General features: G+C 51.8%; 55 protein-coding genes (2 of these 55 running past the window's edge). 40 read left to right on the forward strand and 15 right to left on the reverse strand.

From position 1 onward, the window contains the following. Nucleotides 1-169: the 5' portion of a hypothetical protein gene (locus tag AOB54_01490; protein WVN42081.1), read on the reverse strand. Its footprint begins 563 nt before the window's first position; the window shows 169 of its 732 coding nt (coding positions 1-169); it begins with the start codon at nucleotides 167-169; its stop codon lies beyond the left edge, outside the window. 371 nt (nucleotides 170-540) lie between these two features. Between AOB54_01490 and AOB54_01495 the strand changes: the two genes are divergently transcribed. Beyond that, on the forward strand, nucleotides 541-1041 hold the full coding sequence (locus tag AOB54_01495; GenBank protein ID WVN42082.1) for a transcription termination/antitermination NusG family protein: 501 nt from the start codon (nucleotides 541-543) through the stop codon (nucleotides 1039-1041). 95 nt (nucleotides 1042-1136) lie between these two features. Here the strand turns inward: AOB54_01495 and chrA are convergent, their stop codons facing one another. Together chrA and AOB54_01505 are read right to left on the reverse strand one after the other, a co-directional pair. Next, nucleotides 1137-2507: a chromate efflux transporter gene (gene chrA, locus AOB54_01500; GenBank protein ID WVN42083.1), complete on the reverse strand. Its 1371-nt coding sequence runs from the start codon at nucleotides 2505-2507 to the stop codon at nucleotides 1137-1139. After that, on the reverse strand, nucleotides 2473-3138 hold the full coding sequence (locus AOB54_01505) for an SCO family protein (GenBank protein ID WVN42084.1): 666 nt from the start codon (nucleotides 3136-3138) through the stop codon (nucleotides 2473-2475). Before AOB54_01505 ends, chrA begins: the two co-directional genes overlap by 35 nt. 8 nt (nucleotides 3139-3146) lie before the next feature. Here AOB54_01505 and AOB54_01510 point away from each other — a divergent pair, with 8 nt between their 5' ends. The 5 genes from AOB54_01510 (at nucleotide 3147) to AOB54_01530 (ending at nucleotide 6839) form a co-directional block, all read left to right on the forward strand. Further along, nucleotides 3147-4334, forward strand: coding sequence for an FAD-dependent oxidoreductase (locus AOB54_01510; protein ID WVN42085.1), 1188 nt, complete (start codon nucleotides 3147-3149; stop codon nucleotides 4332-4334). A 15-nt stretch (nucleotides 4335-4349) separates the two neighbouring features. Then, the gene (locus tag AOB54_01515) at nucleotides 4350-5288 is read left to right on the forward strand and encodes a CysB family HTH-type transcriptional regulator (GenBank protein ID WVN42086.1); all 939 of its coding nucleotides are present in this window, start codon (nucleotides 4350-4352) and stop codon (nucleotides 5286-5288) included. Next, the gene (gene panB / locus AOB54_01520; GenBank protein ID WVN42087.1) at nucleotides 5266-6120 is read left to right on the forward strand and encodes a 3-methyl-2-oxobutanoate hydroxymethyltransferase; all 855 of its coding nucleotides are present in this window, start codon (nucleotides 5266-5268) and stop codon (nucleotides 6118-6120) included. The genes AOB54_01515 and panB overlap by 23 nt, the downstream gene beginning before the upstream one ends. 115 nt (nucleotides 6121-6235) lie before the next feature. Further along, nucleotides 6236-6559 carry a type II toxin-antitoxin system RelE/ParE family toxin gene (locus AOB54_01525; protein ID WVN42088.1) on the forward strand — a complete coding sequence of 108 codons (324 nt, stop codon included), beginning with the start codon at nucleotides 6236-6238 and terminating at the stop codon, nucleotides 6557-6559. Next, entirely contained in the window at nucleotides 6537-6839 is a 303-nt protein-coding gene (locus AOB54_01530) for an addiction module antidote protein (GenBank protein WVN42089.1), read from the forward strand. Before AOB54_01525 ends, AOB54_01530 begins: the two co-directional genes overlap by 23 nt. Nucleotides 6840-6859: 20 nt before the next feature. Here AOB54_01530 and AOB54_01535 read toward each other — a convergent pair whose 3' ends face one another. Beyond that, entirely contained in the window at nucleotides 6860-7984 is a 1125-nt protein-coding gene (locus tag AOB54_01535; GenBank protein WVN42090.1) for an MBL fold metallo-hydrolase, read from the reverse strand. A gap of 86 nt (nucleotides 7985-8070) precedes the next feature. Next, nucleotides 8071-9255, reverse strand: a complete 1185-nt coding sequence (locus AOB54_01540; protein ID WVN42091.1) for an MFS transporter — start codon at nucleotides 9253-9255, stop codon at nucleotides 8071-8073. A 36-nt stretch (nucleotides 9256-9291) separates the two neighbouring features. Between AOB54_01540 and AOB54_01545 the strand changes: the two genes are divergently transcribed. The 4 genes from AOB54_01545 (at nucleotide 9292) to rlmH (ending at nucleotide 12139) form a co-directional block, all read left to right on the forward strand. Further along, complete coding sequence (locus tag AOB54_01545; GenBank protein ID WVN42092.1) at nucleotides 9292-10539, forward strand: MFS transporter; 1248 nt, start codon at nucleotides 9292-9294, stop codon at nucleotides 10537-10539. A gap of 78 nt (nucleotides 10540-10617) precedes the next feature. Beyond that, complete coding sequence (locus AOB54_01550) at nucleotides 10618-10962, forward strand: hypothetical protein (GenBank protein ID WVN42093.1); 345 nt, start codon at nucleotides 10618-10620, stop codon at nucleotides 10960-10962. Nucleotides 10963-11006: 44 nt separating this feature from the next. After that, nucleotides 11007-11675 carry a ribosome silencing factor gene (rsfS, locus tag AOB54_01555; protein ID WVN42094.1) on the forward strand — a complete coding sequence of 223 codons (669 nt, stop codon included), beginning with the start codon at nucleotides 11007-11009 and terminating at the stop codon, nucleotides 11673-11675. After that, nucleotides 11672-12139, forward strand: a complete 468-nt coding sequence (rlmH, locus tag AOB54_01560; GenBank protein WVN42095.1) for a 23S rRNA (pseudouridine(1915)-N(3))-methyltransferase RlmH — start codon at nucleotides 11672-11674, stop codon at nucleotides 12137-12139. Before rsfS ends, rlmH begins: the two co-directional genes overlap by 4 nt. A gap of 69 nt (nucleotides 12140-12208) precedes the next feature. On the opposite strand, the gene AOB54_01565 is transcribed toward rlmH, so the two are convergent. Further along, a complete protein-coding gene (locus tag AOB54_01565; protein WVN42096.1) occupies nucleotides 12209-13228 on the reverse strand; it encodes an MBL fold metallo-hydrolase in 1020 nt (339 codons plus the stop codon). Nucleotides 13229-13340: 112 nt separating this feature from the next. On the opposite strand from AOB54_01565, the gene AOB54_01570 reads away from it, so the two are divergent. Continuing rightward, the gene (locus AOB54_01570) at nucleotides 13341-14942 is read left to right on the forward strand and encodes a SulP family inorganic anion transporter (protein ID WVN42097.1); all 1602 of its coding nucleotides are present in this window, start codon (nucleotides 13341-13343) and stop codon (nucleotides 14940-14942) included. 158 nt (nucleotides 14943-15100) lie between these two features. Here AOB54_01570 and ppc read toward each other — a convergent pair whose 3' ends face one another. The 9 genes from ppc to AOB54_01615 form a co-directional block, all read right to left on the reverse strand. Further along, nucleotides 15101-17827 (reverse strand): phosphoenolpyruvate carboxylase, encoded by a 2727-nt coding sequence (ppc, locus tag AOB54_01575; protein ID WVN42098.1) that lies wholly within the window; start codon nucleotides 17825-17827, stop codon nucleotides 15101-15103. 74 nt (nucleotides 17828-17901) lie between these two features. After that, entirely contained in the window at nucleotides 17902-18687 is a 786-nt protein-coding gene (locus AOB54_01580) for a sulfurtransferase (protein ID WVN42099.1), read from the reverse strand. A 95-nt stretch (nucleotides 18688-18782) separates the two neighbouring features. Next, nucleotides 18783-19781, reverse strand: coding sequence for an MDR family oxidoreductase (locus tag AOB54_01585; GenBank protein WVN42100.1), 999 nt, complete (start codon nucleotides 19779-19781; stop codon nucleotides 18783-18785). Between the two features lie 135 nt (nucleotides 19782-19916). After that, on the reverse strand, nucleotides 19917-22853 hold the full coding sequence (locus AOB54_01590; GenBank protein ID WVN42101.1) for a DUF748 domain-containing protein: 2937 nt from the start codon (nucleotides 22851-22853) through the stop codon (nucleotides 19917-19919). Further along, on the reverse strand, nucleotides 22850-24418 hold the full coding sequence (locus tag AOB54_01595; protein WVN42102.1) for a cryptochrome/photolyase family protein: 1569 nt from the start codon (nucleotides 24416-24418) through the stop codon (nucleotides 22850-22852). Before AOB54_01595 ends, AOB54_01590 begins: the two co-directional genes overlap by 4 nt. 9 nt (nucleotides 24419-24427) lie before the next feature. Continuing rightward, nucleotides 24428-24835 carry a type II toxin-antitoxin system VapC family toxin gene (locus AOB54_01600; protein ID WVN42103.1) on the reverse strand — a complete coding sequence of 136 codons (408 nt, stop codon included), beginning with the start codon at nucleotides 24833-24835 and terminating at the stop codon, nucleotides 24428-24430. Beyond that, on the reverse strand, nucleotides 24835-25068 hold the full coding sequence (vapB, locus tag AOB54_01605; GenBank protein WVN42104.1) for a type II toxin-antitoxin system VapB family antitoxin: 234 nt from the start codon (nucleotides 25066-25068) through the stop codon (nucleotides 24835-24837). Before vapB ends, AOB54_01600 begins: the two co-directional genes overlap by 1 nt. A 102-nt stretch (nucleotides 25069-25170) precedes the next feature. Next, complete coding sequence (locus AOB54_01610; protein WVN42105.1) at nucleotides 25171-26460, reverse strand: type II toxin-antitoxin system HipA family toxin; 1290 nt, start codon at nucleotides 26458-26460, stop codon at nucleotides 25171-25173. Continuing rightward, a complete protein-coding gene (locus tag AOB54_01615) occupies nucleotides 26450-26788 on the reverse strand; it encodes a helix-turn-helix transcriptional regulator (protein ID WVN42106.1) in 339 nt (112 codons plus the stop codon). The genes AOB54_01610 and AOB54_01615 overlap by 11 nt, the downstream gene beginning before the upstream one ends. Nucleotides 26789-27076: 288 nt before the next feature. Here AOB54_01615 and AOB54_01620 point away from each other — a divergent pair, with 288 nt between their 5' ends. The 29 genes from AOB54_01620 to AOB54_01760 all read left to right on the forward strand — a co-directional run. Further along, the gene (locus tag AOB54_01620) at nucleotides 27077-27460 is read left to right on the forward strand and encodes a MarR family EPS-associated transcriptional regulator (GenBank protein ID WVN42107.1); all 384 of its coding nucleotides are present in this window, start codon (nucleotides 27077-27079) and stop codon (nucleotides 27458-27460) included. Further along, entirely contained in the window at nucleotides 27457-28464 is a 1008-nt protein-coding gene (locus AOB54_01625) for an NAD-dependent epimerase (protein WVN42108.1), read from the forward strand. The genes AOB54_01620 and AOB54_01625 overlap by 4 nt, the downstream gene beginning before the upstream one ends. Before the next feature lie 3 nt (nucleotides 28465-28467). After that, on the forward strand, nucleotides 28468-29832 hold the full coding sequence (locus AOB54_01630; protein WVN42109.1) for a nucleotide sugar dehydrogenase: 1365 nt from the start codon (nucleotides 28468-28470) through the stop codon (nucleotides 29830-29832). 321 nt (nucleotides 29833-30153) lie between these two features. Then, nucleotides 30154-31215 (forward strand): Gfo/Idh/MocA family oxidoreductase, encoded by a 1062-nt coding sequence (locus tag AOB54_01635; GenBank protein WVN42110.1) that lies wholly within the window; start codon nucleotides 30154-30156, stop codon nucleotides 31213-31215. After that, on the forward strand, nucleotides 31212-31682 hold the full coding sequence (locus AOB54_01640) for an acyltransferase (GenBank protein ID WVN42111.1): 471 nt from the start codon (nucleotides 31212-31214) through the stop codon (nucleotides 31680-31682). Before AOB54_01635 ends, AOB54_01640 begins: the two co-directional genes overlap by 4 nt. Before the next feature lie 11 nt (nucleotides 31683-31693). Beyond that, nucleotides 31694-32809 carry a DegT/DnrJ/EryC1/StrS family aminotransferase gene (locus AOB54_01645; GenBank protein WVN42112.1) on the forward strand — a complete coding sequence of 372 codons (1116 nt, stop codon included), beginning with the start codon at nucleotides 31694-31696 and terminating at the stop codon, nucleotides 32807-32809. After that, entirely contained in the window at nucleotides 32796-32978 is a 183-nt protein-coding gene (locus AOB54_01650) for a hypothetical protein (GenBank protein ID WVN42113.1), read from the forward strand. Before AOB54_01645 ends, AOB54_01650 begins: the two co-directional genes overlap by 14 nt. Next, entirely contained in the window at nucleotides 32979-34763 is a 1785-nt protein-coding gene (locus AOB54_01655; protein WVN42114.1) for an ABC transporter ATP-binding protein, read from the forward strand. It begins immediately after the preceding gene. Then, nucleotides 34760-35533, forward strand: coding sequence for a glucose-1-phosphate cytidylyltransferase (gene rfbF, locus AOB54_01660; protein WVN42115.1), 774 nt, complete (start codon nucleotides 34760-34762; stop codon nucleotides 35531-35533). The genes AOB54_01655 and rfbF overlap by 4 nt, the downstream gene beginning before the upstream one ends. An 11-nt stretch (nucleotides 35534-35544) precedes the next feature. Then, the gene (gene rfbG, locus AOB54_01665) at nucleotides 35545-36621 is read left to right on the forward strand and encodes a CDP-glucose 4,6-dehydratase (GenBank protein ID WVN42733.1); all 1077 of its coding nucleotides are present in this window, start codon (nucleotides 35545-35547) and stop codon (nucleotides 36619-36621) included. After that, entirely contained in the window at nucleotides 36618-37943 is a 1326-nt protein-coding gene (gene rfbH / locus AOB54_01670) for a lipopolysaccharide biosynthesis protein RfbH (GenBank protein ID WVN42116.1), read from the forward strand. The genes rfbG and rfbH overlap by 4 nt, the downstream gene beginning before the upstream one ends. Further along, entirely contained in the window at nucleotides 37940-39304 is a 1365-nt protein-coding gene (locus AOB54_01675; protein WVN42117.1) for a CBS domain-containing protein, read from the forward strand. Before rfbH ends, AOB54_01675 begins: the two co-directional genes overlap by 4 nt. Before the next feature lie 8 nt (nucleotides 39305-39312). Then, on the forward strand, nucleotides 39313-41286 hold the full coding sequence (locus tag AOB54_01680; protein WVN42118.1) for an N-acetylneuraminate synthase family protein: 1974 nt from the start codon (nucleotides 39313-39315) through the stop codon (nucleotides 41284-41286). After that, complete coding sequence (locus AOB54_01685) at nucleotides 41276-42364, forward strand: class I SAM-dependent methyltransferase (GenBank protein ID WVN42119.1); 1089 nt, start codon at nucleotides 41276-41278, stop codon at nucleotides 42362-42364. Before AOB54_01680 ends, AOB54_01685 begins: the two co-directional genes overlap by 11 nt. After that, entirely contained in the window at nucleotides 42361-43713 is a 1353-nt protein-coding gene (locus tag AOB54_01690) for an aldo/keto reductase (protein ID WVN42120.1), read from the forward strand. Before AOB54_01685 ends, AOB54_01690 begins: the two co-directional genes overlap by 4 nt. A gap of 40 nt (nucleotides 43714-43753) precedes the next feature. Then, nucleotides 43754-45529 (forward strand): thiamine pyrophosphate-binding protein, encoded by a 1776-nt coding sequence (locus tag AOB54_01695; GenBank protein WVN42121.1) that lies wholly within the window; start codon nucleotides 43754-43756, stop codon nucleotides 45527-45529. Continuing rightward, nucleotides 45526-46218, forward strand: coding sequence for an SDR family oxidoreductase (locus tag AOB54_01700; GenBank protein ID WVN42122.1), 693 nt, complete (start codon nucleotides 45526-45528; stop codon nucleotides 46216-46218). The genes AOB54_01695 and AOB54_01700 overlap by 4 nt, the downstream gene beginning before the upstream one ends. Then, entirely contained in the window at nucleotides 46215-46934 is a 720-nt protein-coding gene (locus AOB54_01705; protein WVN42123.1) for an SDR family oxidoreductase, read from the forward strand. The genes AOB54_01700 and AOB54_01705 overlap by 4 nt, the downstream gene beginning before the upstream one ends. A 194-nt stretch (nucleotides 46935-47128) precedes the next feature. Further along, entirely contained in the window at nucleotides 47129-47842 is a 714-nt protein-coding gene (locus tag AOB54_01710) for a sugar phosphate nucleotidyltransferase (protein ID WVN42124.1), read from the forward strand. 42 nt (nucleotides 47843-47884) lie between these two features. Further along, the gene (locus AOB54_01715; protein WVN42125.1) at nucleotides 47885-48859 is read left to right on the forward strand and encodes an NAD-dependent epimerase/dehydratase family protein; all 975 of its coding nucleotides are present in this window, start codon (nucleotides 47885-47887) and stop codon (nucleotides 48857-48859) included. Nucleotides 48860-49469: 610 nt separating this feature from the next. After that, entirely contained in the window at nucleotides 49470-50567 is a 1098-nt protein-coding gene (locus tag AOB54_01720; protein WVN42126.1) for a glycosyltransferase, read from the forward strand. A gap of 103 nt (nucleotides 50568-50670) precedes the next feature. Further along, the gene (locus AOB54_01725) at nucleotides 50671-51372 is read left to right on the forward strand and encodes an acylneuraminate cytidylyltransferase family protein (protein WVN42127.1); all 702 of its coding nucleotides are present in this window, start codon (nucleotides 50671-50673) and stop codon (nucleotides 51370-51372) included. Next, on the forward strand, nucleotides 51357-52400 hold the full coding sequence (locus tag AOB54_01730; protein ID WVN42128.1) for an N-acetylneuraminate synthase family protein: 1044 nt from the start codon (nucleotides 51357-51359) through the stop codon (nucleotides 52398-52400). Before AOB54_01725 ends, AOB54_01730 begins: the two co-directional genes overlap by 16 nt. Next, the gene (neuC, locus tag AOB54_01735; protein ID WVN42129.1) at nucleotides 52397-53533 is read left to right on the forward strand and encodes a UDP-N-acetylglucosamine 2-epimerase; all 1137 of its coding nucleotides are present in this window, start codon (nucleotides 52397-52399) and stop codon (nucleotides 53531-53533) included. The genes AOB54_01730 and neuC overlap by 4 nt, the downstream gene beginning before the upstream one ends. 49 nt (nucleotides 53534-53582) lie before the next feature. After that, nucleotides 53583-54560 (forward strand): class I SAM-dependent methyltransferase, encoded by a 978-nt coding sequence (locus AOB54_01740; GenBank protein WVN42130.1) that lies wholly within the window; start codon nucleotides 53583-53585, stop codon nucleotides 54558-54560. A gap of 2 nt (nucleotides 54561-54562) precedes the next feature. Beyond that, a complete protein-coding gene (locus AOB54_01745) occupies nucleotides 54563-55771 on the forward strand; it encodes an N-acetyl sugar amidotransferase (protein WVN42131.1) in 1209 nt (402 codons plus the stop codon). Then, nucleotides 55762-56547 (forward strand): imidazole glycerol phosphate synthase cyclase subunit, encoded by a 786-nt coding sequence (locus AOB54_01750; GenBank protein ID WVN42734.1) that lies wholly within the window; start codon nucleotides 55762-55764, stop codon nucleotides 56545-56547. The genes AOB54_01745 and AOB54_01750 overlap by 10 nt, the downstream gene beginning before the upstream one ends. Beyond that, nucleotides 56534-57208 (forward strand): imidazole glycerol phosphate synthase subunit HisH, encoded by a 675-nt coding sequence (hisH, locus tag AOB54_01755; protein WVN42132.1) that lies wholly within the window; start codon nucleotides 56534-56536, stop codon nucleotides 57206-57208. Before AOB54_01750 ends, hisH begins: the two co-directional genes overlap by 14 nt. Further along, on the forward strand, nucleotides 57208-57671 hold the beginning of the coding sequence (locus AOB54_01760; GenBank protein ID WVN42133.1) for a hypothetical protein. It continues 829 nt past the right edge of the window; only the first 464 of its 1293 coding nucleotides appear in the window; it begins with the start codon at nucleotides 57208-57210; its stop codon lies off the right edge, out of view. Before hisH ends, AOB54_01760 begins: the two co-directional genes overlap by 1 nt.

Here is a 57671-nt window from a genome sequence, read left to right on the forward strand (position 1 = left end):
GCGTAAGAAAGATTATCGAAACAAGTTGTGAAATTTTTTCAAGAGACTGTGATAGGAAGGGTTTTTGAGTCAATTTACCGGCAATCCGGGCAAAAAGGCTTGCTGCAGAAAAAAAATGCGCCAAGGAAAAAAATGCGATACAAAGTAAAATTAGTATGTACGGCGCCATAATGAGCGTTTCTCTTATTTGGTGAATTTATTTTTCTGTTTTAGACCGGGATCAGAAACCTACGCCATCTTCGATGTCGTAGGCACAAGTTTAAGCGTATCGCATCAATCTAAAATAAGCAGGGTTGTCATATTTCATGCGCTGACTTGTAATAGGGCATTGAATTAAACAGCCGACAACCCTGCTGGGGGTAAAGATTGATTGCTGTAACCGAATACAGCTAGTTCGGATGCCCAGATTTCGCCGGAAATCTCTAATTTTTGAATATCCAAAATTTTTTTTGGGGGGCAATTGAAATTTGGGTGCTCTCGCCTTCAGTTGCACTTGGCTCAACTATAATTTCAGGATTTATTTTAATTTAAAAAGTCTAAATGGGAAGTGCAGTCTGGTACGTGGCTTATACCAAGCCAAAGCAAGAGCTGATGGCTCAGGATAATCTCCTGCGGCAAAATTATCATGTTCGGCTGCCTTTGGTGCGTAAGATTGTTCGCCGGAAAGTCACACTGGAGCCACTCTTTCCCCGGTACATCTTTCTTCAGCCCGCTACAGTTGAGCAGTCACTTTCACCGGTTCGCTCAACGACTGGCGTGAGTTCAATCATTCGGTTCGGCATGGAGTTGGCAGTCTTGCGCGAAGAAACCTGCCAGCGCATTATGGATTTTGCTGAAGCCCAACAGCAAGGCGGTTTGGAATCGCTGCTGTCTGTTCAGGGTATTGAAGTCGGTGACAAGGTGCTGATCAAAAGCGGCCCTTTCGCTGGCCTGGAGGGCCTGGTCTCCGCCATTGCGAAAGACCGGGTGCTCGTGCTGATGAGTCTTTTAGGCAAAGAGCAGTCGATCAAGTTTCAGGCGACTGATTTATCGACGCTTTGAAAATTCTAGTCTGGGGTTTACGGCGGGCCCAGGCTCACCGCTAACACGCCTGACGTTTAAGTCAGCCCCAAGGTAACCGCCACCATGCCTGACGTTTAAGTCAGCCCCAAGCTCACCGCCACCACGCCCAACAGGGTGCTGGCCACAATGGTGGTCGCCATGCCCAGCCGGTATTGCAAAAGCAGTAGCGATGCAATCACGGTAATAAATAGCGCCACCAAATCCAAGCTTCGCCACGACCACAGGTTTCCATCGGGGAAAAAGGTGTGTTGGGCAAAGACCAATCCCAAGTCAATGATCACGCCCACCACGGCGGCACTGATTGCGGTGAGTGGGGCTGCAAGCGACAGGCTGCGCCGCGTTGCTTCTACGATCGGTGCGCCCATCAGAATAAATACGAAGGATGGCAAAAAAGTAAAGACCGTCACCACGATGGCCCCAAGCGCACCCGCCCAGGTGATGGGAAGGAAAGCAAGGCTTGTGTGCTGTGCAGCCCCCATGAAGCCCACAAAGGCATTGATCATCACAAGTGGCCCAGGGGTAGTTTCACCCAGTGCCAAGCCGTCCATCATCTGGGCCGCGGTGACCCACTGATAGTTGTTCACCGCGTTATCAAATACATAGGGCAGCACGGCATAGGCACCGCCAAAAGTGATCAGCGCGACCTTGGTGAAAAACGCCGCCATATCGGTCAGCACATAAGGCGCAAATTGGTTCACGGCGCTGTAGAGCATTGCCCAAAGCGCAATGCCTGTGCCGAGTGTCATGGCCATGTGGCGGCCATCGGTGCGAACGAACTTTGGCGTAGGGGTGTGATCGTCGATGATGTAGCCGACGGGCTCGGGTGTAGCTGTATTGGCCGCAGCCCGCACCGAACTCTCGCGCTTTACGCCACTCATGGTTTCCAGTCCCTTGATGGGTGTGCGTGATAACAAGTGCGTTAACCAGCCAACCAAAGCGGCGATGGTGATGATCGTGAGAAACGACAGACCAATCAGGAGCCCAAATAGTGCACCAGCGGCAATCCCCCACCAGAGTGGGCCGCGCAGCACACGCTGGCCCAATCGAAGACAGGCGGCAAACACAATCGCGATCACGGCAGGTTTGATGCCATACAGCAGCGCCTGAATTTCAGGCAGTTGACCATAGAGCACATAAAGTGACCCCACCGCGATCATGATGACGAGCGATGGCAGCACAAACAGTACGCCCGCCAAAATACCGCCGACAGCACCATGACTGAGCCACCCCAGATAGGTGGCTAACTGCTGGGCCTCTGGGCCGGGCAGGACCATGCAGTAGTTCAGTGCATGCAAAAACCGGCCGTCCGAAATCCAACGGCGCCGCTCCACCAGTTCCCTATGCATGAGTGCAATTTGGGCCGCTGGGCCACCAAACGAGATCAGTCCAATTTTGAACCAGACCCGCAGGCTATCGGCCAATGAGATTTTTGATGTCGCTTGCAAGTTTATCTACTGGAAGATCATGGGGCACAACCAAACGCAACTTCCCTTGGCCGTCGAACACATAGGTAAACGTGGTGTGGTCAATGGTGTAGGCCATGGGGTCTTTGGCGCTGTCTTTGGTCGGCACTTTTTTATAAAAGACCCGAAAGTCTTTGGTGATCGCCTCCGTTTGCTCGACTGTGCCGCGCAGACCCACGATCGTGGGGTCAAACGAAGCGAGATATTTTTTCAGGTTGTCTGGCGTATCGCGCTCAGGGTCTACCGTGACAAACACGAGCTGAAGCTTGTCTGCGTCTTTGCCCAGGGCTTTTTTAAGTTCACCCATTTTGGTGAGATGTGTGGGACAGGCATCGGGGCAATACATAAACCCAAAAAAGAGCGCGGTGACCTTGCCTGGAAAATCTTTTGGGGTGACTATCTTGCCGTTGAGATCGGGCAGGCTGTAGTTCTGGCCCCAAGGGGCATCGGTGACATCCATGGCGTTGAATTTGGTCTTGGTCTCGCCACAGCCCGATAGTAAAAATGGTACTAACAAACCACTGACGCCGAGCAGCACTGCACCCAGCCATTGGCGTTTTGATCGCCGGCTGCCCGCTGGAAATTTGCTCCTGAGAGTGCTTCGTGTTGTCATAGACGCTTATGGTAACCCGCACCGACATTGCTGTGATTGGCGCAGGCCTGGCAGGCGCAGCCTGTGCCAGGGTTTTGGCGCGGGCGGGCCTTCAGGTCACCGTGTTCGAGGCCGCATCAAGCCCGGCAACCGGTGCATCGGGCAATCCGATTGGGATCTTGCATCCCCTGGTGTCCAAAGACCACAACTTGGCGAGCCAGCTGGTGGAATTAGGCATGGCGACCACGCTGCGCTGGCTTCGTGAGCTTGCCCCAATTGCGCAAGTAAAAGGCATTGGCGCTTTGGGGAAATCCTGCGGTGTGCTGCAACTCAGTGGCGATGCCAGTGAGTTGGTTTTGTGGGACCCGACAGGGGCCTGGATTAAACCACAACGATTCGTTCAAGCATGTTTAATGGAGGCACAGGCGCATGGCGCGCAAGTTCATTACGACCATCCGGTTGCGTCGATATCACACAAGGGTGATCTGACTTTTGCAGATGGATCAGCCAAGTCGTTTGATGCAGTAGTGGTCTGCAATGCCTATCAGATGGATGCGCTGCTTCCCGGGCATGTGCTGATGCTCAACGCAATTCGGGGAACAGTGAGCCGATATGCTGTTGCTTCAGAGCATTCCTTGCCCTGCGTGATGTGCGCATCCGGTTATGCCACTCCCGTGGTCGAGGGCGAGATGGTGGTTGGGGCGAGTTATGAACGCGTGCCGAGTGCGTCAGGCGCGGTGTCAGACACCCGAGATACGAGCGCGTCAGGCACGGTGTCAGACACCGCGTCTCGGGTGTCTGACACCGTGTCGGTCACCGATGATTCATCGATAGACCCTGGTGAAACTAACGAGATGAGCAATTTAGATCGCCTACGGATTATGGATAGCCGGCTTGCGGATCTCTGCGCTGGTCTTCCCGCCCAGGAGCGCACGAGCATTCGAAGCGCCACGCTTGACCGCATGCCCCATATGGGCCCGGTTCTGGATACACGGGTACCGCTATTGCCCCGCGTCTCTCAGTTGCATCAGATGCCCAGAAGCGAACGGATCTGGGTGCTGGGGGGCTTGGGTTCGCGGGGTTTGAGTTTTGCCCCCTTGGGGGCCGAGGTCATTACCGCTCAGATTCTGGAACAACCCCTGCCCATTTCAGACCGATTGGCCCGCGCCGTGGATCCGGTACGGTTTGCCCTGCGGCGGCATCAGCGCCGGAAATAAGCCAGAATTAGCCCTATGAATTTCCAACAGCTACGTATTATTCGCGAGACTGCCCGCCGGCGGTTTAACCTGACCGAGGTCTCGGCCGCTTTGTTCACGTCCCAGTCGGGCGTGAGTAAACACATCAAAGACCTCGAAGACGAGTTAGGTGTGGCCCTGTTTGCACGAAAGGGAAAGCGCCTGCTGGGCTTAACGGAACCCGGCAAAGAAGTCTTGAAATACGCCGAGCGTATTTTGCAAGAGGCTGAAAATCTGCAGTCGGTTGCAGCCAGCTTTTCCAAGCAAGACGAAGGCCGATTGGTGTTGGCCACCACCCACACCCAGGCCCGCTATGCCTTACCTGAAATTGTGCGGCGTTTTCGGGAAGAGTTTCCAAAAGTACATTTGGTGATGCATCAGGCAACACCGTCTGAAATCGCAACCTTGCTGGAAAGTGATCAGGCGGACCTGGGCATTGCTACGGAGTCGTTGCGCAATAACGAGTCTTTTGCGACATTCCCGTTTTATCGTTGGTATCACGGCGTGATTGTGCCGGTGGGCCACCCGTTGACCAAACTCAAACACCTGACCCTGAAGGCGATTGCGCAGTACCCCATCGTGACTTATCACGAAGGCTTCACCGGCAGGGCGATGATTGACGAGACCTTTGCCAAGGCGGGGCTGACACCTGAGATTGCGATGGTGGCGCTGGATGCCGATGTGATCAAAGCCTATGTGGCACTGGGCATGGGCGTGGGCATTGTGGCGTCGATGGCCTTTGATGATGACCAAGACAAGCACCTGAAGTTATTAGATGCGAGTGAACTGTTTAAGGAAAACACAACAGTCTTAGCTTTGCGCAAAGGTCGTTTTCTGCGGGGCTATGTGAAGCGGTTTGTGACCCTGTGTGTGCGTAATCTTTCAGAAAAAGAACTTCAAAAGGCGGTTGCAGATGAGCAATTACGGCGTGAATGATTCTTCTAAGGCGGCAGGCGTTGGTGCTGAGCGCAAGGCAGTGAATCTGATTGACTTGAAATCACGCCGTGCATCAGGCGATCGCATTGTCATGCTCACCTGTTATGACGCCAGCTTTACCCGCCTGTTAGATGACTGCGGCGTGGATGTGCTTTTGATTGGCGACTCATTGGGCATGGTCTTGCAGGGCCAAAGTTCCACTCTGCCGGTCACCATGGATCAGATGGTTTATCACACCGAGTGTGTTGCCCGCGCCAAGCCCAAGGCGTGGATTCTGGCGGACATGCCCTTTGGCAGTTATCAAGAGTCACCCGCTCAAGCGTATGCCAATGCTGCTCGATTGATCGCAGCGGGTGCGCAGATGGTGAAGATCGAAGGCGGCGGCTGGCTTGCCCCCACCGTTGAATTTTTGACTCAGCGTGGCATTTCTGTTTGTGCGCATTTGGGGTTAACACCACAGTCGGTCCATCAGCTGGGTGGTTATCGCGTGCAGGGCAGGGATCAATCTGGTGCGGATCAGCTGATTGCAGATGCAAAGCAGTTGGAAGCCAGTGGCGCCGATATGGTGCTGGTGGAATTAATCCCAACCCCACTGGGCGCGCGATTAACCGAGTCACTCTCGGTTCCAACAATCGGTATCGGCGCCGGGCCGCATATGACCGGCCAGGTCTTGGTGCTGCACGATATTTTGGATGTCACGCCTGGCAAAAAGGCGCGGTTTGTAAAAAACTACATGCGTGGCGCGGGCAGCATTCGGGAAGCCGTGTCTCGATACGTGCAGGAAGTAAAGTCTGGCGCCTATCCCGGCCCAGAGCACGGGTTTGAGTCTTAATAGTTAATCAATCTCGGCCGTTTGGCCGATTTCCAGGCTGTTTCGTGGGAGTTAAGTTGGCTGTGCTTGCTCGTAAAACCTCTTTACGAGAAGTAATCGATCGATTACAATGCACATGCCTTCCCCAAAACAAACCCCCCAGTTTTCGAAATGGATTCGATCAATCTCTGATATTCCGACTCAGGTTCGCTTGGTTCGTCGAATTGATCGTTTGAGTTACGGATTAATGGGGGACGTGAAGTCAGTTGGCGATGGCGTGTTCGAATTACGCGAATCCTTTGGTCCTGGCTGGCGGATTTATTTCAGTCGTTTGGATGCTGACACCTTGGTTTTGCTTTGGGGTGGATCGAAGAAAAACCAGTCTGTAGATATTGAGATTGCGAAAAAACTCTGGAGATCGTTAAGGGGTGAAGCTCATGAAAAAGACGATGGTCAATAAAAAACTTCAGTCTTTCGATGTCGCTGATTTTTTACAAAACCCCAAGTTTTTGGCTGAGTATTTGCGTCAGGTCTTAGAGGAGGGGAACGCTTCGGAACTCGCCGCTGCTCTTGGCCATATCGCCAAATCCCGAGGCATGGCCGAAATCGCCAAAGAAACGGGAATCACTCGCGAGGCGCTATATAAGGCGTTGCGCGGGGACAGCCAGCCCCGCTTAGATACCTTGCAGCGGGTGTGTAAAGCAATGGGTGTCAAGCTGACTATCGAACCGGTTGCCTAAAAGCGAAAGCAGGCTACTGTCTAAGGGGTCGCTTTGACGAACGTGATTCTACCGTTCTGAATCAAGCGCTCTAGTTTGCCTGCATGCCAAAGATAATTTAAGTGGGCAATGGTCTCGCCCATGGCAAAGGTGAGCTGGTGCAAGTCAAGCTGACGCTTAAAGAGCACCGGCATGATCTGAGTGGCGCTTTGGGGTTCCGTGCAGGCTTGCAGGGTTTCATCTAACCGCTCTTGGTGGTGATCGCGCAGTTGTTGCAGCCTGACTTTAATTCCACCATCCTGACTACCTGACGCTGCCCCAAACGGTTTTCCGTGTGAGGGCAAAACTATCACGTCATCGGGTAGTGGTTCGTAAGCCGCCAAAGAGTCCAAATAGAGCTTCAGTGGATTGGCGTCGGGTTCTTGGGCCCAGACGGACATGTTGGTGGAAATCTTTGGCAAGACCATGTCGCCAGAAATCAAAACATTTAATTTTTCACAATAAAGCGCGCTGTGTTGCGGGGAGTGGCCATAGCCCGGGATGACCCGCCAGGTGTTCGCGCCAATCGTAATATCTTCATTGGGGAAAATTCTGCGAAAACTTCCCGGCACAGATGGCACCAGTGATGGGTAGTGGTTTTTTCTGGCGCGAAGTTTTTCTAGAGTGTCTGGGTCGCTAATGCCATGCCGCTCGAAGTGATTGGCCATATTGGCGGCTTTTGCTTGTTCTTCGGGCGATGATTTTCCCCAGGTGGGCTCCACTCCTTCGTCGATCAGCACGCGGGCGGTGGCGTATTCCGAATAATCGACCCACAGGGGTGCCTGCCACGCTGCATTACCCGCGCCCTTGCACAACCAATCGGCCAGCCCAATATGATCGGGGTGGAAGTGGGTACAGAGCACTCGCACAATCGGCAGGCCACGCAAGTGCTTCCCAATGATGGATTGCCAGATGCCCCTGGTCTGATCGTTTGACACGCCGGTATCAATAGCGGTCCAGCCGGCTTTGCCTTCGAAATGATCTTCCAAGAGCCAGAGATTGATGTGATCCAGCGCGAACGGCAGCGGCATGCGTATCCAATACACACCGTCTTTAATTTTGGTGAGTTCTCCGGGTTCGGGGAGCTGCAGGTCTAGGTAACGGATTGCGTGTTCGGGACTGTTCATGAATTAATTCTGTACAAAGTGTTCACGCGAAAAATGTGTTGGCAAAAAAGATGCCCAAAAATTAAGAGGCGTTTTTAAAAAAAAGTTTAAGCCCGCTGTTTATCTATTGCCTGCTGAATACGCTTTTCCGAAGGCAGCCAGCTGATCGTAAATGCCGTGAAGCAGGCAATAATCGCCATGGAAAAAAGCAGGGTCTCAAAGCCTGTTGCCTTCACAATTGGTCCAAGCAGATACACGGCAATACCGCTCACCCCAAAAGCCGTGGCGATTCGGATGCCTGCGACCCGGCTGCGCATGCGGTCATCTACATAGCGGACCACCACTGCATCTAAAAATGGAATGGCACCAAAGATTGCGGCCATATAGCCCAGGGCGCAGAAAAAGAGCACCCAGCCAGTCGAATTCGATGCGATAAAGAGCAGAACGATTTGGCTGGCAATAATGCCCAAGTACAGTGGTTTCATCGGTACTTTATCTAAGAGCCACCCCACCACAACTTGGCTAAACGCAGCCACGGCATAAATCACCGCCAACAAGATCCCGAGCGTGGCCGGATCCGAGATGATTCCCGTGAACCGCTCACGCAGCAACTCATTGTTGCCATTGGTCGTGAAGTTAAACAGCAGTGCGCCAGATGTTGCGGCAATCGTGATCACTAAGAGTGCACGAATGGTGATGTGTCGCGGAATCGGGTGGGGTTCGGATTTCTTCTTGGCGGGGGCCTCTGCTTCGGCGGGGGCATATTTGGCAAACATCAGCCCCATGACTGCGGACAACATCGCCGGCAGAATAAATGCAGCCTGCCAGCCGAAATACTTGACCATAAAACCAGTCAGCACAGCGGCAATGGCCAAGCCCATGTTGCCCGCAAGATTATTCCAGCCAATGGTCATGCCGGTTTTCACGGCAGATTTCAGCAGCATGGGAATGCCCACCGGGTGATAGATGGATGAAAACGCCCCCATGATCGTGAGTGCAATGGCCATTTGAATATGGTTCTGGGAAAACGCAATCACCAGGCAAGAAACAGCAATGCCCCAGAAAAAGACCAGCATCATTTTGCGGCGGCCCCAGAGATCACCCAGCCGGCCCGAGGGAATAGAGCCAATGCCAAACATAATGAAGGCGCCCGCCGTGTAGGGCATCAGGTCTTCCCAGCGCTCAAACCCAAAATCGGCCGCGATCGCCGTCACAGCCGAAGCAAAGACCAGCAAGACCAGGTGATCCAAGGCGTGGGCGGCGTTAAGCAGCAAAGAGGTCGGCCGATTCATGTCGCGGATTGTACGGGGCAAAGGTACACTTGCGCGATGTCTTCTCAACAACCCCGGTCAACTAGTCCGCTCAACTTCGCCCTGTGGGTCATGCTGATCTGCGGCTGTCTTATTGGGCTGATTTCCTTTGGTACACGGTCCTCTTTTGGTTTGTTTGTCGACCCGGTATCGGGCCCTGCGGGCTTTAATTTTGGCCGTGAGAGCTTTGCCATGGCGATTGCTCTGCAGAACCTTTTCTGGGGCATCGGCCAGCCGATCGCGGGTGCTTTGTCGGACAAGTTTGGCCCCTGGCGGGTGATTGCCGTGGGTGGAGCGCTCTTTGCCTGTGGCCTGGCGCTGATGACAGTCTCAAGCGACCCCACGAGTTTTTCATTAACGGCAGGCATTCTGATTGGCCTGGGCATGAGTGGGGCCGGGCACAACACGGTGCTTGCTGCGTTTGCCCAGATCATGCCGGTGGACCGCAGGCCCTGGGCCATGGGCTTGGCCACATCCATGGCCAGTCTTGGCCAGTTCATGGTCGTGCCATTGGGCCAGGCCTTTATCGAGGCCTATGGTTGGGCGACTGCGATTTTGATTCTGGCGGTGGCTATGGCGACCACGCCTGCCTTAGCGCTTGCGCTTCGCACCAAGGCCAGGGGCAAGGATGCGCCACCCCCAACGACATCTACTGCAGGGTCTTTTAAAGAGTCCCTAAAGCAGGCCTTTGGCCACTCGAGTTACTGGCTGCTTCTGAGCGGATTTTTTGTCTGTGGTTTTCAGTTGGCATTTATTACCGTGCACTTTCCGCCGTACTTGAGTGACATGGGCGTGTCGGCCAGCACAGCGAGTTGGGGCTTGGCCATGATCGGGTTATTCAATGTGATTGGCAGTTATTTAAGTGGCCCGTTGAGTGCACGTTGGTCGCGCAAGGTCTTGCTCTCGGTGATTTACATGTCGCGGGCAACCGTCATCACCATCTTTTTGTTGGTGCCACTTTCAACGGCAAGTGTCTTAATTTTTGGTGCGGCGATGGGTGTGCTGTGGTTATCGACCGTGCCGCCCACAGCACAGTTGGTGGGGGTGATGTTTGGTAACCGTTATCTATCGATGCTTTTCGGGTTTGTGTTTTTATCGCATCAGATTGGCGGGTTTTTCGGCGTGTTACTTGGTGGATTAATTTTCACTTCGACTGGTAGTTATCTGCCAATCTGGTGGGGTGGTGTGGCGCTTGCGGTGATGGCTTCATTTTTGCACCTGCCCATTCGAGAACAACTCTGGGCGCCGAAGTTGCAACGGGCGTGATAGACGTTGTGAAGCATCTTTTGCTGAAGCTTTGGTGTTTTGATAAGCATTTGATGAGCGCGTGATGAGAAGACCGGCATGACATTCAAACGATCATCTACTCATCTCGCTGGCGTTGGACTGTTACTTGCCACTTTTGCATTGGGTCTTGTGATCTGGGTCGCTGTTCAATCAACCCGCACCGAACCTTTACCCACACTCGTCTGGGCCACCGGTGTACCAGACGGGCAGATCATGTCCGCGGGGCCGGTTGTGCTGGATCGGCTGGGGGCGGGCTGGTGGTGGGTCTACGCGACACCGCAAGACCGCCACGCCCTTCGGTCGTTGGGTGCCCAATTGGCGCTCGCCATGCCCACCCCACTTGCCCAAATGGCGGGCTGCTCGGTGCCCGCAGCCAGTGGGGCGGCCAATCTTCCACAATGAATCTAGTGCTGCCCAGCTTGCAGATTCAGACTTAGAATACCGGCATGAATATCGACAAACTCCAACGCATCGTTATTGACGCCCTGGAAGACATCAAGGGCCAACATATTCTGGTCTTTGATGCCCAGCCCATTACATCCATGTTTGACCGCGTGGTGATTGCCAGCGGTACCTCCAACCGGCAGACCCGCGCGCTTGCGAAGAACCTGCACGACAAGGTGAAGGCCGCAGGTGGCTGGGTCAATGCGATTGAGGGCGATGAAACTGGCGAATGGATTCTGGTGGACTTGGGCGATATCGTGGTCCATATCATGCAGCCCGCGATTCGTGATTACTACCGGTTGGAAGAGATCTGGGGCAAGTATCCGATCGACTGGGAAAAGATGCACAAGGGCAAACGCTCGGCTGCCAAGAAAGCGGCCGCGAAAAAATCTTCTGGTAAAAAGTCTGGAGCTATGGCGGCCAATGAGTCTGGTGCTGATGCGCCGAAGGTGAAGGTGTCTGACACCAAGGAATCGAAACCTAAGGTTGCGGCAGCGAAGAAGCCTGCTGCCAAAAAACCAGGTTCAAAGACTTCCGGTGTTAAAAAACCTGCGGCTAAGAAACCAGCGGATAAGAAACCTGCCGGCAAAACGCCCGCTGCGAAAAAATCGCCTGCGAAGAAACCCGCCGCAACCAAATCCCCAGTAAAGAAGCCTGCCGCTAAAAAGTGATTCTGGTGCTTGCGGTCGGCCAAAAGCAGCCCGCCTGGGTCGATCAGGTCTGCGCAGATTTCTTGGGTCGATTCCCAAAGGCGGATGCGGTTACCCTAAAAGAGATCAAAGCGGAAGTCCGCAGTAAAACCAAATCGGTCGCGGCACTGAAAGAAGACGAGGCCCAGCGTATCGAGAAAGAAATCCCGGCGGGTGCGGCGGTGATCGCTCTGGATGAGCGTGGCGAATCACTCACTACCGAAGCCTTTGGCCAGTTGGTCGATAAATATAAGACCCAATTCGGCAAGATGGTTTTTCTGATCGGCGGGCCAGACGGACTGGATGACCGATTAAAAGCCAAGTGCCACTATCAACTGCGGCTATCGGCCATGACCCTGCCCCATGGGCTAGTGCGGGTCATGTTGCTAGAGCAGCTGTACCGGGTGTGGTCGATAGCGAAGAATCACCCCTATCACCGGGCGTAGACTCGCCCGCGCAAATTTCTTTTGGCAAGAGCGCAAACAAGCGCGCAACCGCCGGTAACGCGCGGGGAATTAAAACGCTTCTTTTTCGGCCTCTAAAAACGCAAGACTGGTGTACTTGCCGATATTCGCATCGAATCCCGCAGTGCGTTTAGCCCGCGATGCCACCCGCGGGTCTTTCATCACCAAGTCTTTGGCGGCGGACAAATCTTTTCCGTCTTTCACTGCTTGCAGGCAGGGTTCCCAAATACCCGCCATCAGCTCGCCATAGTCTTTGAGCAGTCCCTTGCCCGGGTTGCCGTGCCCTGGCAGCCAGAGTTGATCGCCTGTCGCTTTCTCTAATTCTTTGTAGTACTTAAATGTGCCGGGGTAAGAGCCGTCATCAATATTGGCAATGCGGTTTTCCATGGCAATGTCACCGACATGCGTGACGCGGTCTTCCACCACTTCTACGGTTAAATCACATGGCGTGTGGGCCGTGCCATAGAAATGCATTTTCAGTGTCGTGTCACCAAAGTCCATCACTTGACCATGCTTTACTTCGGTATTGGGCGGCACGATCTTAGTGCCAGCGGTCGCCTGGTTGGTCCAGCGCTCCATTAAGCCGCGCCAAAGGTTGCCTTCCGCGCCTTTAATACGCGAGATGTTCTCTGCAAGTGAATAAATGGGCAGGCCCGGATAGGCGTCTGCATAGGCGTGGTTCGCCAGCCAATGGTCGCCGTGATAGTGCGAGTTAAATACGGCAACCACTGGTTTGGTGGTTATCGTCTTAATCATGCGCAAGACCATTTCACCAATCTGGACTGACGCGCCTGAATCTAAAATCACCACACCCTTTTGTGTGACCACAAAGGTGATGTTGCACATCATGCCGCGGTTTTCTGGGGTGGGGAAACTGTCGGGGGAGTAGATCAACCAAACGCGTTTTGAGACCTGCTTAGGCTTAATGTCTTTCACTGGTGGGCCGCGCAAGAAGTCGTCTACCTGTTGGGCAAAGAGCCGAACCTCAGGCACAAGGCTAAGTCCTGCGACACCAGTGCCGAGTGCAAGTCCTGTATTAACAGACCGTTGAATAAAGCCGCGACGGTTCATAAGTCTCCCCTTATGTATTTATACGTATGGAACGCAATGCTACACTTCATTGATCGTGCGTAGGTTGACGAAAATCAGTTTCCGCTTTCGGCCAAGGCTCCTAGATGACTTGGTGGCCTACGATCGCCACAAGCTTGCCCTGGACGTTTCGGCGGGCATCACGGTGGGCATTGTTGCGCTGCCACTAGCCATGGCTTTTGCCATTGCCTCGGGTCTGCCACCCCAGGCCGGCCTCTTTACCGCCATTGTCGCGGGTTTCTTAATCTCTGCCCTGGGTGGCTCCTCAGTCCAAATTGGTGGCCCTGCGGGTGCCTTTATTGTGGTGGTCTTTAGCATTATCGAGCGCTATGGCATTGCCAACCTGATGATCGCCACGATCTGCGCTGGTGTACTGATGATTGCGATGGGCCTACTGCGCTGGGGTGGGTTGGTGCGGTTAATCCCAGTGTCGATTGTGATCGGCTTTACCAATGGCATTGCTGTCTTAATTGGGCTGTCGCAGGTCAAAGAGTTTTTGGGTTTGAAGATTGACAGCCTGCCCGCCGAGTTCTTCCAGAAGATGGCGGCCATTGGCCAGACCATTTATACGGTGGATCCGGCAACGGTCATGATCTCACTGCTGTCGTTAGCGATTGTGGTCTTTTGGCCCAAGAGCTATGCGGCGCAGCGTTCATTTTTGGGAAGGTGGGTGGCGCGGCTGCCCGGCACGCTTGTAGCGCTCGCAGTGGGCACCATTTTGGTCTCTGCTTTCAATCTGCAGGTGGCAACAATCGGCACCGCGTTCGGGGAAATTCCACAGGGGTTACCGCCGTTTGTGTTGCCCGCATTTGAGTGGGAGACCGTTCGGTATCTCTTTGCACCGATTCTGACCATTGCGTTTCTTGGTGCCGTGGAGTCGCTGCTTTGCGCCCGTGTTGCAGACTCTATGACCAAGGGCAAGCACGATCCGAATCAAGAGTTGATGGCCCAGGGCGTGGCCAATATCGCGGCACCACTTTTTGGTGGGTTTTGCGCCACCGGTACGATTGCCCGCACGGTGACCAATATTCGCGCCGGCGGTAAGACGCCAATTGCGGGCATTGTCCATGCAATAACGCTGCTCATCATTATGTTGGGTGCGGCGCCATTGGCCAGTAACGTGCCACTGGCAACGCTCTCTGGAATTCTGATGTTTGTTGCCTGGAATATGGGGGAGTGGCGGGAGTTTGCGCGGCTGAAAAACTTCTCTTATGCCTATCGCACTATTTTCTTGTCGACTTTTATTTTGACCGTGGTGATGGACATCACGGTGGCGGTGGAAGTTGGCTTAGTGATGGCTTGCTTGTTTTATATCACCCGCATGTCGTCGCTCACAAAAGTGGAACCGTTGACATCCCAAGAGCGGGCGGCCCTTGGCGTGGAGAGTCACGACACTGAGATTGTGCGGATTACCGGTAGCCTATTTTTTGGGTCGATCAGCAAACTCGAGCAATTTGCTGAAGGCCGCCACCCGCCCAAGGTCGTGATTTTGGATATGACCAATATGATTCAGTTGGACACTACGGGCGTTGAGGCACTCTCAACCCTGCATCAACACCTGCGGGATCACGGCACGGAGTTGCGTATTGCCGGCGTGACCGGTCAGCCCCTATCGCTGATGGAACGATCCGAGTTTATGAGCCGGGTGGGGCCTGAGTTCTTTTTCAAGACGTTGGTGGACGCCTGTCGGCAGTAAAGACTCCAGAGTACGAGGTGTCAGACACCCCGGTTGGCGGAGTTGAAAGGTGTCAGGTACGGTGTCAGACACCCACCACGCGGTGTCAGACACCTGAGGCAGAGGCGCCCGGGTTTGGTGTCAGACACCCCCCGCGGTGTCTGACACCTTGGTACTAATTACCCTGTATTCCGAAGCCCTGCTGCAATTCCGTTGATCGACAAGTGAATACCAATCTGTGTGCGGGAATCCCGCTGGCCCGCACGCCAGCGGCGCAGTAACTCAATCTGCAAGTGGTTAAGCGGATCAAGATAGGGAAAGCGGTGGGCGATTGACCAGGCCAGTGTAGCGTTGGTGGCCAGTCGTGTTTTATAGCCCGTGATTTTTTCCAAAGCCGCTAGCGTGCGGTCCCACTCGGCCTCAATCTGCTGAAAGATACGTTTGGCAAGTTTTTTATCTTGCACCAACTCGGTATAGCGGCTAGCCATGGCCAGGTCGGCCTTGGCCATCACCATGTCCATATTGGAAGTCAGTGTTGAGAAAAACGGCCACTCGGTTTGCATGCGTTTTAGTAAAGCCGTGTTTTTCTTAGGCGACGCTTCAATGAACGCTTCAATTGCAGACCCAAATCCATACCAGCCTGGAAGATTGACCCGGCTCTGGCCCCAGGAAAAGCCCCAAGGAATCGCCCGCAGGTCTTCAATTCGCCGGGAGTCTTTTCGGGATGCGGGCCGTGAACCGATATTCAGTTGTGCAATTTCACTAATTGGCGTGGCTTCAAAGAAGTAGTCGTTAAAGCCTGCGGTCTCGTATACAAGTGAACGATAAGCCCGCATGCTGGCCTCGGACAAAAAAGCAGCGGCATCGAGAAACTCGCGTGGCGGTTTGCTCTGCGAAGACACCAGTGTTGCTTCCAGAACTGCTGAGACAAGCGTTTCTAAATTGCGCGCACCAATCTGCGGATTGGCGTATTTGTTGGCAATGATTTCGCCTTGCTCTGTCAGGCGCAGCTGGCCATTTACGGTGCCGGCGGGTTGGGCAAGGATGGCCTGGTAGCTCGGGCCACCACCACGGCCCACGGTGCCGCCACGGCCATGAAAAAGCCGCAGTTGAATATCAGGATAGTCTTGAAACAGCGCGACCAACTCGGTGGATGCCTGGTGAAGCTCCCAGTTGCTGGTAAAAAAGCCGCCATCTTTGTTGCTGTCGGAATAGCCCAGCATGATGTCTTGTTCGCCTGTAGATCTGGCAATCAGGTGAGTGATGCCAGGCAGTTCATAAAAGGCCCGCATAATGCCTGCCGCACAGCGCAGATCGTCAATCGTTTCAAAGAGCGGCACTACGATTAGCGACAAGAACCCCTCTTCTTTCAGGGTGCCTGACATTAATCCTGTTTCTTTTTGAATGAGCAGGACTTCTAACAGATCGCTCACGCTTTCGGTATGACTGATGATGGCATGCCGTATGGTCTCTGGCCCGAATCGCAGCAGAATCGAAAATGCGGTTTCAAAGATCGAGAGTTCGCCTTCGGCCAGCTCTGAATAGACCACGTGTTTTGATCGAAGACTGCGGGCGTCATTAAGCAGCTCTATTAACAGCGCGATCTTTTTCTCTTCTGAGAGTTTTTCATAGTGTGCTTCTAACTTTGCGCCACGCAAAAGCTCGGCCACCACGTGTTCGTGAATCGCGGAGTTCTGGCGCAGATCAGTGGTGGCCATATGAAAGCCAAAGACCTGCACGGCCCGCATTAAGGGTTTGAGTCGTGCCCGTGTCAGGGTCTCACCGTGATGGGCGCAGAGGGACTCATAGATGATGGACAGATCGTCGTAAAGATCTTCCGGCTGGGCATAAGGGGCGGCCGGCTCAATTGCGTGGCGCAGGGCCTCGGTGCCCGTAAGTGCCGTCAGGGTGGAGGCCAGCCGGGCATACACCCCAATGAGTGCTTGACGATAGGGTTCATCTTGCCGGTGGGGGTTGTGATCGCCTGAGCGCTCCGCCAGCTCCTTGAGTGCTTCGGAGCAGCCCGCTAATGATTCACAGACAGAGAGTTCACTACCCAGCTCATGCACCTGAACCAGATAGTGCCGCAGCACGACTTCGCTATGCCGCGAGACCGTGCGGGCAAGCGTGACATCCACAACATTAGGGTTGCCATCCCGGTCACCACCAATCCAATTGCCCATACGAAAAAGCGTGGGTAAGTGAGTTACTTTGGCGTGTTGCTCAATGCGATCGTAAAGCCGTGGGACTTCTTGCAAAAAAGTGCTTTGGTAATACGAAAGCGCATTTTCAATCTCATCATCCACACTCAGCTTTGATATGCGGATCAACCGTGTCTGCCAAAGCTGGGTCACCCGGGCGCGGATGGCATCTTCATTGTCTTTTCGGTCTTGCGGCCGGGTCAGGGTGTAATGTTTAGAGAGCAGTTCGCTAATCGCGCGTTTGGCATCCAGAATACTTTTGCGCTGCACTTCGGTCGGGTGGGCGGTTAACACCGGAGATACCCAGGCGTTTTGCAATGTGGCATGAATCTTTTTTGCGGGCACCCGCGCTTCTTTAAGCCGCACGAAAGTCCGGGTGAGATTGCCTTCAGCGGTCTCTGGGTCTTCGTTGGCATAGACGCGAAGATTAAATTGGTCTTCAGCCAGGTTGGCCAAGTGGGAAAAATAGGTAAACGCCCGGATCACACTCACGGTCTGGTCGGCGCTTAGCCCCTTGAGGATCTTATCGAGTGCCTTGCCCGCCGCAGCATCTGCGTCCCGCCGAAAGGCAACGCTGAGTTTGCGAATCTTCTCGATTAGATCAAACGCCTCTTGCCCCTCTTGCTCCCGAATGGTGTCGCCCAGGATGCTGCCCAAGAATCGAATGTCATCACGCAGGCTTTGTTCAGAGGGTTGGGGCAACATGGTGTTTCCTTGTCAGTTGACTGCGCTGCGGGCGCCACTAGCGGTGGCTGAATTTCATGAATGATATTTGCGGGCTATGAAGCCGTTGGTAACGGCGTTTGATCTTTGGTAACGGTAGTTGCATCTGTCTTTTGCGGTAACAAGCTTGGGTCTAACGCCAAGCGTTCATCAAACACAAAACAGCTGCCATCGTAATGATGGGCATCGGTTTCTTCAAAGTATTTCAGAATCCCACCCTCTAGCTGATAGGTGTGTTCCAAGCCGATTTCACGCATGTAGATCGCGGCCTTTTCACAGCGGATACCGCCAGTACAAAAGCTGACAATGGTCTTGTCTTTTAGCTCGTTTTTGTGGGCGGCAATTGCATCGGGGAACTCAGTGAACTTGTTGATGCGGTAGTCGATGGTGTTTTTAAAGGTGCCGAAATCCACTTCAAAGGCGTTCCGGGTGTCCAGAGTCACCACGGGGCGCCCCTCGTCATCATGGCCCTGATCTAACCAACGATTTAATGTCTCGGCAGTGACCGCTGGCGCACGCCCGGCATGTGGCCGGATCGTGGGGTGATTCATGCGGATGATTTCTTTTTTAATCTTCACCAGCATCTTGCGGAAAGGCTGACTGTCGGACCAACTCTCTTTCGGGTCTAGATCGGCAAAGCGGGCATCTTCACGTAGCCAATTCACAACACCATGGATTTGCTCAGCAGTTCCAGCCAGAAATAGATTGATGCCTTCTTCGGCAATCAGGATAGTGCCCTTTAGACCAAGTGACTTGGTTTTATTAAGCAGGCGCTCCCGCAGATCGGGAAGATCGTTGATGGGGACAAACTTGTAAGAAGAGATGTTGAGAATGCGATTCATAGCGACATTTTAAATGCGCAATGCCGCGGAGCAATACCCCACGATATGGAATGTGATGCAACAAGTCCGGCTATTGGTAAGGCCGAATCAATTGATTATTTGTTGACGTTCACTACCAGCCGCCCACGAATTTTCCCCGCCAGAATTTCTGGGGCGGCATCAATGGCTCGTGCAAGGCCGATTTCTTGAGTTATGGCATCCAGTTTGTCTGTAGCCAAGTCGCTTGCTAAGCGTGCCCAGGCAAGCTCTCTTCGCTCGCGCGGAGTGGTGACACTGTTAATGCCATAGAGCGTGACGCCACGCAGAATAAATGGCGCAACGGTCGACGGAAAGTCCATGCCTTGGGCAAGTCCGCAGGCGGCGACGGCGCCTTCCGCCTTGGTGGTGGCACAGGCATTGGCCAATGTGTGGCTGCCCACGCTATCGACCACGGCGGCCCAACGCTCTTTCCCTAAAGGCTTACCGGGGGAAGAGAGCTCGTTGCGATCGATTACCTCTTTGGCGCCAAGTGATTTTAAGTAGTCGGCCTCTTGGGTGCGGCCAGTAGAGGCCACGACATGAAAGCCAAGCTTTGCCAACACGGCGATGGCCACGCTACCCACACCACCGGCCGCGCCCGTGACCAGGACTTCACCATCACTGGGTTTTACGCCATGGCGCTCGAGCGCCAAGATGCAGAGCATGGCGGTATAGCCCGCGGTGCCAATGGCCATGGCTTGTTTTGAAGAAAATTGGGCAGGCTTTTTGATCAGCCAATCGCCCTTGACCTTTGCATACTGAGCCAGCCCGCCGGGGTGGGATTCGCCCACGCCCCAGCCATTGAGAATTACTTGATCACCAGCCTTGAATAAGGGGTGATCGCTTTGTTCCACTGTGCCCGTAAAATCAATGCCGGGAATCATGGGGAACTTGCGGATGATGGGCGACTTGCCGGTGATGGCTAGGCCGTCTTTGTAGTTGATGGTGGAGTAATCGACTTTTACCAGTACATCATGCTCGTTGGTTGTGGTTAATGCCGAGTCATTTACATGTTGAACGCCTGCTGTGTAGGACGTTTCGGTCTTGTTAATAAGGATTGCGTTGAAGTCTTTCATGGTGTCTCCGAATTATTCTTTGTCTAATATTTTTAAGTAGCCGCATGCCGCAGCCCAGCCAACGAAACTTTTCCGCTGACAAGATCTAAATCAATTCGAACTTGGCGCATGACGAGCTCGGGGCGCTTTGCGAGTCTAGCGCAGCGAAAACTCTGCCCGGCCAGCCTCGCCAAGCTTTGATCCCATGACAAAGACTCGCTCTGCTGGAACGCCTTGTTTTACTAGCTGATTGCGCACGGCCCGGCTGCGCTGGTCGGCAAGGGCGAGCAGTTCGCTCTCCGCCACCTGAATATTCTCAAGCAGCAGGCGCTCCATTTCGGGAACCGGCTGGGCCTTGGTCATGAACATCAGGTTGCGTTCTTTTTTAAAGGGCGCTTTTTTGTAGACCTGGGTTAAGTACTTCGGGTATTCATCAGGGCTAACTTGAATATCACGCAGCGCAGCGGCGGACTCTCCTTTTTTAGCAAGTTCAGCCAGTTTTTCCGCGCGAACCTGCCGTTGAAGGATGGCCCTTTTGGCGCCGTCGGTGTCTTTGGTCGCGTTGGCGGTACCTGTGATTTCGAGTTTTAACGCGGGCCGATCGTTCATTGCTTTGGCAACACTCTCAATTGCTTTTGCGCTCTCTAAGCTAATCGATGCCAAGCCCGGTGCAAAGTCTATTTGTGACAAGTCTGCGCCGCCGCCAAATAGCGACGCGATCAAGCTAAACGGCGCGGTGGCCGCCTTCACAATCAAATTAATGAAGGCCTTAAACACAATGCTGCCGATTTTGAATTCTGGGTCGTTGATCGAGCCACTAATGGGCAGGTTAATATCGATTTCGCCACGGGAGTTTTTAAGCAGCGCGACGGCAAGCGATACCGGTGCCGAGATGGCATCTGGGCTTTCGACCTTGTCGCCAAGGGTGAGCTGATCTAGAAAGATTTTGTTCTCAGCTTTGAGCTGGCCACCCTGAAGAGAATAAGCCAAGTCCAGTGAGAGCTTGCCCTTTTCAATCGGGTAGGCCAGATACTTTACGGAATAGGGTGACATGGGTGGCATCTCGATGCCACGCGCGATCACTTTTAGATCCAGAAAGAGATCTCTGGCAAACGGATCTAATCGGCCCTGAATCGAGAGTGGGGCGGTGCGGTCAACCGTGCCCGTGATGTCGATACTGCCCGGCGCTCCCCCTTTGAGCGGGCCAAGTGTGCCAGCTAGATTGTTAAGGCTTGCCCGGAAGTTGGGTTTGGTAAATTGGTCATTGAACAGAACACTGCTATCGGTGAGCCGAATCTGACCGATTTCGATTGGTAGATCGGTTTTGGTTTTCCGTGAAGTGTCAGGCACGGTGTCTGACACCTTGGGTGAGGTGTCTGACACCGTGCCTGACACCTTGGGGGTGGCGCTTGATGGTTTGGCTTGCATTGTCGAGCCCGCGCTGGGCTCACTCGTGGCCTGCGCTTCTAAGATATGCCGAAAATTAAGTTCGCCGCTTGGCAGAATCGTGATACGCCCAAACAGATTGTTTGCATTGATATCGCGAATACTTGCCTTAAATGGGTTTGTCGCGACTTGTAGCCCACGAAGCTGGATCTGCTTCCAGCGGGCGATCTCGGCGCTGCTGGTTTGGTCCAGCAGACTGAAGTCGTTTAATGATGCATTGCCGCTCACTCGTACAGCGGGTATCGCCTCACCCGATCTGCCCCCAGCCTGAGCGCCGATCAGGATCTTGCCTTCGAAGTTTGCCTGGCCACGGGTGAACAGTGCATTGTGCAAAAAACCGGCCACAAATCGCTGGAAGGCAATGACATCCACCTGGCTTGCTTGGACATCCAGGCTTCCTGCCGAGGTATTCAGATCTGACCACCCAGAGACATTGCCTTTCACTGCGACTTTGCCGCGTTGATTAATCTGTGCAGCAAGGTCAATTGCGGCTGGTGTTGCCCCGGAGAGTTCAATTGGATTTAGTTTAAGAGCGATGTTACTGGCAACAAATGGATTCACCCCTTTAAGCGTTGGATCGGCTAAGATCATGCGGCCGTTGGTGCCGCTTGCCAGCTCTATCGATTCAACCCGGCTTTTTGCCATCAGATCTGGCATAGCGATTTGCAGACCTTGCAGGTTCAAATTGAGTTCTTCAATCGTGCTGTGCAGGTGGCTGTCGGTTGGTTTGTGCGTGGCTGACAAATTTGCAAAACGAACATCCCCCTTTAGTTCGGTGGTTGCTGCTTGACCTTGTTCTTGTGTGAAGCTGAGTGCCAACTTGGTCGATACAGATCCCTTGGTGATTTTTAGCCCCGGAATCATGTCGGCATAGGTCTCAAGGCCGGCCAATGGGAAGTCTTGAATATTTAAGTCAAGCACGGCTTCTTTTTTCTCACCAAAGACATGGGTCTTTCCCTTGAGTTCAAAGGCTGCGCCATTCACCTTTGCGCTGATGCTGGGTTCGATCCAGATTTCTTCCTTTGCCGGGAAGTTAATGACCACGGGCACGCCAATCGCTAAGTCACGAACGGTATGTGTTTTTTTCTTGATGCCATCTTGAAAGTCGATCGACCCCTGGGTGAGCTGGATGTTGTGAACCGCAAAACGAAAGGGCTTTTCGGACTTTGGTGCTTTGGCTAGGGTCTCCAAAATGTCGGCAATGCTGAGTCGGCCTTTTCCATCGCGGGCAAGTTTGATATCTGGGCTATCGATTTTGAGTTCTTGCAACACCGGGGCACGATGAACGATCGATAAGCTGCTGAGATTGGCCGTGATGGTTTTGATCGCGAGCAGATGGTCTTGATTAGTGACTGACGAAGTGGTTTTGGTATTAGCGGCGCTGCTTGAATTTTTTTGAACTGCAGTCTGCTCAGGATTGCTGTTTTTGCTCTGTGCGATTCGAAAATCATGAAACCGAAGCTGCAGGATATATGGCGAGATTTGAATCTTGCCAATCGTTACTGTTCGGCCAAGTGATTGGCTAAGCGCCTGCTCAGTTTGGGTTTTGACATAGTCCGGTAGCCACAGCGCTCCGATCAATCCAAAACTGACCATCAGCACGGCAAGGCTGATCAATGCAACGCGAAAACGGATGAGATATTTCATGTAGTTTTGGCCAGTCGCCGATCAAGGTTTTTAATTTGCATCACCATACGCGGATTCTTGGCCAGAAGAGCCCGGTGACGCAATAGAAAATCCCAATACAGGCGTGTGAAGGGGCAGGCGCTCTCCCCAGTCGACTCGGCGGGGTTATATCGGCAGCCCTTGCAGTAGTTACTCATGCGGTCGATGTACTTGCCGGTGGCGGCATAGGGTTTGCTGGCCATTAGGCCACCATCCGCATATTGGCTCATGCCCAGGGTATTGGGCAGTTCCACCCATTCCACGGCATCGACATAAACACTCAGGTACCACTCATGGACCTGTTTCGGGTCAATACGAGCCAACAAGCAATACAGCCCTGTGACCATCAGCCGCTGAATATGGTGGGCATAGCCGGTTTCTAGGGTCTGGGTAATGGTGTCTCGCAGGCAGGCTGCATCGGTGTCGCCGGTCCAAAAGAAATCGGGGAGTGGGTTGGTCGCGTTTAGGTGGTTGCGCTCAAGATACCCCGGCATCTGGGTCCAGTAGACACCGCGGACGTATTCCCGCCAGCCAAGAATCTGTCGGATAAAGCCCTCAACAGAAGATAGTGGTGCCTTGCCCTGGTGAAAGGCCTCTTCTGCCGCTGCGACCACTTCATGGCTGGATAGAAGTTTTAAATTAAGTGCGACTGCCAGGTGTGAGTGAAAGAGCCAGGGTTCGCCCGCCCACATGGCGTCTTGATATTTGCCAAAGTAGAGCAGTCGCTCGTCGATAAACTCTTTGAGCACCACCAACGCTTGCTCTCGATTTACCGGCCAACCAAAACCAGATTCGGTAGCACTTACAGTTCCAGGGTGATCAGCGAACTTGCTGTTCACCAGATCAATCACTTCTTTTGTAAGCGCGTCTGGTTTAAACCGTGTGGGCTTTGGAATAGGTGGCGGGCCATCCTTGCCAAAGGACTCGCGATTGTCTTCGTCGAAATTCCATTGTCCGCCGATTGGTTGCTTTGATAACTTTGCATCCGATGCTGAAGACTTGGTCCCCTTAACAGCCGTATCCTTTTCCATCAGCACGCCAGTCTTTTGCCGTAATTCCCGGTACCAATATTCCAGCCGAACTTGTTTGCGGCCCTTGGCATGTTCCGCGAATTCGCGAACCGCGGAGAAGAAGTGGCGGTCTTCGCGGATGTCTAGCGGAATTCCATGCTTTGATGCTACAAGGCGAATCGACTCCAGCACCCGCCAATCGCCGGGCGCTGTCATTACTAAAGCCGTCGGTTTAAAAAACGCAATTGCGCGTGTTAATTCGCCCGCTAGGGACCCGGTGTTGTCCGGGTCGTCTAATTGCACATAGTGCAGCGGGATCTTTTTATTAAGCAGCTCATCCCAGAAGTGCCGCATGGAGGATAGGAAGACCGCGATACGTTGTTTGGAAGACCAGACATGGGTTGATTCCTGGGCGACTTCTGCCATCCACACATGATCGCGCCCCGGATCGAACCCATCAAAACAGGATGCTTGATGATCGAGTTGATCGCCAAGCACAAGAATCAAGTGGCGGGTACGCGAAGGTGGGCTGGGCATCAGTATTGATTAACAGTTAGCCGCCCAATTCTCGAGTTCAAGCGCAGGCACCCGCTCAAATTCCGATACGTTGTTGGTCACCAGCACCAAACCCTCGCTTCTGGCGTGTCCCGCAATGTGTAGGTCATTCACCCCGATAGGCTGGCCGACTTTTTCAAGGGCTGCACGGATGGCGCCGTAGTGCTGGGCAGCTTTCGCACCATAGGGCAGGATTTCTAGGCGGCTGCAGAAGTCTTCGATGGCCGCCAGGTTTTCATTCACGCGTTGGCTTTTCTCGGCGCCGTGCATCAGTTCGGCTAGGGTGATCGACGAGACGGCCATTCGACCGGCGTTGGCGTTGAATGTCGAAAGCAACTCGAGCGGGCGACGCTTCAACACGTAGATAACGATATTGGTATCGAGCAGGTAGCGCAGCATCAAAGCGCCTCGCGCTCTGTTTGCTGCTGGGGGGCGCGCTCGGGCAGGAAGTCTTCACTCACACGCGGCCCGCCCTGAAAGAAGCTGTCCCAGCTTTGTCCCAGGGGAGCGATGATGCGCTCATGACCTTTGACGCGAATTTCCACTTTATGTACGCCCTCGGGCAGGCGGACGTCTAAAGGAAGCCGGACGGCTTGGGTGCGGTTATTGACGAAAACGGTGCCGATGGACATGGTGGACTCCACTGAAAACTATATGGCAACAGTATATGGCAAGATCGATAAAAATTGAAGATGGCGATGCTTTCACCCCCAGGTGGCGGATAGGGTTCATAGTCAATTCAGAGAGGGCACTCGAACCCCATCAGGCGCATTCAGAAAAGCAAAGGGATTTAAGAACTGCCGACCCCAAAACATTGCACGATCCACTTCGTTTAAGTTCGCCTCATTACAAACAGCGTGCCATTTGTTTTCAATAACACTCACTTGATGATTGACGATAGAAATCGCCTGCTCTCGCCCCAGCAAAAATGATGGGGCCGCGGCAATACAAGTGGCTACTTGACTGCTGCGTTCTGCCCCGTGAATAAGCATCGCTTGTGAGGCCTGCTGGCCCGAGCGTGATTGCGGGCAAATGTCGTAGGCAGGTGTTAGCTCCAGTTGATGGCCGTCCCAAAAGGCCGCATGGTTGCGAGCATGATCGTCAGTGTTGCCGCACAAAATATTAAAGACGATCCGGGCAAATAATTCTCGTAAGGTCGCCTTTGGGTCTTTGAATCGATAGCGAATAATTTCCGCCAGTTTTTCGTAACTGGCATAAGCGGCCATCATTTCATCGAGCTCGAACATGGTCAGCGCAGACACCATAGCGCGTCTGCGCCAGCCGCTGTTATCTCGAATGCGGTCAAAGCGCTCAATCAGCAATACATCTTTGCCCAGAGCTTTTCGCAGTTCAACTGGCGCCACGTGTAGACCAGCCTTGTGGGCGAGCCGCATGGCGATGAATTCCGCTTTGACTACGCTGTAGAGATCGTTGCTAGCGGAAAACTTGGCGATGAACTTGCGTTTTCCGTCTTCGAGTAAGACCTTGGGACGAGCGCCGCCAAGGGATGATCCGTGCAGCAAGGCCTGATCCAATTCGGATGAAAGCGGTACACCTTGTTCGATCTTTTCTGCGGCTGTTAACAAATCATCAAGCGTTGCTTGCTGTGTATGTCTTGGCGCGTAGTGCGTTGGTGACTGCTGAAAATCTAGCGCACCAATTCGGTCGGAGCCTGACTCGAGCAGATAGGCTAATTCATCGAGCTCCGCCCCGGAAAGAGCCCCCCCTTTAACACCCAGTTTGCGATTGATCAGCACCCGACGCCCCCAAGCATCTGGGGACGCATCACGAATGCAGCTGGGCATGCTCAAGCCGGGTATCAGTGCGATGGCCCCCGGGCGCAGCGGAAGCTCTGGCGCATAGAGTGCAATTGCATCTTTACGAGCCAAGTAGCTGCGGCCATAGTTAAAGACCAGCTGTTGTCCCTGTTTGGACAGCAGACCCGCCACGACAGGTTGTAATGCGTTTGGAAGCCAGATCCAGACATAGGCCTCTGAGTATTCGGGGCTGATCTCAGAAGTCATCTTTTACTCCCTTTGGGCGGTTTCTTACGGCCTTGGGTAGCAGCACCATTTTTTCGCGATGAAGCGCTAAGTGATTCATTAGCCGTTGCTGATCAGGGGTAAACAAGGGCACGCCGCAGATGGCGGCCACTTCAAACACTGTTCCAATGGCGCACCCCGGGTCCCCCCGCTCGATTCGTTGGAGCAATGTCCGTGAGATGCCGGCGCGCGCGGCCAGATCCGTTGTGGTCATTGCCTTGGCCAAACGGCCTTCGCGCACGAGTTGCCCCAGTAGCTCAAGCGCATTCAGGCTGTACTGCGAATAGGTACGGTAAAGTGGTTTTGGCATACGAATGATTTATTAATAATTCAAGAGTTTATTTATGACTTATTTATGAGTCAATAAGATTCAACTGCGAAACCCAGGACCTCGCTTTTTTCTGTTGCCCCAAGTCCAGGCGAAAGGCCCGAGCACAACCCGCTAACTAATCCTTATTCCGTATATACTTGTTCAAGTTTTAACAAATCTAGTCCATACAAGTTCCGGTCAAGTCTGACCCGGTGCGGCGGTAGCGTGGCCAACAGTACCCCGGGAAACCCAAGGCTCCCAAGCCCACACGGCAAAAAACACAACAACATGACCAGTCGCCAAGCAAAGCTCCAGGAAGACACTGCCTTCCGGGTCATGCGCCTGCTTGAAGAAAACCCAGATCTGACCCAGCGCGAGCTGGCCGACCGGCTGGGCATCAGCGTGGGCGGCCTGAATTACTGCCTAAAGGCGCTGATGCAAAAGGGCTTGGTGAAGATGAAAAACTTCGCCAACTCTAAAAACAAGTTTGGCTATGCCTATGTGATCACGCCCATGGGGCTTGCCGAAAAAGCGGCGCTCACTACCCGCTTTTTGCAGCGGAAAATCCAGGAATACGAGGCGTTGAAGGCGGAGATAGAGGCGCTAGAGCGTGAATCGAGAACCTCCAAGACCAACGTTGCAACCCCCAACCAAGCCGAAACACTCTCATGAGGATCTTAGTCACGGGCTCCGCAGGTTTTATTGGTTCGGCGCTGACACTCCGTTTGCTTGAGCGTGGCGACACCGTAATTGGTATTGACAACCACAACGACTATTACGACCCATCTATTAAAGAAGCTCGGCTAGCGCGCCACTCAAATCATCCGAATTACACGCACTTGCGCATTGACATCGCTGACAAACAGGCGATTGAAAACGCATTCGCGTCTCACAAACCGCAGCGTGTGGTGAACTTGGCAGCGCAAGCCGGAGTGCGCTACTCGATTGAAAATCCGCTTGCCTATATCAACAGCAACATTGTTGGGTTTGCGCACATATTGGAAGGTTGTCGCCATCACAACATTGAGCACTTGGTTTATGCAAGTTCATCTAGCGTATATGGTGCCAATACCAGCATGCCGTTTTCGGTGCATGACAATGTTGATCACCCCGTAAGCCTCTACGCTGCCAGCAAAAAATCCAATGAGTTGATGGCGCACACGTACAGTCAGCTATACCAGCTACCCACCACGGGCCTGCGTTTTTTCACAGTGTATGGCCCGTGGGGGCGGCCCGACATGGCGCTGTTTAAATTCACTAAAGCCATACTCGCAGGTGAGCCAATTGAAGTATTTAACTTTGGCAAACACAGACGCGATTTCACCTATATTGACGATATTGTGGAAGGCGTAATCCGTGTGCTTGATCGCCCGGCGCCACCCAACCCGAATTGGAGCGGCGACACTCCTGACCCAGGAAGCAGCAAAGCACCCTGGCGGGTTTATAACATCGGCAACAACAGCCCGGTTGAATTGATGGACTACATTGCTGCGCTTGAATCAGCACTGTGCGTTAAGGCGCAGATGAAAATGTTGCCGCTGCAGCCCGGCGATGTGCCGGACACTTATGCGGACGTGCAAGATTTAGTAGAGCAGTTCCATTATCGGCCTGCCACTGAGGTCGCCGACGGAATTAAACGGTTTGTCGACTCGTATCGCGCTTACTACAAAATTTAAAAAATGAATCTTCAAAACCGCACCATCGCTGTTATCGGTCTGGGCTATGTGGGTTTGCCACTGGCGGTAGAGTTTGGCAAGAAGCGCCGGGTGATTGGCTTTGACATTAATATCGATCGAATCGCCGAGCTTCAGGCTGGACATGACCACACCCTGGAGGTGTCAGAGCGGGAACTGTGCGAGGCCAAGCATCTGACGTTTACTTCTGACCCTGGATCGCTTCGCTCCACTCGGGATAACGGGAATGACGAATCCATGGTCTTCATTGTGACTGTGCCTACGCCGGTCGATAAAGCCAACCGGCCTGACCTGACTCCGCTGATTAAGGCAAGCGAGACAGTGGGCCAGTTACTAAAAGCCGGGGACGTGGTGATTTACGAGTCGACCGTATATCCGGGTGCTACCGAAGAGGTTTGTGTGCCGATCTTGGAGAGAGAATCTGGCCTCAAATACCTGAGCCAAGATAACCACACGCCCACCGACCATAACAGCAATGAAACCGGCTTTTATTGCGGTTATTCCCCCGAACGTATAAACCCCGGCGACAAGACTCACCGCTTGCCCGACATCAAAAAAGTAACCAGCGGCTCCACGCCAGAAATTGCTGAGGCGGTAGACGCCCTCTATCAAGAAATCATCACTGCCGGCCCCCACAAGGCCAGCTCCATTAGAGTGGCCGAGGCCGCCAAGGTCATTGAAAATGCGCAGCGCGACTTAAACATTGCGTTTGTTAACGAGCTCTCGGTGATCTTTAATCGCATGAGCATTGACACCACCGAGGTGCTCACCGCTGCTGCCACGAAGTGGAACTTTCTGCCCTTTAAGCCCGGTTTGGTGGGCGGGCACTGCATTGGCGTGGACCCGTATTATTTAACCCACAAGGCCCAAGAGCTCGGTTACCGCCCGCAAGTGATCCTTTCTGGTCGCGCCATTAACGACAACATGGGGCGCTACGCCGCGCGCAATGTTATTCGTCTCATGCTTAAAAACGGCATTAATGTGGCCAATGCCGCCGTGGGTGTGCTGGGTGTTACCTTTAAAGAAAACTGCCCCGATGTGCGCAATAGTAAAGTCATTGACATTATTCAAGAGCTACAACACTGGGGGCTAACGGTTAAGGTCATGGACCCTTGGGCCAACGCGCAAGAAGTGCAGCAGGAATATGGCCTTGCGCTGGAGCAGATTACACCCGGGAGCAAGGTCGATTCGCTGATCGTTGCTGTGGCCCACATCCAGTTTGCGCAGTTACCGCTGAGTGACCTTAGGGCGCTGTGCGGCGCCCACAGCAGGCCTGTGATTGCGGATCTAAAGGCTCTGTACGATCGCAAAGATTTGGCGGCGCAGGGGTTTGAGGTGTTTCGGCTTTGATGGGTGGTGTTTTGGGAAAGAGAAACAGATCGGCGGCGAGTGCTTTATCCCGTCATTGCGAGCGAAGCGTGGCAATCTGCTTAGGTGCTGCCTCACTACAAACAAACCACTGCTCAGGAGGGCTTCGCAGCGAGATATGGATTGCTACACTCGCTGCGCTCGCAGGCAATGCGTTCCTCGTAAAAAAACGACCCGTTATCAATCAATAGCCCTACATGGAATACTAATTGCGCGTCGGTTAGCGGTTAAATCAGAATATAGAAAAGCGTCTGACCAAGACGGTATGAGATCGAAGATTGAACGAGTAAAGGAATTAAATTCATGTTGAATTTTGCCCTGGTGGGCTGTGGTCGAATAGCGAAACGTCACTCAGAATTACTTGGTCTCAAACAGATAAAGGGGGCGCAGTTAGTAGCAGTTTGTGATCTTGTCGAGGGAAAAGCGAAGAAAATTGGTGAGCAATTTTCGGTTCCTTATTACGTAGATATGCATAAGATGATGCAAAAGGAAAATGTGGATGTCGTTGTCGTTTTGACCGAAAGCGGCAATCACGCTAAGAATGTTGTGGCGCTAGCAAAATACGGCAAGCATGTCATCGTTGAAAAACCTATGGCGTTAACACTTGATGATGCCGACTCAATGATTGAGGCCTGTGACAAAGCCGGCGGAAAATTATTTGTAGTCAAACAAAATAGATTTAATGTTCCCGTTGTGAAGCTGCGCGAGGCTCTGGAACAGGGCCGATTTGGAAAGTTGGTCTTGGGTACGGTTCGTGTGCGCTGGTGTCGTCCGCAGGACTATTATGACCAAGCTCCTTGGAGGGGGACTTGGGCAATGGATGGCGGTGTTTTGACAAATCAGGCGAGCCACCATGTCGACATGCTTGAGTGGGTTATGGGCGATGTAGAAAGTGTGTTTGCCCGCAGTGCCACCGCGCTAGCAAAGATTGAGGCGGAAGATACGGCGGTGGTGACACTGAAGTTTCGCAACGGTGCGCTTGGCGTGATTGAGGCGACTACAGCCGCCCGTCCGAAAGATTTGGAGGGATCTATTTCGGTCTTGGGTGAGGGCGGAACGGTAGAAATAGGAGGATTCGCAGTCAATAAGATGAAGACATGGAGTTTTGTAGAGCCTAGACTTGGTGACGAAGACGTTATGGAAAAATATTCGGTCAACCCACCTAATGTATACGGCTTCGGACACCAAGCTTACTATGAGCACGTGGTTGACTGTATCCGCAACAACGGTCCACATCTTGTAGATGGCCTTATCGGCAGAAAGAGTCTTGAACTCATTAATGCGATATATGAATCGATTGAAACAGGTGGAGAAGTTTTCCTTCGGTTCCGGCCGAAGCATTGCAAGCTCGGTGGGATATTTTGAATCAACCCAAGATCAAAGAGTCTGGGATTGTCAACGTTAAATTTGGCGATAACGTGACTATCGTCAATCCAGTCAACCTTTATGGTTGCGCAATTGGCAGTGATGTATTCATTGGACCTTTTGTTGAGATTCAAAAAGATGTAAACATCGGCGATCGCACCAAGATACAGTCTCACGCCTTCATTTGTGAGTTGGTCGACATAGGGGAAGGTTGCTTCGTCGGTCACGGTGTTATGTTCATTAATGATGCCTTTGCGAAGGGTGGTCCAGCAAGGGGCGATAAGTCACTCTGGAAGCAAACCAAAGTCGGTAATAATGTTTCAATTGGGAGCAATGCCACAATTCTCCCGGTTGCTGTATGCGATAACGTAATCATTGGCGCAGGCTCCGTCGTGACTAAAGACATAAATTTATCTGGGGTTTATGCCGGCAATCCAGCAAGGCTCATCAAGACCCTATCGAATTAAAAATCCAATCTATGAACACTCAAATTCCTTTTGTAGATCTCTATGCGCAATATCAAACAATAAAAGCAGAAATCGACTTTGTGATCAGCGATGTAATCCAAAAATCACTATTTGTCCGCGGACCTTATGTAGACAAGTTTGAGCAGATGTTCGCCGATATGATGCAGCGTAAATATTGTGTCTCTTGTGCAAATGGAACAGACTCTCTTTACGTGGCTATGGTCGCGTTAGGTGTTAGGCCAGGCGATGAGATCATTGTCCCTGCTCATTCATGGATATCGACATCAGAGACCATAACCCAAGCTGGAGGGAGAGTGGTTTTTTGCGACACAGACGAGGAGACATTCACGCTTGATACTAAAAGTATCGAAGCGAAAATAACACCCAATACAGTGGGAATCATTCCAGTGCATCTTTACGGTCAAGCTGCAGATATGGAAAGCGTAATGGCTATCGCTAAGAAGCATAATTTATGGGTTTTGGAAGATTGTGCCCAGGCTCATCTTGCGCGCTACAAAGGCAAATTGGTTGGCACGTTCGGTAATGTTGCTTCGTTCTCCTTCTACCCCGGTAAGAATCTGGGTGCAATGGGCGATGCGGGTGCGGTCGTTACTAACGACCAGGCGCTGGCGGAAAAAATGGCAATGTTCGCTCGTCACGGTGGCTTGAAAAAAGGCGATCATAAAATCGAAGGCATCAACAGCAGACTAGACGGCCTACAGGCCGCAATCCTTACGGTTAAATTACCGTACTTAGCTGAATGGACAGCGTTACGCCAAGAGCGGGCCGCTCGCTATTATGATCGGCTATCCAAAATCAATGGCCTTGACACTCCAAAGTGCGCTGAAGGTCGTGAACACGTTTGGCACCTGTATGTTGTTAAACATGAGAAAAGAGATGAACTGTTGAAGTTTCTTGCAGACCGTGAAATTCAGACCGTCATCAACTATCCGACCGCACTGCCTTTTCTACCTGCATACAGCCGTTACGGCCATGTGGCAGAAGAGTTCCCCAATGCGTACCACAATCAATCGCGAATTTTATCGCTTCCAATGTATCCGGAAATCACTACTGGGCAAATTGACCTTGTGGTAAGAGCGGTCAGGGAATTTTGTGCTAAAGCCTAACCGTGCTTTTGTGTGTGGTGTTATCGTTGGCGAATACGCCTTTATCGCCGCGGTGATTAACAAGGATGTAGAGTTCTATTCGCTTATCGTAGGCGGTTCCGACAAAAAAATTGGGCGGATGAGCAAGTATGGCGAGCAGATTTCCCTGCCGTTAACGCGCCAGGTGTGAATGATTAACCCCGCCATCAAACGCCTCTGGGCCCACATAGCCCCGCGCCGAAAGAAGCAACTCGGTTTGCTTCTAATAATTATGGTGATCGCCTCCTTCGCAGAGGTTGTAAGCATTGGCGCAGTGCTGCCGTTCCTTGGCGCCCTTATGTCGCCGGAAAAGGTCTTTGCCAACGAATACATTCAGCCAACCATTTCGATTCTTGAAATTACCAAGCCAAATCAATTGCTCCTGCCGCTGACCCTGCTTTTCATCCTGGCTACCATTTTTTCTGCGGGCATGCGTCTTGCCCTTATTTGGGTTCAGACTAGGCTTGGTCATGCAATTGGCGCTGACCTGAGTGTTCAAACTTACGAAAAAACTTTATATCAGCCGTATTCAGTGCACGCCTCCCGCAACAGTAGTGACGTAATCGCGGGAATCTCAGGCAAGATTAGCTCGGTTGTTTACAATACCCTATTACCGTTACTTACTGCAGTAAGCTCGTCCTTGATACTTGCAACCATTATGGCGGCGCTTATTGCCATTGACCCTGTTGTGGCCTTTATCACTTTTGGCGGGTTCGGCACTGTCTACGCCATAATCATGGTGTTATCTCGCAAGCGGCTTACCCAAAACAGCCAGCGCATTAGCTGCGAGTCGAACCAGGTGGTAAAAGCCTTACAGGAAGGGCTTGGTGGAATACGCGATGTTTTGATTGATGGCACGCAGGCGGTCTATTGCAAGATCTACCGCTCTGCAGATCTGCCTTTAAGGAGGGCGCAGGCGAACAATCAGATTATCGGCGCTTGGCCAAGGTTTTTACTTGAAGCCCTGGGCATTGCGCTGATCGCTCTACTTGCTTACGCGCTGACTGGCCGTGAAGGCGGGGTTGCTGCTGCAATCCCCTTGCTTGGTGCACTCGCAATCGGTGCACAACGTCTGCTGCCAGTATTACAACAGCTTTACGGTAGCTGGTCGAGTCTTCGTGGGGGGCAAGCATCGTTAAATGATGTTTTAGATCTAATAGAACAGCCGCTGCCAACCTACGCAAGAAAGCTTTCTAGCGAACCTATTCCGTTTAATCAGTCGATAACACTGAACAACATAAGCTTTCGCTACAGCGATCAAACGCCCTGGGTATTGCAAGACATTAACCTTGAAATACCCAAAGGCGCCCGGGTCGGTTTCATGGGTAGTACAGGCAGTGGCAAGAGCACGCTGCTAGATGTTCTTATGGCGCTTCTGCAGCCCGGTAAAGGCAGCCTGGCAATAGACGACACTACTATCACGGAACAAAACTTTCGCGGCTGGCAGGCGCACATTGCCCATGTTCCGCAGTCTATTTTTCTGGCGGATACGACCATCACTGAAAACATAGCTTTTGGCGTGCCACCAGAGCAAATTGATTACCAGCGCGTTGAAAGAGCAGCCCAGCAAGCCCAGATTGCCAAAACAATCGAGTCTTGGGAAAAGGGCTACAACACCTTTGTGGGTGAGCGGGGGGTGCGCCTTTCGGGCGGGCAGCGCCAGCGAATAGGCATTGCCCGGGCGCTGTATAAGCAGGCAGATGTGATTGTGTTTGATGAGGCGACCAGCGCCCTTGATAACGAAACTGAAAGTGCAGTAATAGAAACTATTAATTCTCTCGGCCAAGATCTAACGATCCTGATGGTCGCTCATCGACTGTCTACCTTTAAATCTTGTGATGCTGTGTATCGACTCGAAGCTGGCCGGATTACAGACTCTGGATCCTCTAAAGATATTTTGGAGCTAAAAAAGTTGATGAGTGCAAACGAAAAATGAAAGCCGTTATCCTCGCCGGCGGATTCGGAACCCGAATCTCCGAAGAAACTCACCTGAAGCCTAAGCCGATGATCGAAATCGGCGGGCGGCCAATTCTTTGGCACATCATGAAGCTCTACTCTGCGCATGGTGTCAATGACTTTGTGATTTGCTGCGGTTACAAGGGCTATGTCATCAAAGAGTACTTCGCGAATTATTTCTTGCATATGTCTGATATCACTTTTGACATGAGCAACAACCAAATGGAAGTGCATCAGCGTAATGCGGAGCCGTGGCGTGTAACCCTAGTTGATACTGGCGATGGCACAGCCACTGGCGGTCGTCTCAAGAGAGTCGCTAATTACTTAAAAAACGAAAAAGCATTTTGCTTTACTTATGGCGATGGTGTTGGTGATCTTGATATTTCAAAGCTAATCGATTTTCATTATGCCCACGGAAAGCTAGCTACTGTTACGGCCGTTAGCCCGCCCGGAAGGTTTGGTTCCTTGGCTACCAAGGGAACAGAAGTCACTGGGTTTTTGGAAAAACCACGCGGTGACGGCGGGCTAATTAATGGTGGCTTTTTTGTGCTCTCCCCAAAATGTATCGACCTGATTGAAGATGATCAGATGCCTTGGGAGTTAAACCCTATGTCTGAACTAGCTAAGCGCGGGGAGTTGATGGCATTTGAGCATCTCGGCTTTTGGCAACCTATGGATACCATTCGGGAAAAAGACCTTCTCGAGTCCCTCTGGCAGTCGGGCAACGCACCTTGGAAAAAGTGGGCCTAACCGTGCTTGGTATTGATAAAGACTTTTGGCAGGGGAGGCGAGTTTTCCTCACCGGTCACACTGGGTTTAAGGGAAGTTGGCTCTCTTTGTGGCTGCAAAGTTTAGGCGTTCAGTTAACAGGCTATGCGCTGAGACCTCCCACCAACCCAAGTTTGTTTGAAGTGGCCAACGTTGCACAGGGAATGATTTCCATTGAGGGCGATATTCGCGATCTGGCGCACTTTCGCGAATCGATGCGAAGTGCTCAACCGGAAATTGTTATTCACATGGCAGCCCAGCCTTTGGTGCGTCAGTCATACCAAGACCCGGTGGAGACCTATTTCACTAATGTCATGGGCACGGTAAATCTGTTTGAGGCCGTGCGCGCCACACCAAGTGTCAAGGCGGTTGTGAATGTAACTACTGATAAGTGTTACGAGAACCGAGAGTGGGTTTGGGGTTACCGAGAAAATGACCCCATGGGTGGCTATGACCCTTACAGTAGCAGCAAAGGTTGTGCAGAGCTTGTGAGTGCTGCGTATCGATCGTCTTTCTTTAACCCCAAGGATTATGCAACGCATAGGGTTGCAGTAGCAACAGCACGAGCAGGTAATGTAATCGGCGGCGGTGACTGGGCGAAACACCGCTTGGTGCCCGATATTCTTGCTGCTTTTCAGAAAGAGACGCCTGCTCAAATTCGCAACCCGCATGCGATACGTCCCTGGCAGCATGTGCTGGAACCTTTGCGGGGATATCGCATGCTTGCCGAAAAATTGTTGAAAGAGGGGCCTAAATACGCCGAGGCTTGGAATTTTGGGCCGAATGATCAAGACGCAAAACCTGTGGGATGGCTCGCTACAGAATTGACAAAGCGCTGGGGCGAAAATGCAGCTTGGAACGCGAACTCAGGCCATCACCCGCATGAGGCACATTATCTGAAGCTTGACATTTCCAAGGCGAGAGCCGAACTTGATTGGAGACCAAAGCTACGAATCGCTGAGGCGCTGGATTTGGTAATAGACTGGACCAAGGCATACGCAGCTGGCACAGACATGAACAAATTTACCTTGGCACAAATCGCCAGCTATCAGGAAGTAACCACTACATGATTCAAAACGAAAAAACCGACAATCTGCGCGCCCAGATAGCGCAGCTTGTTGAGCAATACGCCAGCATCGCATTTGCCCAACAAGCATTTATGCCCGGAGTCCACGTTGTTCCCCCTTCAGGGAAAAAGATTGGCGAGGAAGAACTTAAGCTAATGGTTGAAGCATCGCTCGATGGATGGCTAACTACGGGGCGCTTTAACGACGAGTTCGAGAGAAAGCTCGCCCAATTCATTGGCGTTAAGCACTTGATTACTGTCAACTCGGGGTCGTCTGCCAACCTTGTGGCGTTTAATACGCTAACTAGCCCGAAGCTTGGTGACCGTGCGATTAAACCTGGTGATGAAGTAATTGGTGTTGCTGCTGGATTTCCCACCACGGTTAACCCAATTATTCAGTTCGGCGCTGTGCCGGTTTTTGTGGATGTCGAGCTTGGTACCTATAACATTAATGCGAGCAAGATCGAGGCCGCGATTAGCCCAAAAACCAAAGCGATCATGCTCGCCCACACTTTGGGCAATCCGTACAACCTAGATGTGGTGACCGCACTTTGCAAGAAATACGGTCTTTGGCTGATCGAAGATTGTTGCGATGCGCTAGGTTCAACTTATCACGGCCAAATGGTTGGCACTTTTGGCGATATCGGCACGCTTAGCTTTTACCCCGCACACCATATCACTATGGGTGAAGGTGGAGCTGTATTTACCAATGACTCGGAACTAAAACAGATTGCTGAAAGCTTTCGTGATTGGGGGCGGGATTGCTACTGTGCACCGGGTAAAGACAATACCTGTGGCAAGCGGTTTTGCTGGAAGTTGGGTAGCTTGCCGGAGGGCTACGATCATAAGTACACGTACTCGCACATTGGCTACAACCTAAAAATTACCGACGTGCAGGCCGCCTGCGGGCTTGCACAGCTGGCTAAAGCAGAATCTTTTATTCAGAAACGCAAGGAAAATTTTGCCTACCTAAGGGATAGGCTTCAGAACTGCGAAGAGTTCGTTATCCTACCAAAAGGCATCGAGAACTCCGACCCGTCTTGGTTTGGCTTTCCAATTACCTTAAAAGATAACGCCCCGGTTAGCCGGGTTGATCTTTTGACTTACTTGGATCAGAACAAAATCGGTACGCGACTACTATTTGCCGGCAATCTGACCCGTCAGCCCTCAATGATTGGTAAACATTATCGAATAAGTGGCGGGCTAACAAATACGGATGTTGTGATGAACAACACATTTTGGGTAGGCGTTCATCCTGCACTGACTGAGGAAATGCTTGCCTTTACGGCCGACAAGATTAACGCCTACCTAGGAACATCGTTTTGAATCCACTAGTGGATCAATTAACTGTAAAAACTTCAAGCTCTGTTCTTGAAGCTGTAAAGCGCATGGAAGAGAGTCGATTCCAGATCGTGTTTGTTGTCGATGAACATCGTATTCTTCAGGGGCTAATCACAAACGGTGATATTCGACGGCATCTCTTGGCTGGAGGCGATGCATCGGATAATGTTCATAAATGCATGAATACGCATTTTCGGAGTGTCGGCGTTGATGCGGGTCGAGAGGAAATCTTGAAACTTTTTGATCTAGGTTTCCATGTTGTTCCAAGGATTAGCGCTCAGCGTGAGCTCCTAGATCTGGTAACGCCAGACGCAGATTTGGCCTCACCAGAGGCTCCGATCCTTACCCGGGCTCGCGCTCCCGTAAGGATAAGCTTTTCTGGCGGCGGTTCAGATGTCACATATTTTTTTGTAGAGCGGCCAGGGGCGGTGTTGAGCACCACTGTGGCTTTATATAGCCACGCGACACTCGTGCCGAGGGCTGACAAGGAAATTAATATTTACTCAGAGGATCTTGGCACCCGTGAGCACTACGATAGCCTGATAAATCTACTCAATTCACCACAGCGTAGCTTGCTTGGATCTGTGGTGAGTGTCATTAAGCCCACTTACGGCTTTGATCTTTATGTGCGGTCAGATTTTCCGGTTGGTTCGGGACTAGGCGGCTCTTCCGCTGTGGCTACGGCAGTTGTGGCAGCTTTCAATGAGATGAGGTTGGATCACTGGTCTACCTATGAGGTTGCCGAACTTGCATTTCAGGCCGAAAGGCTTTGTTTTGGCGTTGCCGGAGGCTGGCAAGATCAATATGCGTCTGCTTTTGGTGGATTTAATTTAATCGAGCTCGGTGGTGAGAAGAACCTCGTTCATGCTATTCGACTAGAGTCGACAACATTGAATGAGTTAGAGCAGTGTTTGATATTTTGCGACACCAAAGCCAAGCATGACTCAGATGCTTTGCATAAGCAGCAGCGCTCAAGTTTTTCCGAGCAAGCAAAGGCTAGGTATGTAGAGGAGATGGTTGAGCTATGTCGCGTCATGCACAAGCAACTGATTCGCGGAGATTTACTCGAATTTGGCAAGAGCTTGGGCGATACCTGGAAACTAAAGCGAGGTTTGTCAGAGGGGATTAGTAACGAGCGCCTTGACTCAATATACTCCTGCGCGATTGACTCTGGAGCGTTAGGTGGGAAGCTTATGGGTGCGGGTGGCGGCGGTTTTTTTATGTTTTTTGTGCAGCCACAGTTTCGTCAGACCGTTACGCAGAAGCTTAAGGAAAAAGACTGCGCAATTTCTTCTTTTAGGTTTGAAACACAAGGCGTTACTTCCTGGCGCACAAAGGTTCATTGATCAACGTAATGGCTACTAAGATACCTCCAACTTTTAGTATCGATAATCATGTGATTGGCGGCTCTCGGGTTTTCGTGATCGCGGAAATCGGCAATAACCACCAGGGCGATATACAAATGGGGAGGCGGTTGGTAGATGCCGCTATCATGGCGGGCGCCGACTGCGTGAAATTTCAACTTCGTAACCGAGAAGCACTTTATCGCAGCCGTGCAGATGGTTTGAGCGCGGAAGACTTAGGGGCTGAATACATTCAAGATCTGCTAAATAAAGTAGAACTCACGCTCGATCAGCACAGAGACCTGCGCGAATACTGTCGCGAAAAGAAAATTACTTATATGTGTACGCCCTGGGACGAGTCCAGTGTAGAGGCCCTGGCTACAATGGGAGCTCACGCCATAAAGATCGCTTCCGCAGACCTTTGTAACCCCTACTTAATTGAAAAAGCGGCATTGCTTGGGTTGCCCCTAGTTCTTTCTACCGGAATGTCTTTCGAGCACGAAATCGAGCGTGCTGTTAAACAATTAAACCAACTGGCAGTGCCTTTTGCGCTACTTCATTGCAACAGCACCTACCCGGCGCCCGAATCCGATATACAGCTACCCTACATTAACCGGCTTCAAGAACTGCACCCGGTGATTGGTTATTCAGGCCACGAGCGCGGCACTGCGATCACCATTGCAGCTGTGGCTTTAGGTGCATGCATTGTAGAGCGGCACATTACTTTAGATCGCAATCTCGAGGGCCCTGATCATCTTGCGAGTCTAGAGCCTGGAGATTTTAAGCGCTTAGTAGAAGACATAAGAGCGGTTGAGCGGGCGCTTGAGTTCAGAGGACCAAAGCGTCATGTGAGTCAGGGAGAGCGCCTTAATCGGGAAAATCTAGCCAAGAGCGTTATCGCAAGCCGGGCAATTAAGGCAGGTGAAAATTTCAATGCCGATTGCTTTCGCGTTGCCAGCCCAGGCCAGGGTTTGCCACCCTATAGGATCCCAGAGCTGATCGGAAAGACCGCCCAGCGGAACTTTTTGGTTGGGGATTTTCTGTATGAAAGCGACATTACGGGAGAGAGCCATAAGAGCCACAGTTATTCCTTCCCGATTAAATGGGGAATTCCCGTTCGTTATCACGATTTCGTCAATTTTTCGCGTATCACTACGCCTGACTTGTTTGAATTTCACCTTTCGTACCGAGATTTGTCGCTCGACCCTGCTAAATTTTTGCGCATCACCGATTGCACCCGCTTAGTGGTGCATGCCCCAGAGTTATTCGAAAACAGCGAGTTACTAGATCTTGCGTCAAATGATAAAGGTTATCGCAAACGATCTATTAACAATTTGCAGCGTGTTGTCGACGCCACTCTGGCTATCGCCCCTTTTTTTCCAAAGGCTGATTCACTGCTGATAGTGGCTAATGTCGGTGGATTTTCTGCCGACGCACCATTTCCGATCGAACATCGAGCTAAGCTTTATGCGCGTTTTCACGACGCATGCAGGCAAATTAGCTGGGGTAAAACAGAGCTTATCCCCCAAAACATGGCACCATTTCCCTGGCACTTTGGTGGGCAGCGTCACCAGAATATTTTCATGATGCCAGACGAGTTAGCATACCAGGCAATGACGCAGAAACTTCGCATCTGTTTGGATTTGGCACACCTACAAATGACCTGCAACCGCTTTCGCTTAGATTTTCTCCAGGCCTTGAAGTTGCTGCTACCGCATACAGCGCACCTGCATGTATCCGATGCTGATGGCACGAACGGCGAAGGTGTTGTGATGGGCACTGGAGATGTCGATTGGCCCTCGGTCTGGCCCGAGATCTGTGAGACAGTGGGTGTGAGCTTTATTCCTGAAGTTTGGCAAGGCCATAAAGACAGCGGCGGGGGCTTTTGGCATGCACTTGATATATTAAAAGGACTAATCTCATTACCCTTGTCCGCCCCAGTGCCCCGCAAATTTTTATTCAACGGTAAATGCGATGAACTCTAAAGTTATTCTTCCGAAAATTCAGTCAGCAACTGACGTCGTTATATTTGGTGCTGGAAAGATGGGACAGCAGCTTGCGGCGCTACTTCGTAATCTGCCAATGAAGATAAATGTAAAGTACTTTCTTGCTAATTCAGGGACCGATACGGTAGTAGATGGCCTTGCCGTACGAGCCCCTTCCGAAGTTACCCTGGGGGGTAACGAACTAGTCCTTGTTGCATCCGCACGGAGCAACCACTTCGATATCGCTAATAGCCTAGCGGGTAAGATACCACATGAACAAGTACTTTTCCTGTCAGCAGTGGATATGGATGACTTGAAAAGGCTAGCTTTGTCAGCAATGCTTTACCGCATTGGCATAGACCCGGTTCTGCTTAAGTCAATGACCAACGACCTGTTTGGTTCGATTACGATGTTTGATAACGAGAACTATAACGGGAATATTCGTCGTAGGATGTTCGATATTGCTCTTGAAGAGTCAGCTCATTTTGTAATGGACTCAATGCCTGAGGCTAGAGCATTCTCAGACGTCTGGAGTTACCGCCAGTGGGTTCTAGAGAAGTCCAGAGCGAGTGGCCTTTGTCTAGAATTCGGGGTGGCTGATGGATCAACCCTAGATTTTTTCGCGAAAATTCGACCCGAGTCTGAGTTCTTTGGTTTTGATTCCTTCATCGGTTTGCCCGAGTTTTGGAAAGATGGTTTTGATAAAGGTCGATTCGCGCAACCACGCCTCCCCGAGGTACCTAGAAATGTCCAACTTATTAAGGGCTGGTTTTCGGACACTATCCCTGCGTTTTTCGCACAGTCTGATTTTTCGCACAAAGAAATTTCATTCTTGCATGTTGATTGTGACTTGTACTCTTCGACCCGCGACGTGTTGACCGGTTGCGCTTCGGGATTGAGACCGGGCACTGTAGTGGCGTTCGATGAATATTTTAATTATCCAGGCTGGCAAGGTCATGAGCACAAGGCGCTCCTTGAGTTCGCGCGTGAACGAGGCATGGCTTTTCGTTACATAGCATACGTTGAAAACGGAAACCAGGTTTCTATCGAAATTACCTCTATTACGCAGAGTGCATGATGAAATACAAAGAGCTCGGAAAAACTGGCTTGCAAGCTTCAGTCATTGGACTCGGAACATTCGAAATTGGCGGCTCTTCATGGTGGGACCCAGTTGACCGACGAGTAGCTGTTAACACTATTCGCAACGCAATCGACCTCGGTATCAACTTCGTCGATACGGCTCCAGTTTACGGATTTGGTCAGAGCGAAAAAATCGTCGGTGAGGCTATCCAAGATATCCGCGAGTCAGTTCTTCTTTGTACCAAGATCGGCGAAGAGTTCTCTGGCATGAACGAAGGTCGATTTCATTACAACCATGATGGAAAAAGTGTGTATACCTGCTTGAAGCCTGATGCTATCCAGCGGCAATTAGAGGAAAGTCTGCGTAATCTTAAGACGGATTATATTGACGTTTTGATGCCACATTTTTTCTTTGATGATCCCAGTGTTGGGCAAATTGATGACATCATGGAAAGCATGTTTCGGCTTATACATCAAGGAAAAATTCGTAGCGTCGGTCTGAGTAATGTTTTTCCGAATCATTTTCAGAAGTTTATTGAACTGGGGCAGTCCAAGATTGCCTGCGTGCAGTTATACACGAACGTCCTTGATCACGGTTTGATGAGCAACGACATACTGAAACAGGCTGTTGCTGAGGGCATTTCTGGGGTAGGTATCAACTGCCTTGCTAAAGGGGTGCTGGCAGGAGCTTTTCCAGACGATTATCAGGTCCGCGAGGGCTCCGAACGAAGTGAGTCACCATGGTTCCACGACGGACGTATTGCGCGGGTCAACCAAATGCTGGACTCCTGGTCCGCTCTGAGGGATAAGCACGGGGTAAGTTCGGCTTCGCTATCTCTTGCGTGGGTGTTGGCTCAGCGGGGTATTTCACACTTGTTGACTGGTGTTACAAATTTCGAACATGTTCTGGACGCCGCACGCGCCAGCGAAATCGAATTAAGTGTCGATGAATTGCAGTTAATGACCGTGAGCGCCTCCGCACTCCGTATCGAAACTGTGGAGTCATTGCTTGAAGTTGCGGCAGCAAAAGTTCACGCGATTGCCGAGAGTGGACGACCAGTAGCGATCTGGGGCGGAGGTGTGACGCTGGACTACATCTGCCGCCGCCTGCCGTTGGCCTCCTGTAACATTGTCGAAGTGTTCGACTCTAATCCAAAATTATCTGGACAGATACGGTTTGGTCGGAAAATCAAGTCATGGGCCCAGGCAGATCCTATTGACCCCTCTACAGTTTTGCTGGTCGCGATTCCAAAGCCTCCGGAGGAGCTAAACGCTATTTTGAAGAGCTTGAGTATAGGTTTTGACTCCGTCTGTCACCTCGGATATCTTAAGGCTCTCTGCAAATAGTCCTTCACAAACTTGTATTTCTGCCTGACATTCAAGTAGCATGCTTCCTGTCCCAGATACCTATAATATCGCCCGCTACGCTGTAGATCTCGTTGCTGCGCTCGGCTCCACACACGTTTTTACTTTAACCGGCGGCATGGCGATGCATCTGAACCGTGCTGTTGCTCAACATCCAACCCTAAAAGCTGTGTACTGCCAACACGAGCAGGCTTGCGTTGCTGCAGCCGAGGGATATGCGAAGGCTGCAAATTTTCGTCTTGCGGGCTTTGCCGTTGTCACTGCGGGGCCAGGTGCTTCCAATGCGGTGACTTCACTCATTTCTGCTTACGGTGATTCGACGCCAATGATTGTTCTGGCAGGGCAAATCAAGACAGCAGACATTGATTCGTTCGGCACACGGACCCACGGTATTCAGGAGATCAAGTCTAGGGAGTTGATTTCTCCTTGCGTGAAGAAATTTGTGCGTCTGGAAGCGCAGCAGTTCAGGCAGCAGCTGTTGGGCGCATGTTTGGAGGCTTTTTCTGGACGCCCAGGTCCTGTATTCATAGAGATCCCGTTAGATGTTCAAGGTCTACCCATCGAAACTTCCGTGGACGAAGTACAAAAAGCCGCGCAAACCATTCTTCGTCGGGTGCGTCAGCGAGTCAACCAAGGGGCAGGTACAGGCGAATTGAGTCAGGCACTAGGAGAATTGCTCAAGGCTAAGCGCCCGCTGCTTTATGTTGGCAATGGAGTTCGTATCACAGGGCAAGAGTCTGTGGTTCTGGAGTTTGCTGAACAACACCAAATACCGATGGTTTTTTCTTGGCTATCTTTCGATATGGTTCCAGGCAATCATCCTTTGAATTTTGGTTGCCCCGGCGGTCTAGCGCCAATATACTCGAATCAACTTCTTTGTGATGCTGATGTGATCATTTTCCTCGGCGCTCGCCTAGATTTGGGTACTACTGCATTCCAGCGAGGGTTTTTTGGAAGTCAAGCTAACCGCTGGATCATAGATGTGGATTCGGCTGAACTTGCCAAGTTCTCAGGAATGCCAAACACTGGAACCATCGAAGCTGACTTACGTGATCTACCATTTGCGATTTCTAACCTTCAGAACCAGGCTGCATGTGCTGATCCCAGATGGTTTTCCGAAGTTTCAGTGATGCGTGAGAGTTACATGATCGAAGAGCGGCAACGGCTGAGCAGTAAGAAATTTACTGTTTACGGCGTCGGAAGAGTGCTCTCGGAAGTTTCGGCCTCAAAAGTTTTCGTTTCTGCCAGTTCTGGGTACGCAGAAGAGACCTTTACTCGGTTTTTTTCCCCGAAACTTAACACTCGTTTTTTTAATGGTGCTGCCCTGGGTGCTATGGGCATGGGTCTTCCGAATGCAATTGGCGCGGCATTTGCTACTGAGCTTCCTGTAATGTGTATGGAAGCTGATGGTGGTCTCATGTTGAATATCCAAGAGTTGGCTACTCTCTCACACTATAGACCGCCGGGATATGTACTATTCATTTTGAATAATGGTGGCTATGAATCTATTCGTTCCTCACAGAAGCGTCACTTTGGTAAAGTGTATGGTGCTGACGCGGAATCAGGGCTTTTTCTCCCCGATTTTAAGGATATTGCTGCTGCTTTCAAGCTTAACTATGTTCGTATAGATAACGAAGAAGCTCTGGAATCTTTTGTGGATAACTTAAATTCCAGCGCGCCTCCTGTTATTGCGGATCTTTATGTTGAAAAGTTTGAATATCGAGGCCCCTCAGTCAAGACCGTAATCGACGCTCAAGGACGTCTTTCCACCAGCTCTCTGAAGGAAATTAGCTGGTGAAAACCGCAACTGTCTTTGGTGCAAGCGGCGGTCTGGCGCATGCTCTTTGCCAAGAGTTACTGGCTCAAGGTTGGCAGGTTGATGCGGTGTCTAGGTCTGCGCGTGCGGCTCGAGTCCAGCAAACATTTGCAGCGCACATTGCCAGCGGACAAATGCGTCTCTCTCTAGTACAAGACCGCTACAGCGAGTTCACATTTTCGCGCTCCAACGATGCCGTATTTCTTACTCAGGCTTTATTCGAGCCCATGCCTCTCGCCGCAATGACCGCTCAGGGTGTGAGTGATGAAGTTACGGTCGGCCTAACAGATCCGATGAACTTGGTTCGTTCTTTTCTTCACGCTTTTCCTTCGGTCCCCGGTATGCGCAGAAATATTTGTTTTGTCGGTTCGACATCAGCGTACGCTGGCTTCGAGAACACTTCTGTTTACTGCGCACTCAAACACGGTCTACTTGGTTTTGTGCGTGCGCTAAACCAAGAGTATGCAGCCACCGATGATCGCTTCTGGCTGTTTTCAATGGGCACGATGCATACTGAGATGGGTCGTAAAGTCCTGGGGCAGGATTCCTCCAGCTACCTAAATCCGTTGGATGTTGCCCAGCGGATGGTTTCGGCCATTGCGGACCCCTCTAATGTATTTGAACCGGAGGTAATCATGCGGCGGCGTACCATCAAATTTTTAGAACCATGAGTGCTTGTATTGTTACTGGATGCGCTACCGGCAACGGACTCGCAATTGCTCGCCAGCTAATGGCCGATGGACACCACGTTATTGGGGTCGACCGAAGTCAACTGGCTACCGGTTCCGAAGACTGGCTCCTCATCGGTGATGTGTTGGATGAAGATATAAAAACAATCGCATTTAAGAGAGCACTAACACTTGGCCGTGGTCATATTTTTTTGGTCAATAACGCTGGCATCACGCGCCCGGAGTTTCCGCAGTCTGACAAATCCTGGGACCTCACGGTCGATGTGAATCTGAAGGCCCCCTTCCAGTGGTCTCGCGCCTTTTCGGAATATGTCGCCAGCGGCGTCATTCAATCTGGGGGCATAGTCTTCATCGGGTCTCTAGCGACGATGACGGGCTTCCCTAGGAATCCGGCGTATCAGGCGTCTAAGTCAGGGGTTGTCGGTCTGGCGCGTGCATTTGCTTTCGATCTAGGCCCTTTTGGCATTCGCTCTAACTGCGTATCGCCCGGCTACATCCAGACCTCTATGACCGCAGGATCATATAACACCCCCGAATTGAATGACGCTCGTAAACGTCACATGCTGCTGGGTCGCTGGGGAAAACCTGAGGATGTGGCCAATGCAGTGTCATTTTTTTGCAGCGAGCAATCCAACTACATCACAGGCGTCAATCTGCCTGTTGATGGTGGTTGGATGGCCTGCGGTTTGACGAACTGAGTTTGCGGCGTTTGGGCGTAATGTTTGCGAAAAGATCCGCTCACAGAGCAAGGAAAGAAAAAATTGTCAGACTGTTTTGGGATATCTCACTTTGTGAGATGACTAAATCGGTGCGTTATATGCGGGAATGTCCAACATAAGGAATGAATTATGTACAGTTGGAGAGGAAAACGTGAAAGTCTGTTCGCGCTCAAATGAATAGCATCGTTTTGTGCGGTGGCTTAGGAACCCGTCTCGGGGGGCTTACACGTACAACCCCAAAGCCTCTATTGGAGGTCGCGGGGAAGCCGTTTATTTCGCACGTGCTGGAGAAACTGCGAGCGGCTGGGGTTACTTATGTATGTTTAGCAGTAGGTTTCCAGTGGGAGAAGATAAGAGCGGCGCTCGGCGACTCCTGGGCCGGGCTCTCGTTAAGTTATTCAGTAGAGTCAAAGCCGTTGGGCACTGGGGGAGCTGTGCGCAAAGCTTTGCAGTCAATGTGCTGGTCGGAAGCTTTCGTTGTTAATGGCGATACGTTGGTCGATGTAGAACTTCTTGCCATGCGCAATCTGGCATTGAGTCGTGATGCGGATCTGGTGATTGCGTTAAAAAATGTTGAAGAAACTGCGCGTTATGGCAGGGTAAATCTGTTACAAAGTTCCCGAATCGCTTCTTTTAGTGAAAAAGGATTGTCAGATCCCGGCCTGATTAATGCTGGTTTGTATTGGTTGAAAGCCGAAGCTCTTAATTGCTTTCAAGGTGAGGTTTTTAGCCTTGAGAGGGACATAATGGCTTCGCACGTTCATGACTTGTCGATTTACGGTTTTGTCACTCCAGGTTATTTCATAGATATGGGAATTCCGGAGGATTTGGAGCGTGCTCGGCGTGAGTTATCCGATCGGGCCTCTAATCTGCACGATCGATCCTGAAACGGCAATCCCAAAAGCTCACTACATCAAGAACATAAAAAGTTGAAAAGCAAGAAAAAAATCTTCTTGACGGGTGGAACTGGATTTTTTGGGAAAGCGCTGCTTCGGCATTGGTTAGGTATCGCAGAACGTGATGACGCCGCCACTCCTGAAGTTCTTGTTTTTTCAAGAGAACCTGAGAGTTTTCTAAAAGGATACCCTGAGCTTGCAAATCATGACTGGCTAGGCTTTCACAAAGGCGATGTGTTACGCCAAGATTCTTTTCCTGAGGATATTTTTGACTTTGTTTTGCATGCTGCTGCAGATTCAACTGCAGGGGTGAAGCTGTCTCCAGTAGAGCGATACGATCAGATAGCGAGCGGAACTCGAAATACGCTCGATTTTGCGGTTAGATCGGGGGCATCTCGTTTTCTTTTAACGAGTTCAGGGGCTGTCTATGGTCCACAGCCTAGTGGTATGGCTTTGATACCAGAGGATTACTGTGGCATGCCCGACCCTTTAAATACGAACAATGCTTATGGCGTGGCAAAGCGTGCTGCTGAGCATTTATGTACTTTATATCAGGAGAAGTACGGTATTGAGACTGTCATCGCCAGGTGTTTCGCGTTTGTGGGCCAAGATCTTCCGCTAGATGTGCACTTTGCAATTGGGAACTTTATTCGCGATGCACTTTGGCGCGATGAGATTACCGTATCAGGGGATGGCACTGCGGTTCGGTCTTACCTGGATCAATCAGATTTAGCTGTGTGGCTCATGACTTTATTAGAGGAAGGCAAGCCGGGCCACGCTTATAATGTCGGGTCAGATAGGCCGATCAAAATTGCAGATCTCGCCCGATTGGTAAGGGATACGATCTCACCCAACAAAAAAGTAAACATCTTTGGTCAGCCATCTGCGACTGATGCGAATCGGTCGCATTATGTTCCGGATATAACTCGTGTAAAAAAGGAATTAGGTCTTGGCGTAACGGTGGCGCTCGAAGATGCAATTCGTAAAACGGCGCTAGCACATCGATAAAGTATCTTCTCGACCAACTTACTGCTAAAGACATCGCTTCGATCTTGATGGAGCCTTAATTGACTCCGCGCTTATAATTCTCGAAAGAAGAGTGTTCATTCAAACCTGTGGTGCCCCTGCACGCCTCACTAATTGGGCCGCCTTTGATGGAAACGCTAGCAAAAGTTTCGGGATCCTCAAGGCCCGAGGTTTTGGTGCTTCTCTCAGAGGCGTTTGAGGAACACTACGACAATTACGGTTATAAGAAAACTAAGCACTTTGAGGGCGTGCCAGAGTTGCTGGCAACCCGTAAAAATCTTGGTCATGTTATGTACATTGCCACAAATAAGCGGAAGGTCCCGACAGATAAGATTCTTGATTTACTTGGGTGGCGAGACTTTTTTGAGATGATGTATAGCCTTGACTGTTATTAACCAGCCTTATTAAACAAGTCCGAACTTCTAGCTGCGGTTGTTGAAAACCGCATGCTAGCCCTGCGTGACGTGAAGTATGTTGGTGATCTTGAAGATGATGGAACTGCTGTCGCTGATAATGCGATAGATTTTGTTCGGGTTAGCTGGGGTTACGAGGCTGCTTAACGATTTCCTGTTTATTACGATACTGATGAGAGATGAAAACACTCGAAATTCTGATTCCGACTCACAAAAGGCCACACAGCGCAGCAGAGGCAATGGAGTCGGCGCTTATTTGCGAGGATGTGCGCTTCGGTATTCGATGTAATTCAAATGGATTCGAACCTTTGCTCGAAAGATATCGAGCATTTGATTCACGGCTGATCTATGATTCATTTGATAAAAATATGGGTGCCCTTGCCAACGGGGCGTATCTCTTGTCGGCAACAAACGCAAAGTTTTGTATGCTCCTATCCGATGAGGACAGGGTTGACACAAAAAGCATTCCTGAGCTCGTCGATTTTCTCGAAAATTTAAGTGCTGATGTATCTGTAATTAGTTGCTCCGTTTTTGATCTTATTCAGAACCGTTTTTATTTCCTTCCGCATGAGAGATATAAGAACATCTCCTGTGACATCAATTTATACGCAGCGCTTGGGCTAATTCCTAGCTACATGTCTGGGATCGTTTTTCGCACGGAAAGTCTACATCGTCTCAACTTAGAGCATTTTATCCGGCCGGCCCCCGGAAATGCCTATGGTCATTTGGATATAGCTCTAAAATTGCTTGTAAATTCCAAGCTTAGGTTCTATTTTCCAAAGCTTGTCCTGAAAGGAAAGGAAATTAAATTAGGGGGAGACGGCTATTCTCACAAATCCAAAAGCCATGCTACTACAGTTCGAAATAACCTTGATCTAAACCCTGAGGTTTACGGACCGTATGCTCGAGTTCGGCAGTTTTACTATCAATTGGCGCAATTATCGAGCGTTAAAACCAGTCTTGAGAAAATTCCGTACTTATTGGCTATTTCTCGTAATGCTTTGGACTTTATCAACGCAGTTCGTGGTTCAGCAAATGTGGTTGTGTTATCGAGCGGTGCAATGTTGCGCACAGAAATCCAGCGGGGGCTAGCGGACTCCTTTCTTGAGGAACCGAAAAGCCGTTCTTTTATCTCACGAATTTTTGCGTTTGCTATACTGAGTTCCCCTTCTGTATTTAACCTGGTAGTTCGTCCTTCCGCCTTTGTTCTCCGTATTCTTGGTAGGTTATATACAGAAGTTGCGGTCAACAGAATAATCTTGAAAAATTCAGAATAAGCGAGCACCTGTAACTGGATAATTTTTCGCTTTGTCTGTTTGACTATTGCAAAAGGTACAGCCCTCAAAAAATTTCGTAGTATAAAACACAGGATATCTAATTTTGGCGTTCAAAAATAAAGCTGTGGTCGCTTTGGTTCCTGCTAGGGGGGGGTCGAAAGCGGTGCCTGGAAAAAACCTACGTTCTTTGGGAGGTAAGCCCTTGGTTACGCATACTTTGCGGGCGGCTATCGGTTGCGATTTAGTTGATCAAGTGGTTCTGTCGTCCGATTCAAATGCGATCTTGAGCTTGGGTCGAGAAGCTGGAGTAGTTATCCATCGGCGTTCCGCTATTGCGTCGAATGATTCTGCTACAGCCTTCGATGTTGTGTCTGACTTTATTAATTACTTGGGTCCAGCTAAAGCTGTTGAAGATAGCTACCTTGTTTACCTTCAACCGACATCACCTTTTCGAACAAGCGCTCATATTCGCGCTGCTTTTGAGCTAATGATGGCAACAGAGTGTGACATGTGCGTCAGCGTTGTTGAGACAACCCAAAGCCCTTATAAATCATACACTTTGGATTCTAAAGGTCGGCTTCGATCCTTATTCGATGAGGCTCAAACGAATGCGAACAGACAAAGCTTGCCGTCTGTCTACCATCCAAATGGAGCCATTTATATATTTCCAGTTCACCAATTTGTCAGGCGTGGCGTGTTCCCGACGAATGGTGCAGTGCCCTATATTATGTCAGTAGCAGACAGCATCGATATTGATTCAGAAGAAGACTTTGTCTTAGCGGAGAGCTTATGTCGCCGGAGCTAGTCATCAGTGGTCGGAAAATTGGTCGAAGCTATCCGCCAATTGTGGTGGCGGAAGTTGGCATTAATCACGAGGGCTCACTCGAAACGGCGATAGCTATGGCGGATGCCGCTATCGATGCCGGCGCTGAGATCATCAAGCATCAGACGCATATCGTCGACGATGAAATGTCTGAGGAGGCGCGCTCTGTTATTCCCGGTAACGCCGATGTGTCGATCCATGAGATTATGACGCGCTGTGCTCTAAATGAAGTAGAGGAGCGAGCGTTGATGGAGCATGTGAACGCGCGAGGTGCTATTTTTATCAGTACACCATTTTCGCGCGCGGCAGCTAATCGACTCATTAGTTTCAATGTTCCTGCCTTTAAGATCGGTTCGGGTGAGTGCAACAACTATCCGCTCATTCGTCATATCGCACGTGCTGGGAAACCAGTCATTATCAGCACTGGCATGAATACCATCGACTCCATCCGGCCGACGGTCCAGATCTTGCGCGAGGCATCTATACCTTTTGCGCTGCTCCACTGCACGAATGTCTACCCAACGCCGCCCGAGTTGGTTCGCCTTGGAGCTATGCAGATACTTCAGGAAGCTTTTCCTGACGCGGTCATAGGCTTATCAGATCACACTTTGTCGAACCACACTTGTTTTGGTGCTGTTGCTTTGGGCGCATCCATTCTGGAACGTCATTTCACCGACCGCATGGACAGGCCCGGGCCAGATATAGTGTGTTCAATGGACCCGCCCGCCCTAAGGGATCTGATAGAAGGTTCGTCTGTGATTTGGTCGGCACGAGGCGGTGAGAAGGCCGCTGTTGCCGAAGAGGCGCCGACAATAGCATTTGCTTTTGCCTCGGTTGTCGCGGTTCGCGATATCGCTGCGGGCGAGCAACTCAGCGAGCACAACATCTGGGTGAAGCGTCCGGGCGGTGGAGATTTCACGGCCGCCGACTATGAAGCGCTGCTTGGCAGGAAGGCGGCCGCCGATATTCGCGCTGGCTTTCAATTGAAAAGAGTCGACGTCTCGCAATGAGCGCCCCGCTTCGCCGCAAGATCGTCTTCCTGACCGGGACGCGGGCCGACTTCGGCAAGCTGAAGCCGCTCATGCTCCGCTTGCAGGCAGATGAGCACTTTGAAGTGCAAGTGTTCATCACTGGCATGCATATGCTCTCGAAGTACGGCTCGACCTGGGACGAGGTTCGCAAGGCCGGTCTGCTTAACCTCTACCGGTTCATCAATCAGAATGAAAACGATTCAATGGACCAGATCCTGGCCAAGACCGTCGCCGGCTTGTCGGATTACATCAAGGAGATGGAGCCCGATCTGATCGTCGTGCACGGTGACCGGATCGAGGCGCTTGCCGGCGCGATCGTCGGCGCACTCAACAATATCCGCGTCGCGCACATCGAGGGAGGGGAGGTCTCGGGAACGATTGACGAAGTGATTCGGCATTCGATCTCGAAAATGTCGCATCTGCATTTTGTCGCCAACGAGCAGGCCAGGAAACGTTTGGTGCAACTCGGCGAACGCGGTGAAACGATCCACGTGATCGGTTCGCCGGACATTGACGTTATGAATTCGACGGATCTGCCCTCGCTCGATGAGGTACAGCGCTACTACGGCTTTGCTTTCGGCGAGTATGCGATCCTGATGTTCCATCCGGTGACGACCGAACTCAAACAGATTCGTCAGCAGATCGCCGTCCTCGTCGACAGCGTTCTCCAGTCAGAGCAGAACTTCGTCGTTCTCTACCCAAACAACGATCATGGGACCGACATCATCCTCTACGAGTACGCCCGGCTCCGCGGCTGCAGTCGAATCGCCGTCTACCCATCGATGCGTTTCGAGTATTTCCTGACGCTGCTGAAGCACGCGCGTTACATTATTGGCAACTCGAGCGCCGGCATCCGCGAAGCGCCGCATTTCGGCGTGCCGACGATCAACCTCGGCTCGCGTCAGCACAGGCGCGTGCAGACGCCGTCGGTGATGGACGTCCCGATCACGCACCGAGACATACTCGGCGCCATCGCGCTCGTGCCGTCGATGCCGCGGACGCCGCGCAAGCTGTTCGGCGACGGCAACAGCGCCGTCGCTTTCTACCAGATCTTGCGGGCGGCGGAAACCTGGGATGGGGAAATACAAAAGCACTTCGTCGACTGCATTTAGTTCGGCGAGCACTCAGCGACTCCGCGACCCCCGACTTGAACAAGCCGAAATGAACTCCTCACAGCACAGCGATAACCTGACGCAGGAAGCACAGGCCTTCGATCTCCAGATCGAGGAAAGGATCGCCAACGGCCACGTGCCCGACCTGCGACTAACGAATCCCTGCGACTATTTCTACAACAACTCCTGGCGTCGGCCCGAATTCGTGAAGCTCGACTTCGTCGAGCAGTTCGAGCTGATTCGCGACGCCATCACCCGCTTGACCGGGCGCAGCGCGGCCGACGTGCGCGTACTGGAAGTCGGCTGCGGGCCGGGCTACCTGAGCCTCGAGCTCGCGCGCAGCGGCTTCGAGGTCGTCGGACTGGATCTGTCGAGCAAGTGCATCGAGGTTGCGCAGCAGGTCGCCGAGCGCGATCCGTGGAAAGGCGAGCGCGGCACGCTGCGCTTTATCGCCGGCGATTATTTCTGCCATCCCGACCTGCACGCCGAGAGCTTCGATGCGATCGTCTTTCTCGGCGCGCTGTATCACTTCGCCGACCAGCGCGTGATACAGCAGCGGGCGCGCGACCTGCTCAAGCCGGGCGGGCTGATCCTAGTGCACGAGCCGGTGCGCGATCGCGTCGAAAAGGGCAGCGCGGCGTTCGCCTTGCTGCTGTCGACGCTGCTTTCGCTCGGCGGTAATTTCTACAAGGACGTTCCCTTGCGCGACGAGCCCGACGCCATTGCGGCCGAAGTCGAGCGCCTGTACAACAGCCTGCGCTACGAGTCCGAGGATGGCAGCAACCTGCAGTCGATAAACGACAACGAAGCGGGCTACGCCGAAATGTACCCTTTGCTCACCGAACACTTTGCGCAAGCGCATTTCGAGTGGCGCTACGCCTTCTTCCACGAGTTCATTGGCGGCCTGCGCTACGGCGAGGCCGCCAATGCGCGCGTCGCCCGATTCCTCAAGGAAATGGACAGAATCCTCGTTGAGGCGGGCACCTTGCCCGCAACCGAATTTTTCTACGTTGGCCGCAAGAACTGATCATGTCTAATACATATTTTGGTTTGCCCGAAAAGGTCTTGTTCTGCAAGTCCTGCGTCATCTCCAATCAGCGCCCGAGCTCGACCGTCGAGTTCAAGCACAAGCGCGACGAGAAGAAAACTACCATCGGCTTCGGCGATGACGGTATGTGCGACGCATGCCGCTACAACGAAGTGAAGGCATCGACGATCGACTGGGCGCGGCGTGAGGAGCAACTCGTCGCCCTACTCGACAAGCATCGCCGCAGCGGCGGCTATGACGTAATCGTTCCCGGCAGTGGCGGCAAGGACAGCGCCTATACCGCGCACGTGCTCAAGTACCGCTACGGCATGAATCCTCTGACCGTGACCTGGGCGCCGCACAAGTACACCGAGATTGGCTGGAAGAATTTCGAGAACTGGATGCACGTCGGCGGCCTGGACAACATCCTGTTCACGCCGAACGGCAGTCTGCACCGCTACTTGACGCGTCTGGCCTTTCTGAATCTGCTGCACCCCTTCCAACCATTCATCGTCGGCCAGCGCATCATCGGTCCGCTGATGGCCGCGAAATTCCACGTGCCGCTGGTGATGTACGGCGAGAATCAGGCTGAATACGGCAACAACCCGAACGAAAACTACGTGCCGACGATGGACCGGAAATTCTTTTCGGTGGGGCGCGCTGAAGACATCGTTCTCGGTGGAAAGTTGATTGGCGACATCATCGCTGAGGGCAAATTTAAGCTAAACGACTTCGCGCCATATATTCCGCCAAGCGCCGACTATCTCGAGAGCAAGGGAGTTGAAGTGCATTATCTCGGCTACTATCTTAAGTGGGACCCGCAGGAGTGCTACTACTACGCAGTCGAGCATACTGGCTTCCAAGCAAATACTGAGCGCACCGAGGGGACTTACTCCAAGTACAGTAGCATCGACGACCGTGTCGACATGTTCCACTACTACACGACGCTGATCAAATTTGGGATAGGCCGCGCCACTTATGACGCAGCGCAGGAGATCCGTAACGGCAAGATCACGCGCGAGGAGGGCGTTCAGCTTGTTCGGCGCTATGATCAGGAATTCCCGCGCAAATACTTTCAGGAGTTTCTTGATTACATTTCTGTGAGCGAAGAAGAGTTTCACGCCACCGTCGACAAGTTCCGCTCGCCGCATCTCTGGGAAAAGCGCGACGGCGAGTGGCTACTCAAGCACGCGGTGTGGAAATCCGCGTGAGCAGCGCACGCAACGTCCGGCTGATCGCCCGCCTTGACATCAAGGGACCAAACCTGATCAAGGGCATCCATCTGGAAGGCTTGCGGGTGATCGGTTCGCCACAGGAGCATGCGCTCAAGTACTACCTGCAGGGCGCCGACGAGCTTATCTACATGGACTGTGTCGCCAGCCTTTACGGTCGTAACCATCTCGGCGAGATCATCAGTCTGGCCGCGCGCGACATCTTCGTTCCAATGACGGTGGGCGGCGGCATTCGCTCGGTCGCCGATGCGACCCAGATTCTGCGGGCCGGCGCCGACAAGGTCGCAGTCAACACGGCCGCACTGGCTAACCCGACTTTGATCAGTAGCATCGCAAGGCGTTTCGGAAGCCAGTGTATGGTGCTATCGATCGAGGCCAAGCAAGTCGGGCCTGAACGTTGGGAAGCCTATACCGATAATGGCCGCGAGCGGACCGGTAAGGACGTCATTGAATGGGTCCGCGAGGGCGTTGCGCTGGGCGCCGGCGAAATTCTGCTGACTTCCGTCGATCGCGAGGGCACTCGCAAGGGATTCGATTTACCCCTGATTCGCGCAGTTACCTCGGTTGTCTCTGTGCCGGTAATCACGAGCGGGGGCATGGGTAGCCCTGAAGATGCTGTGGATGCCGTTGTAGAGGGAGGGGCTGATGCGGTTGCGATGGCCGATATTCTCCACTACAGCCGGGCTTCGCTTGGTAAGATCCGCGAGACATGTCGCTGGGCGGGACTGAACGTTAGGGAATATGCGCCGCGCTGAAGTCATCGTCATCGATTACGGAATGGGTAATCTGCTGAGTGTCCAGCGCGCTCTCGAGCATCTCGGTGCGCGGGTGCGTGTCAGCGCCGAACCGGAACGCATCCGTATGGCCGAGAGGGTCGTCTTGCCGGGCGTCGGTGCGTTTCCCGACGCGATGGAAGAACTACATCGCCGCGGACTGGTATCGGTGATCCGCGAGATCGCCGACCGCGGGACACCGTTGCTGGGGATCTGCCTAGGGATGCAGCTACTTTTTGAAAAGGGTTTCGAGTTCATGGAAATTGAAGGCCTAGGATTAATCCCAGGTTACGTTGTGAATATACCTAGAGAAAAACATGACGGCACGATTCGAAAAATTCCTCATATTGGATGGAACTCGCTTCTATACTCCGGCGATAACCGAATGCTCACGGATTTAAGAGTGGGTGATTCTGTATATTTTGTGCATTCCTATATGGCGCAGCCGGTAGCAGAGGGAGATCAAATTGCTCATTGCTTCTACGACGGCATTTCAATTCCTGCAGTAGTTCTAAAAGAGAATGTTGTGGGGTGTCAGTTTCATCCGGAAAAGAGTGGGCCTGTTGGTTTGCAAATATTAAAAAATTTTATAAGCGAAAAATCTGCAACGGCCGCTCAGCGAACTGACCATTGGGCTTTGTAATGAAGCTGGCAAACTGGTTGACTAGCTTTTTGTCTCAATATTTTATAATTTTGAGGAGAATAAACCTAAATGACGACACGAGACGCCTTAAACATTGTGATGTACTGTTTTTTTGTCATGACGTAGACAGGGGAGTTAGTTTAAATGGCAAAGCTTACGCGCCATTATGTGACAGCGTAAGAGAGTATTGTGTAAGTAAAGGTTTGAGATGTATCACAATAGCGCATCCGTGGTCAAAACATACAGGTGCTCGTGCATTTGGTGCGCCGATCGCTATTAATCGTAGTTATTTTTTTGATCGCCTGACGAAGAAGCTTCATCAGCTTTTAAACATTAACTTGTTTGTACAAAAAAATGTTTTCGAAAAAATTTTAAAAAAAACCGGGGCGCTCCTGATAATAACAATTGGTTCGCCAAATGATTTGAGTCATGCGGCTCGAAAAGGAGGTGTTTTTCATATCGA

The sequence above is a fragment of the beta proteobacterium MWH-UniP1 genome, assembly GCA_036362785.1.
Lineage (GTDB): Bacteria > Pseudomonadota > Gammaproteobacteria > Burkholderiales > Burkholderiaceae_A > Lacustribacter.

Bases quoted from the DNA above. Each gene is read 5' to 3' on its own strand.
- AOB54_01680 (WVN42118.1), top strand. From the start codon at position 39,313: ATGGCTACTAAGATACCTCCAACTTTTAGTATCGATAATCATGTGATT.
- AOB54_01515 (WVN42086.1), top strand. From the start codon at position 4,350: ATGAATTTCCAACAGCTACGTATTATTCGCGAGACTGCCCGCCGGCGG.
- AOB54_01620 (WVN42107.1), top strand. From the start codon at position 27,077: ATGACCAGTCGCCAAGCAAAGCTCCAGGAAGACACTGCCTTCCGGGTC.
- AOB54_01585 (WVN42100.1), bottom strand. From the start codon at position 19,781: ATGAAAGACTTCAACGCAATCCTTATTAACAAGACCGAAACGTCCTAC.
- AOB54_01595 (WVN42102.1), bottom strand. From the start codon at position 24,418: ATGCCCAGCCCACCTTCGCGTACCCGCCACTTGATTCTTGTGCTTGGC.
- AOB54_01550 (WVN42093.1), top strand. From the start codon at position 10,618: ATGACATTCAAACGATCATCTACTCATCTCGCTGGCGTTGGACTGTTA.
- AOB54_01545 (WVN42092.1), top strand. From the start codon at position 9,292: ATGTCTTCTCAACAACCCCGGTCAACTAGTCCGCTCAACTTCGCCCTG.
- AOB54_01710 (WVN42124.1), top strand. From the start codon at position 47,129: ATGAATAGCATCGTTTTGTGCGGTGGCTTAGGAACCCGTCTCGGGGGG.
- AOB54_01740 (WVN42130.1), top strand. From the start codon at position 53,583: ATGAACTCCTCACAGCACAGCGATAACCTGACGCAGGAAGCACAGGCC.
- AOB54_01540 (WVN42091.1), bottom strand. From the start codon at position 9,255: ATGAATCGGCCGACCTCTTTGCTGCTTAACGCCGCCCACGCCTTGGAT.
- AOB54_01565 (WVN42096.1), bottom strand. From the start codon at position 13,228: ATGAACCGTCGCGGCTTTATTCAACGGTCTGTTAATACAGGACTTGCA.
- vapB (WVN42104.1), bottom strand. From the start codon at position 25,068: ATGTCCATCGGCACCGTTTTCGTCAATAACCGCACCCAAGCCGTCCGG.
- panB (WVN42087.1), top strand. From the start codon at position 5,266: ATGAGCAATTACGGCGTGAATGATTCTTCTAAGGCGGCAGGCGTTGGT.
- AOB54_01615 (WVN42106.1), bottom strand. From the start codon at position 26,788: ATGCCAAAACCACTTTACCGTACCTATTCGCAGTACAGCCTGAATGCG.
- AOB54_01705 (WVN42123.1), top strand. From the start codon at position 46,215: ATGAGTGCTTGTATTGTTACTGGATGCGCTACCGGCAACGGACTCGCA.
- AOB54_01730 (WVN42128.1), top strand. From the start codon at position 51,357: ATGTCGCCGGAGCTAGTCATCAGTGGTCGGAAAATTGGTCGAAGCTAT.
- AOB54_01525 (WVN42088.1), top strand. From the start codon at position 6,236: ATGCCTTCCCCAAAACAAACCCCCCAGTTTTCGAAATGGATTCGATCA.
- AOB54_01645 (WVN42112.1), top strand. From the start codon at position 31,694: ATGAACACTCAAATTCCTTTTGTAGATCTCTATGCGCAATATCAAACA.
- AOB54_01655 (WVN42114.1), top strand. From the start codon at position 32,979: ATGATTAACCCCGCCATCAAACGCCTCTGGGCCCACATAGCCCCGCGC.
- AOB54_01610 (WVN42105.1), bottom strand. From the start codon at position 26,460: ATGACTTCTGAGATCAGCCCCGAATACTCAGAGGCCTATGTCTGGATC.
- AOB54_01630 (WVN42109.1), top strand. From the start codon at position 28,468: ATGAATCTTCAAAACCGCACCATCGCTGTTATCGGTCTGGGCTATGTG.
- AOB54_01530 (WVN42089.1), top strand. From the start codon at position 6,537: ATGAAAAAGACGATGGTCAATAAAAAACTTCAGTCTTTCGATGTCGCT.
- AOB54_01510 (WVN42085.1), top strand. From the start codon at position 3,147: ATGGTAACCCGCACCGACATTGCTGTGATTGGCGCAGGCCTGGCAGGC.
- AOB54_01600 (WVN42103.1), bottom strand. From the start codon at position 24,835: ATGCTGCGCTACCTGCTCGATACCAATATCGTTATCTACGTGTTGAAG.
- AOB54_01590 (WVN42101.1), bottom strand. From the start codon at position 22,853: ATGAAATATCTCATCCGTTTTCGCGTTGCATTGATCAGCCTTGCCGTG.
- AOB54_01495 (WVN42082.1), top strand. From the start codon at position 541: ATGGGAAGTGCAGTCTGGTACGTGGCTTATACCAAGCCAAAGCAAGAG.
- hisH (WVN42132.1), top strand. From the start codon at position 56,534: ATGCGCCGCGCTGAAGTCATCGTCATCGATTACGGAATGGGTAATCTG.
- AOB54_01745 (WVN42131.1), top strand. From the start codon at position 54,563: ATGTCTAATACATATTTTGGTTTGCCCGAAAAGGTCTTGTTCTGCAAG.
- AOB54_01685 (WVN42119.1), top strand. From the start codon at position 41,276: ATGAACTCTAAAGTTATTCTTCCGAAAATTCAGTCAGCAACTGACGTC.
- AOB54_01635 (WVN42110.1), top strand. From the start codon at position 30,154: ATGTTGAATTTTGCCCTGGTGGGCTGTGGTCGAATAGCGAAACGTCAC.
- AOB54_01720 (WVN42126.1), top strand. From the start codon at position 49,470: ATGAAAACACTCGAAATTCTGATTCCGACTCACAAAAGGCCACACAGC.
- rsfS (WVN42094.1), top strand. From the start codon at position 11,007: ATGAATATCGACAAACTCCAACGCATCGTTATTGACGCCCTGGAAGAC.
- AOB54_01580 (WVN42099.1), bottom strand. From the start codon at position 18,687: ATGAATCGCATTCTCAACATCTCTTCTTACAAGTTTGTCCCCATCAAC.
- AOB54_01695 (WVN42121.1), top strand. From the start codon at position 43,754: ATGCTTCCTGTCCCAGATACCTATAATATCGCCCGCTACGCTGTAGAT.
- rfbH (WVN42116.1), top strand. From the start codon at position 36,618: ATGATTCAAAACGAAAAAACCGACAATCTGCGCGCCCAGATAGCGCAG.
- AOB54_01535 (WVN42090.1), bottom strand. From the start codon at position 7,984: ATGAACAGTCCCGAACACGCAATCCGTTACCTAGACCTGCAGCTCCCC.
- AOB54_01690 (WVN42120.1), top strand. From the start codon at position 42,361: ATGATGAAATACAAAGAGCTCGGAAAAACTGGCTTGCAAGCTTCAGTC.
- rfbF (WVN42115.1), top strand. From the start codon at position 34,760: ATGAAAGCCGTTATCCTCGCCGGCGGATTCGGAACCCGAATCTCCGAA.
- neuC (WVN42129.1), top strand. From the start codon at position 52,397: ATGAGCGCCCCGCTTCGCCGCAAGATCGTCTTCCTGACCGGGACGCGG.
- AOB54_01505 (WVN42084.1), bottom strand. From the start codon at position 3,138: ATGACAACACGAAGCACTCTCAGGAGCAAATTTCCAGCGGGCAGCCGG.
- ppc (WVN42098.1), bottom strand. From the start codon at position 17,827: ATGTTGCCCCAACCCTCTGAACAAAGCCTGCGTGATGACATTCGATTC.
- AOB54_01625 (WVN42108.1), top strand. From the start codon at position 27,457: ATGAGGATCTTAGTCACGGGCTCCGCAGGTTTTATTGGTTCGGCGCTG.